We start from the raw sequence: 57,671 nt of genomic DNA, 5'->3' as shown, positions 1-57,671 counted from the left end.
TGCTAACCTACTACAAAATCTATCAAAGACTGAATATTCTCCATCTTCCTGTATCTTCCACTTTTTATGTTCAAAAATTGTATATAGTTTTGCAACATATTTATCCGAAAGCACTTTTCTTTCTAACATTTAAGTAGTATCCTTTTCTTTTTTTCTATTGTACCATGCTCAGGTGTATTGGAATTTCTCATTTTGACTTTTCCTCCTAAATATGTGGTTTATAGATTAAGCAATATTACGTTACCAACGAAACATTTATCTATTCCAATACTTAGGAGGTATGTCATATGAATCGAACCAATATTTGTAAAAATATTGTTCAATCTATTAAAGATTATATCATAGCTCAAGTTAAACTGAACCCCCATCAGGTGAAAAAGCATTTTGTACAGTGAAGAAAGCTTTTACTCTTGCAAGTTATTATTTATCTGTTCTTTTCTTCAAAAGTTTCCATAAGCACTTCATATAGTCTGACCCGCGTAATGTCCATCGGTACTACTCAAACCTCTGACTACCTGCATTTCTCTTACCATCCTTCTTTTGGTTGTCAGGCATACTTTCTGTTTACACACTACAGAAGGACATAGCTCCAACTAACACCGCAGATGTATGTAAAATCTCACCATAACTATAAATATATATGTTGTTTTCCATCCAGACCGCGATGTCGACCCTCTGGTAACTTTGGAATTTCGGTGCTCAATAGCTGTCCCTGATATCTTGCTGTCTACACTTAGCCTGTAATGTTACTGCAGCAAGCTCAAGGCTCACTTCAAATGCTGTGGTTAGCAGCTTATTTGATGGGACTTCCGCCCACCGGACTATATATACCCTTAGCCGAACGCACGGTCTGATTCTCCCATCAAGCAGCCCCGAAAGGCTACTCTAATTACATCATTCTAAAGAAAAAATATCCATTGAAGTCTTACTTATTTCTTTTTCTAGTTTTCTTAGATATATACAACATTTTTCATAATCTACGATCTTATTCTGAAATTCATAATTCGAATGAAATATAGCACTAGCAATCGCCTTTGCATTATTGCTATCAGTCAAAATATTATCTGTATTATCATTAAGTTCGTATACACCTACATCTAACATTTTATATACTTTCATCGAATATTCTTGAACTTTTTTTTCTACAAAAATATCTATGTTTTTTCTCTGAACTAATTTCATTACTTGATGATATTTTTTAAAGTTAGAAAATTGAAAAATTTTATCAGTATATGATTTTATCCTTGCACTTGAAAACATGTCATGCCCATTTTTTTGAAATAGTTTAAACGCATCAAGATAGTCATCCAATTCTTCATCTCGATTTTTAAGTGATGAACGCATTTTATCAATTTTCACAAAATAAATATCATCCAACCATATAAAAAAAATCAGTATGTCTTTAGTTTCTTTTGGCAAGTCATCAAACTTTTCCTGATTAAACAACTTAGGATAAGTATTTACATAATCTTTTACAGCGGGATAAACCAGATATTTTATTGCTCCAGAATAATCCATATCAAAAAGGAATTCCAAAATATTGTAATATTTTGCGCTATTTTCTGAATTTAACATGTCATTGATTACTTTTTCCTCTTTATCCTTTATTTCATTACAGATAAAATCAGCAGCAAAATATTCTGCAAATGATTTATGGGCCCATTTATAATTTAATCCTTCTTCTAAAAACAACGGAACTGCATGTAATACATCATCTAAAAACAATTTAGAATTTGTTCCTGATAAATTTGGAAACAGTGAAACAGATTTTTCAATTAATGCTTCTATTTCTTTCCGCTCAAACTCAACAGCCCCTTTTTGTATTGAAAAAAATCCCATTGCAGCCAACACTTTTCTAAAATCTTCTATATCTAATCCAGATTTTTTTTTATGTATAGCTCCGATTCCTTTTACGCAATCATGTTTTTCAAAAAGTGCATCATATACTTGCCTATAAAAAATATGCTTCTTATATGGAATAACACCCTTAAATTGATAAGTCAAATATAATAACGATACCATTAATGGATTTCTTAAAAACTCTCTTAAAATACGATAATTATCATTTTTTTCTATGTCCTGAATCAAGCATTCCGCTATATTTCTCGGATTATCCTTATCATATTTTCTTATTAACGCATATGCTTCTTTATCTGTTAATGGCTTAATATGATATTTCTCAAACTGTGTAAATTCAGCTAAAGAATCATCATCTCTTGATGTTAAAACAAAACTATTCTCCCCTGAAGCAAGAACAAACTTACTAAGATTCTCTGTAACAACTTTTTTCTTCTCGTCACTGATTTCATCATAACCATCAAGAAAGAAAATAAAATCACCTCTTTTTATTAATTCTATAATATCTCCACTTGAAAATCCTTTCTCTACCAGCTTTATCGATTCTGTAATATATTCTTCTACACTTTGTCCCATTTCAAGTCTGCGTAACTCAATTATAATTGGCGTTCCCAATCCATTTTCAATGCAAAACAAATATAGATATTTTACCAATGTTGACTTACCCATACCAGCTGTATCCAATATAAGTATTTTCCTTGGTTTTTCAAAAATATTATTTAACTCTGCATTTATAACTATTTTTTCATTTTTTCTTCCAGTTTTCATCAAAGTTAAAGGTATATATAACTCATCAACAGTTTTACTTTCACTTCTAAATACTATTGTATTCATATACTTTCCGTTTTCATAACTCTTTTTTATATAGTTTGCTAGTAAATCAACCAATACCATATAATTTTTGGGCCTATTAACAATAGATTCAAATTTAGGTTTCAAAAAAGTATCAATAATTATATCTACAAATTTTTCTCCTGCTTTTTTTCCACTCTCAGTTACAATTTCATTCACCGCATCATTTTTCATTTGTATGTCCCCGAATTATATTTTTTTTTATATTCTACTCTTTATCATTCTATTTTTCAATATGTAATACTTTATTATTTATCGTATTTTTGATTGAAAGTAGTGCTATATTCTACTACAATATCTAAACAAACTCCTATACACGGATTCCTGCATAAAAACAATAAGTATGAATACGATCAAATATGGCAAACAGTGCGACACGAAAGCCATGAAATGCTATACTCCGATCGCATCACTTCTTATGAATACTTTTCTTTCATAATAAAAAGATCCTTTGCAAGATGAAAGACTAAAATCTTTGTCCTTACTGGGATCTTTTTAGTAACTACTGAGAATTTCAAAATGTTATATTAATTAACAGGCCTACTTTCTGCTTCAAACTTCAAGTTCATATTTCCGTTTATCATACACACTAATTTCCCTACCAAGTTGAACTTCAATTACCTGCAGCTTGCTATCTGCAATAATGGTATGGCGGCATCCTGCTGACATGGTAACCACAGCACCTGTTTTTACTTTCTGTTCCATTCCGTCCACAATGGTCCTTCCCTCTCCGGAAAGTACTGACCATATTTCATCCCGATTGGAATGACTATGATAATTCATCCTGTGTCCGGGATTCAAAGTGACTTTTATAGTCATTCCCTCTTCATCCACATCCAACACGCGGAAGCTTCCCCAGGATTTCTCCGCAAACATAATCTGTTGGTCAATATGGTCAACGTAAGGTTTTATATAACTGGACTGGTCTTTATCCGATACCAGAATCCCATCCGGGCCGGCTGAAACAACCACATTTTTTAATCCCATACAAAGAACAGGTACTTTCAATTCGTTTACCACATGAACATTTTCACAGTTATCACTTAAAATAGCCTCCCCAACACAGGTATCATGCATTGCCTCTGTCAGGGTATTCCATGTTCCAAGATCTTTCCACTGACCATGATAACGCATTACCTCAATCTGCTTCTCGTGCTCCACCACAGCATAATCAAAACTGATTTTTTCCAGTGTGGCATATTTTTCAAACAGATCCTCATAATCTTTGAAATCAATCAGTTCATGGGCTCTCTGAAGAACGTATCCCAGCCTGAAAGCAAAGACGCCGCCATTCCATAAAGCACCCTGTGCAATATAATTCTGTGCTGTCTTTTCATTCGGTTTTTCTTTAAAAACATCCACCAGGCTGACCTCTTCTGTTGTTTTTGGAATAATATAGCCATATTTTTCACTTGGGTAAGTAGGTTCAATTCCCATAAGCACCAGATTGGCACTGCTCTTTTCAGCCATTTTCCAAAGCTGCTCTAGCGCCTGGAAATAAGAATCCTCCACATACGGATCTACAGGACACACTACGATAGCCTCTGTTTCTTTCAATTTTTTCACATCATGAAGATATGCAGCCGCCAAAGCAATTGCCGGAAAAGTATCTCTCCTGCATGGTTCTACGGAAATCCCCACTTTTTCCCCAAGCTGATTCCGGATCGCCGAAACCTGTGATTTCGATGTGGCAATTGTCACCGTTGCCTCTGGATCTGCTTTTTTTATCTGTCCGTAAACCCGCTGTACCATGGAATGATATTCACCATCTTCATCCTGAAAAATCTGGATAAACTGTTTGGATCTTACATCATTTGACAAAGGCCACAGTCTTTTTCCAGAACCGCCTGATAATAACACAATGTTCATAGTCCACTACTCCCGTTACCGCTCTGCACGCATAGGATTATTCAAAAAATCTTCATAAGCCAGTTTAATGCCATCTTCCAGTTCTGTCTGATATTTCCAGCCCAGAGATACACTTTTTGATACATCTAAAAGTTTTCTTGGTGTTCCGTTTGGCTTTGTTTCGTCCCAACGAATCTCACCCTCGTAACCAACCACCTTCGCAACTAATTCCGTCAGTTCTTTAATTGTCAGTTCCTTACCAGTCCCTGCATTTACCGTCTCATTCCCACTGTAATGATTCATAAGAAATACACAGAGATTTGCCAGATCGTCTACGTATAAAAACTCGCGAAGCGGGCTTCCATCACCCCAACAGGTTACATATGGAAAATTCTGCTCTTTTGCCTCATGAAAACGCCGGATCAAAGCCGGAAGGACATGGCTATGAGTAGGATGGTAATTATCATTGGGACCATAAAGATTGGTCGGCATCACGGAAATATAATCTGTGCCATACTGTCTGTTGAGAAATTCGCAATACTTCAGACCTGAAATCTTCGCCAACGCATAGGCTTCATTTGTTTTTTCCAGTTCTGAAGTCAACAGACAGCTCTCCTTCATAGGCTGCGGTGCCATTCTTGGATAGATACAGGAGGAACCGAGAAATTCCAATTTTTTACAGCTGTTTTTCCATGCTGAATGAATCACATTCATTTCCAGAATCATATTGTCATACATAAAATCTGCCAACGCACTCTGGTTTGCTACAATCCCGCCAACCTTGGCAGCTGCCAGGAAAACATACCCTGGTTTTTCCCGGGCGAAAAATTCCTCTACCTGATCCTGCCTGCAAAGATCAAGTTCTTTATGGGTACGGGTGATAATATTATGATACCCCTGTCTTTCCAATTCCCGGACAATTGCAGAACCAACCATTCCCCTGTGTCCTGCCACATATATTTTTGCGTCTTTTTCCATCATTTTCACATTACCAGCTTTCTCATTCTATTAGGCTCCAATAACACTTTTCACTTTCGCTTCCTGCCTTGCCAATTCACGGTCATGCTCTGCCATAATACGAACCAGTTCCTCATAACTGGTTTTCTGTGGATTCCATCCAAGAACCGTTTTTGCCTTTGTGGGATCTCCCCAGAGATTATCTACATCCGTAGGACGGAACCATTTTGGATTAACATTTACTAGCATTTTTCCCGTAACCTTGTCATAACCTTTTTCTTCCACACCGCTGCCTTCCCAACGGATATTTATTCCATTTGCCTGGAATGCCTTCTCTGTAAAATCCCTTACCGTATGCTGTTCTCCGGTTGCAATCACAAAATCGTCCGGCGTATCCTGCTGCAGGATCATCCACATACACTCCACATAATCTTTTGCATAGCCCCAGTCGCGAAGGGAATCCAGATTTCCCAGTTCCAGATGATCCTGAAGCCCTTCTGCGATCCTGCCTGCTGCCAGAGTAATCTTTCGAGTTACAAAATTCTCTCCTCTGCGCTCTGATTCATGATTAAAAAGGATACCATTTACCGCAAACATTCCATATGCCTCCCGGTATTCCTTAGTAATCCAGAAACCATACTGTTTTGCAACTGCATACGGGCTGTATGGGTGAAACGGGGTTGTCTCTCTTTGCGGAACTTCCTCCACTTTTCCATATAATTCAGAAGTAGATGCCTGGTAAATTTTAGTCTTTTTCGTCAAGCCAAGAATTCTGACAGCTTCCAGAATCCTGAGAACTCCAAGAGCATCCACATCTCCGGAATATTCCGGTACATCAAACGAAACCTGTACATGTGACTGAGCTGCTAGATTGTAAATTTCATCAGGCTGGACAATATTGATTATTCGTATTAAAGAAGAAGAATCAGACAAATCCCCATCATGTAAAGTTACTTTACCTTCTTTTAAAAGATGATCAATTCTTCCTGTATTGGAGAAAGAAGCTCTTCTCACAATTCCATGAACTTCATATTCCTTATCAACAAGCAGTTCTGCAAGAAAAGATCCATCCTGTCCTGTAATTCCTGTAATCAGTGCTCTTTTCATAATCTCCTCCAAATGTTCTTTCATTTATCAGCTTTCCATATCATACCCCCAAATACAAATTCATTTAAGTGTATATCTTGCCATATTCTAGCATTATCTTGACTTCCATGTTATAATCTTAACAACAATACCAGGAAGGACGATCAGGGTCATGGATAATTCACTTTTTCACGGAGATTTAGTAACTTCAAAACGTATCATTTATACCCCATCCAAATTTGCACGCTCACAGCTGATCCATCTGCAGGAAATCGGAGAACTCCAGGCTCAGAAGCCCCACATCAGTCAACGTGAGAATCTGGCTTCCTTTTTGTTCTTTATTGTAACTTCCGGCTCCGGAAGCCTCATTTACAGGAATAAAGAATATCAACTCCAAACAGGTGACTGTATTTTCATTGACTGCCACAAAGCGTACTCACATCTTACTTCCGCAGATGACCTCTGGTCTCTTAAGTGGATCCATTTCTATGGACCAAACATGACTGCAATCTATGAAAAATATGCCTCCCGTGGAGGTCTTCCCTGTTTCCATACTGTCAGGGAACACGCCTATGCCAATATCTATCATGATATTTTTACACTTACTGACTCCAACTCTACCAGCAGGGATATGAAAATATATGAAAAGCTGGTCAGCCTGCTGACTCTCCTTATGGAAGAATCGCATAACCAGACCAGCCCTGTTTCAGATAAAAATAAAAAGCAGAATTTGCAGATGATCAAAGAATACATTGATACCCATTACCAAAATAAGATCACCCTGGATCAGCTCTCATCAAATTTTTTTATTAACAAATTTTATTTAACACGGAGTTTTAAAGATCAGTTTGGCCTTCCCGTCAACAGCTACCTCATCCAGACCCGTGTTACTCACGCCAAGCAGTTACTCCGCTTCTCAGATCTTTCCGTTGAAAAAATCGGCCAGGAATGTGGCATGAACGATGCCAATTATTTTTCCAGAGTTTTTAAGAAAACAGAAGGGATTGCACCTGGAGAATATCGAAAAATGTGGAAAATGTAAGAACTTTTCAAGTAGACGGTCTCTTGTATTTATGTTAGAATATGACTTAAAAAGGAGTGATTACATGGCAGCACTACGAGCTGATAAAAAGAATTACAAAAAAGCTTTCACAACTCACGCAAACTCCTATGATAAATGGAATATAGGCAGCGATTACAGCCGTCGTCTGCTGTTATGCTACTGCGTTGAGTGTGGATTAAAATGTCTGATCATGCAGACAGACCATATAAATACCGTTTCCCAAGCCAGTGACGAAACATTAAGAGTTCTTCATTCCCACGATTTCAGAACCTTACTAAATAAAGTCAAGCAGGCCGGTAACTATAAATTTAAGCAATTTCCCACGGAATACGGTGACAGTGTGGGACCTTCTGATTACCATCAATTATGCCGATATTTAATTGCTCCCGCTAATCAGAAGATTACATATTTAGAAGAATTTGACAACACTCTTATACAGATTAAAGAGTGGTTAAAAGAGGTGGTATAAGGTATGAAATTCTATACATGGAAAGATATTGATCGATACATCTTAATGCATCACAAAGATTGGGAAAATACTTTTAACGATATTGAAGTATATCCCGATGAAATTATCCTGTATCCCAGGGAAAAGACATCAGATTTAGCACATTCTGCATTAGCAGACCTTTTTCCAAAAAACATTCTGCCAGATTGTTCTGCTATAAAACTTGATTGCCCAAATGCTTCGTTATCTGTTTCATACGATTTCGAATCTGACCCAATTTCGCCCAATATAATGCCACTGTTCAAAAAAGCAATCTATGAAGATTCCGTATATCCAAAAAATAATTTAAAAGAGCTTAGCTGTCCGGTAATCGCTTTCCATTCCTACAAAGGCGGTGTGGGACGTACTCTATCCCTGATTGCATTCGCCCAGGCCTGGACAAACATTCAGGACGATCCACAGAAAAATAAACTCTTGATTATAGACTCCGATCTTGAAGCCCCAGGTCTCACATTAATTCAAGGAAACTTAAACGAAACTGCATTTAGCTATCTGGATCTGTTAACTTTAATCCAGGATAACAACAGCATAGGAGAGATTGTATCCACTGCAGAAGCTTTAATGGGAACACTCACTTTGCCTATCGAAACCAGTCAGCAACGGGTGGAGCATTTCTTCCTTCCTACCTATCGCTATGAACAGCAATTATTTGATTTATACGCAAGCCCACAGACCATTACCATAAGCCGAAACAAAGAATATATCCTGGCAGAAGTTCTTTCCAGTTTGGCTGCTCAGTTAGGCGCTTCTGCTGTTCTTGTAGATTTGCGCGCTGGTATAAGTGAATATTCTGCTCCTCTCCTGCTTGATCCGAGAGTGAAAAAGTATTGCGTAACATCAACCTCACTGCAGTCAATTATGGGCACAAAACAGGTGTTAAATTTTATATCCAAGGGACTGGAAGTAAAAGAGGATTCTCTTCTTCCTACCATATTCTTAAGTATGATTCCTGATTCTTTTTCTGCTATGGAAAAAGATCAAATAAAAGAAAGTCTGACAAACTGTTTCCAGACAACTGAGAACACAGAAGAACTTCTTGACAATATGATTATTGAACTCCCATTTGCCAGTGAATTGATACATCTTTCCAATCTGAGACAAATTTTAACGGTTTTGAAAGACAGAGATATGTATTATGCCATAGAAAAATTAGTTTTGCAGTATTATCAGCCTGTAAAAACAGCTGAAATATATTACACAGAAGAACAGCATAAAACCATTTTAAATAAGATTTATAATTTTGCAGATAACCAAATTACCGCCGAGGCAAATGGCGCAGAAGAGTTATTATTAACAGAACCAATAAAGAACCTTTGTTCCCGTTTTAATAACCAAGTTCCTACAGCTGTTGTCCAGGGAGCAAAGGGGTCTGGAAAAACATTTTTATATCGTCAATTAATAGAAAAAGGAAACTGGAATTCATTTTGCAGCGAAATAAGCAATAAACAAATCTTCAACGATAACGGCTTCTTCGTTCCGGTTTTAGCTCCACAGAATATTTTCAAACTCAAACATGTTTTAGCTGAATGTATTAACAGTTTCAATGCAACAGTTTCCTGTTCTGCAGTTTCCAAATCCGTTTACAATGACAATTCTTATGAATTAGATCTTAATGCAAATAGCGAAACTGACTGGATGATTTTTTGGGAACAATTGTTTGTAAACTCAGTTAACAAAAAATTCAGTAACCTTGCACAACTTAATGAAGCATTAAAAAAAGAGCAAAAAACGATCGTCTTTCTAATTGATGGGCTGGAGGAAATATTGAAACTGGTTTCTTCCAATAAGAACCAGCAAAAAGCAATTGAAGTGTTATGCCAGGGTATTCTGAATACAATTGCTGCCAGATATGAAAATATTGGACTTATTATTTTTCTTCGAAGTGACATGGCGCAAAATGCAATCACTGTTAACTATGAACAGTTTAAGCAAGCATTTAATTATGCAGAATTGAAATGGTCTTCTAATGAAGCGTTAAAGCTTGCCGTCTGGTTGGTAAGTCATTCTGTACCAGATTTTTATCAGGAAACTATATCCGTTGAAAACGCATCTCAGGAAATCATAGATCAATATCTTGAAAAACTCTGGGGCTTAAAATTAGGCAAGAAAGAATCCAACGAAGCCTATTCCTCCCGTTGGATATTAGCTGCCCTTTCTGACTTTAATGGCCAGCTACAGGCACGAGATATTATTCGTTTCTTGAAATATGCTTCAGAATATAATGGATATAATGGAAAAAAGCCGCCTTACAATGACAGGATTTTAATGCCTGGCGAAATCCGTAATGCGGTATCGAATTGTTCAAAAGATAAGATTACAGAAATTAAAGCAGAATACGAAAACCTAAAACCAATTTTTGAGAAACTTGAGAATCTTCCATTTGAGAAAAAAACACTTCCTATGAATCTGGAAGAAGATGCACTTACAGCCGCTGAAGAAAAATCCATGATCCAGTCAGGCTATCTCATACGAGATGGAGAAAAACTCTATTTACCAGAAATAATACGTCATGCTCTTGGTTTTCGATATGAACGAGGGGCAAGGCCTCGCGTATTATCTTTACTCCTTAAGCACTAATATATCAGAAGCTGCGCAAGCTTGTTTACTCGCGACAGCTTCTGATTCTTTTTTAAAACAAGATTTCACAATTCCAGACATCTACTCCACTATCCTGGAACAATTCACTGATACGTGCTCTTAGTGTTTCTTTTGTAACACCTTTTTTTAAAATCACCTGAAGGAATCCGCCTCCTCCAGCGCCAGAGATAAACTGACCACAGATCAAGTCCTGGCAGGACATGAAAATTTGATCAATACAGGTATTGGTACTACCCTGATCCAACTGCTTCGACAATTCCCAATGCTGATTCAGAAGTTCTGCAAAGCCATCAATATTTCCACGTTCCAATTCAAATTTCATAAGAGCAGCTATAGGTGCCATCTTTTCAAGCGCCTCTATACTTTCTGGTCTTGCTCCAATGTAACTTCCGACTACATCACGAAGAAGATTACGGGCAAGTCTTCTCTGTCCCGTGTAGATCAATGCAAAACGTTCCTGAAGTTCTTTCTTTGCAGTTTCGCTCATTTTCACATATTCCACATCCATCTGCTGATGAATTCCCGGCATACTTCTGATAAATTTGATGCCTTCCGTAAGACCACCAATCTGATCCTGCCAACCGCCACCAGTGCTCATAATCTGTTCCATGCAGAGTACAATTTCAGATATTTTACTGTTATCCAGTTCTTTGCCCAAAAACTGAAAAATAGCTTTTACACATGCGGCAGATAAAATACTGCTGGTTCCAAGTCCAGAGCCCTTCGGCACACCAACAACCTGCGTAGAAAGATAAATTCCTCCACCAAGCCTTTTTAAAATCCCCTGTAAATCAGCAGTACCACTTTGCGGAATAATTCCGCAAGAAATAAGAGCAGCTTTATGCAATGCAAAAGAATCATAAGGATTGTAACAATCCTGAATTTCAGCAACTGATTCTGCAGTACCACTAACACCAATATCCTGGCTTTCAAACTCAATATGTAAGCTATCAAGCTTTCTGATACAAACCTGAACAGGATAAATGCCTTTTAATTTAATTGCAGCATTTAATACAACTCCACCTTTTTCATTACAATGCGGAGGCGTATCTGTCCAGCCACCACCCCAGTTCACACGAACCGGTAATTCAACCTTAACCTCATCCTGGCTAATATGATAATCCTTGTTATCTGGTAAATGCTGTACTGCATCCTGATAAATCATATCCAGGATTTCCTTAAAACATTTTGTTTCCAGAACATCATAGGTCTGATTTTTTATTACCGCCCGATTTTCTTTCATATATCTTGAAAGGGCATAATAAATTCGGATTTTCAGATCCTCTGGAGCATTTTTCGCATCTTCTATGAGATTTTCATAAATATGATCAGAAATTCCTCTTAAACCAAATATCTTAAGAGCCTCTTTATAATAAGTTCCGCAACTCAGCATATAAACAAACTTATTTGCCAGAATTCGACTTTCCAATTCCCTTTCAAAAAGACAATCATGCTGCACATCAGCCTTATTAAAGCTGCTGCATAAGCTCTCTCTTCTGCACTCTTTCCAACGAACAATTTCCTGCTCTGTTGCAGTGCCCTTTGCCATCTTAACAATAATCTGTGCAAATTCCACTGCCTCTTCCCTGGAACTGCAAACCGGATACAGATCAGCAAACCATAAATAATCTTCTTTCCCATTCCATAAATCAGAAGCAGACAGATTATTATTTTTAACGAATTCTGATAACGTTGTTCCCAGGAATCCAGCATTATCCTGCAATCTTCCTTTTGGATTATCCAAGACTCCATAAACTCGTATCAGGGCGTTTCCATCATTTAAAGTCAGACCATGCCAGACAGTATTCGCAGGAATTTCTACATTTCTCAAATGCAGATTTGACACGATAGATCCGGAATGTACTACACTGTTATCCAAAATATAACTGTTTTCTATATAGCAATCTTTCTCTACAACCGCAGCATGTCCAATATATGCATTATGTGCAGCAAAATCTGAATTTTCTTCTGCCCCCGTGGTCATCACTTTCTTTGACCAGGAAAGGAAAGAATAATCTTCAACATTCTTCGTAACCAACTGCAGCAATTCTTTCGTTGTTCCAAAATGAATAAACTCTGCCGGAGATAAACAGATCAGTTTCATACTATAGCCGCGAACAGCTTCCCAGATTTCTTTTCTACATGCTAACAGCGTATCATTAATAACACCTTCAGCCGCTTCTTTATAATACTTTTCCAAGGTAGAATCTTTTGCTAATGGGTATAAAAAATCTCCATAAAAACTTATTCTTGCCTCTTCTGAAACAAACCGACCAAATTTTTCTTCGTCAATCTTTCCATCCGTAGAGATAAGACTAAACAAGGACTGCAAAAGATCACTGTCAAAAAGAACAGCACCTGTATCAAGGTCTACACAATTTTGATTATTAACAGCACCAACTTCTCTTAAATGCTCCTCCGACTGTTTATGCAAAAACTGCCCTACGTTATCATGTCCATCATTTAAGAAAACCCCATGATTTTTTCCTATTTCTACACGTTCTTTAATGGAAATTGCTGCTGCACCATGAAACATTGCATCAATCTGAAGTGGATTGAAAAGGAGAAGAACATCTCCGGAAAGAACCAACATTCCTTCTTTAATTCGAGATGGTACCCCAGCCATGCCAATCATAAATTCATCGAACAATGTGGAACCTCTTCCATCCGGAAGTTCTCTCGGTACCGGAGAAAAAAGCTTTCCTATTGCAGAATACTGAGGAACACGTTTAGAATCTCCACCTGAATGAATTACAAGGATTCTTTTGTTTTTAAAAATATTTTCTTTCTCGTCTTCACTGGCCTGTGTTGCAATGTAACGCATAACATTAAAGGTTGCGCCACCTGAACCCACTCTTTTCCCCTCAGGATCAGGAAGAACAGCATAATGAGTTGTTGCCGGCAACTGATGATTTTCAAGTCGATATGCAATCTGTTCTCTATATACTGCTGCCTGTTCTTCATTCGAGGCAGTTAAAATGATATAATCCCATTTTATAAAATTGGCTTTGTTTAAACTACGCTCATAGTCTTCCCAAGAATCTAAATAGCTCTGCTGCATAAATAAATTTTTCCGCTGGTTATATGTATATTTCATTTTTCATACACCTTTATCATAATTACTTTTTATACTAATAAGGAATTTAATAACAACATCATTTTTTAATAAAAAAAGAATCAAAAAATAAACAATTGTGCTAAATAATATTTTAAGAATAATATTTAGTATAAAGTCATTACATATCAAATTACATATAGAAGTAGTCAATACAATCCCGAAACATCCAAGTATAATACTTACAATATAATTTTTAGATACTTTAATTTTCAAATACTTTTCGACATAAAAAAATTGATATATGCACATCACCCCTTCTGCTAAAACCGTTGTAAATGCAGCTGCATTTTGCTGAAATTTTCCTATAAATAATAAATTAAACAAAATATTTACCACTGCACTCAATATAGTCCCTTTAAGAACAATTACTTCTTCTTTATTAGGCAATAAAACAACATTCGTATAGTAAGTTGCAACAACAGCAAAAATCAAACTAATACTTAAAATCTGTAAAGACATCACTGCATCCACATATGAGTCACCACCAACTAATTTAATTATAGAATCCGCCGTGGCAAAAACACCTACAACTACCGGCATTAGTAAAAGCATAAATGCTTTAAAAATATCAGTTGCAGTTTTTTCATATTCTTCATTTTTTTTCATTGCGATATAATTAGATAAGCGTGGCAATGAAACCAAAATTACAGCAACAATACAGCTTTTCAATACTGTATATACATTTACAGATATAGAATATAAACCAACATGAAATTCATCCGACAAAAAACCCAATATCGTTTTATCCGAATTCACATAAATCGTAGTTGTAATAGTTGAAGCAAAAATAATCAAAATAGGTCTAATGTGTCGTTTAAAGTTTATTTTTGAAGTCAAATGAACTCTAACATACTTTTTTGCATATATAAAATTAAATAAATTTCCACCAACATTGGCAATAACCGATGTTGCTGCATACAGCATATAATCCTCCCTAGTATGAACCCAAAAAAGCATTAATACCAAAGCAACAATATGTGTAATAATAGACATAATAGTAATATATAAATAATCCTCAACTATAGTATATATCCAGGATACACCGATTAAATTTCCAAATAAAGCTAAACTTTGCACTAAAATCAGACAAGAATATGAATGAAATTTAGGTACAAAAAAGGCCATCACAAATAACAAAATATACGCTATAATAGTCGAAAATAAATTTAACGTAAACATTTGGTCTGCAAAAGCTTGCAATGACTCCTTTTTATCTCTTACCCGCGCGCCCTCTCGTATAGCATATGTAGAAATTCCTAGACCTGCTAATAATATAAAATAACTTACAATTGAATTAGCAAAATCCACTTTCCCAATATTCTCTACTTGTAAGACACGTGCTGCATATGGATATGTTATTAAAGGAAAAATAATAGACAAAATGGTCTTTATCCCATTTAATACTGCATTAATTCCTAATGATTTTTCTCGTCTATTTGACATTTATTGCATCCTTTCCTAAATATAACTCATAGTACTCTTTGACCATTCTTTCTTTGGAATAATATTTACATACTTTCAAATCAATAGCATTATCTAACTTCTTTTTTGACCTATTCATAATGCTTTGTTTTAGTTCAGCATAATTACCTCTTGGGATAATTGATCCTTGCCCATTTTTTACTATTTCCCCTGCTCCACCTGTATTATATGTAACTACAGGCGTCCCACAGCAAACTGCCTCTATATTAACTGTGGGATAATTTTCTTCCATAGTTGGATTAACAAATATATCTGCTTCAGAATATATATTGGCTAATTCCTCTTGATTTTCTGTTCTATCAATACATTTTATATTAACAGAAACCTCTTTTCGCACCGCTGCATTAGTTCCTACTAAAACAATTACATATGCCTCTGGCAATTCCATTGCCAATTTATTAAATACCTTCAAGCCTTTTCTCTCTTCCCAGCCAGAAGCTACCCCTAACACTACTATTTTATTAGTATCTACATTATATTTTCCCTTTAATACTTTTTCTTTTCTTGGATAGAAAACACTAGTATCAATTCCATTATTAATTATTTTTATTGGATATTTTTGCAAAAACGATTCTTTCGTAACATCAGCAAGCCATTTAGAAGGTGTAACAATGGTAAGGTTATTCAGACAAGTAAAAAATCTTTTTTTCTCACTATACATATATTTCGAATTGTCATTTTTACTTGCTGGGTATTCTCGAAAAACTTTACAGTCAAAACAACCATCTTTCCATTTATAACATTTTTCAAGTTCATAATGAGGGCAATGTCCTGTAAAAGCCCAGCAATCATGTAAAGTCCATATCACCTTAATATTATTATCTCTTAAATATCTAAACAAATACTCAAGATTTATATAATTTGCATGCAAATTATGCAAATGCACCACATCTGGTTTATATTTATCAATTTTCTTCAAAAAAATTTTCGTAGGAAGTGCTGAGTAATGCCCTTCTTTTCCTGTTACATATGCCAAATCATTATCCAGATGTTTACTAATTAAACCTCCTATAAATATATGATTTGGTGGTGTTATCGACAATTTTGACAAATCTTTCCTGCTTGCGGTAATACAAGAGTCTCCTCTTTCATTAACATAACTTTGGATAGATTTCATTATGGTCCCTGTACTTCCATTGACACAACTATTAATTTGTAAAATTTTTAGCATTAAACATTGCCTCTCTATATATTGTTCTATTGTAATTTTTTACTATCAAATGCCTAAATAGAGATTATCACAATTCCACTAATGGCTCCACTTTTATTCATGATGATGTTATTGTAGTACGTCCAGTACACTTTGATAAGAAAAAGAAAAAACATAAAAAAACTGGATACATCGTTATTGCTTCAGAACTATAAAATATAAGAAATATAACATCAAGTATAAAGCATCCTAAATTATTAGTCATAAACACTCTTTTTACGCCTCGATGAAACGCGTATACATATAATAATACGAGTGGAATTCCAATTTGAATCATCAATTCTATCAACCCATTCGAAATATTAGTTATTCCAACATGATTTAACGCACCAACAATTTTATTATTATTAAAAAAACCATATCCAAACACCCACTTCGAAAAGGCAACTTTCATCCCTTGCACAGTATCAATATATCTAGTCCCGAATGATCCTCTTCTATATATAATTTTATCAAATACATCTCCATATAATGCTGTAATAATTAAAAAGGAAAGCGTAATAATTATTATAATGATGTTTCTGCGCATATCCTTTAATTTTTTACTCTTAGTTGTATAATAAATAAAAGATAACACTAATGTAAAATATCCTGTTGTTGAAAGCGTTGATAAAATACCACCAACAAGAACTACCAGTTTAACTTTATCTGTAAATGTACTTTTTTTTAAATCAACTATGTTTAAAAAAAACAGTAGAGCAATATTTAAATAAATTGCATGTGCACCAGGTTCCCAAAATATGCCTGCATTTCTATAAAAAAATCCTGCTGTTGATAACCATCCAATAGTATAATAAGGGGTCAAATATACAATGTTATATCCATTTGTATAGTTTATAAAAACCTCACTATACCCAGGCAAAACGCTTGGTGAATAGAACCAACAAACACAAAAACAAATAAGACTCACAATTGCTTCTATAAGCATAAAACTTATAAAATATTTTTTATATTTTTCCAAACTAACATTACTGCACAAAACAAGCAATGCCACCAAAGTAATAAGCAATATAACTGCATTATCACCAATTTTTTGCTCATACGTAATAACTGTATGAATAATCAAAAGCAAGCAAATACTCATGAAAACAATAATATTACTTTTGGTTACTTTTCCATTCAAAAAAAATGTTATACCTGCTAATAACAGTAAAACTAAAAAAGTAGAACCAGAGTTAAAATTTCTAAAATACTGACTTCCCGAACAAATAATAATCCAGCCCACGTATATATATATTACTATTTCATAAATTGTACTTTTTTTCATTAGCAATTTCATATATTCTTACATGATATTTCCAAATAGAATTACCACATATTTCCTTTCTGTCAATTAATCTAATGCTTTACTCGCATATCAATTATTTACAAATTTATTATACACTTTTTTATATTTTTCATAAAAATTGTCTGGTTTAAGTTTTTCTTTATAATTCAAGTATTCAACTTCTTTTTGTCCTGATTTTTTTGTTACTTTGTTAATTAGCTGCGCTAACATTTTACTATTATCTACTTCAAATACATTTCCCAATTTGTTTTCAGTAATAATTTTTCCTAAACTTCCATAATCAGATCCTATTATATTTTTATTTGCCACAACGCCATCTGCCAACGGTCCACTCGCACCATTAAATTCTTTAGTATAGGGTAGTACAATATAATCACACGCAACTAAACAATCAATATACTCATTTTGAGTTAGCCATTTTAACCTTGTAATTATCTTAACTTTTGGATTTGTATTATATAACTCAATTTGTTCTTTCTTTATATCACTTTCTTTTCCCGCAAAGAAAATACACACTTCATTTTTTATATACTTTATAGATTCTAGTAAAACCATTGTTCCTTTATATCTATCTGTCGCTCCTATAATTCCTAATATGGGGATATCAACAGGCAAATCCAGTTTCATTTTACATTCAAGCGGATTACAGTTACTTATTTGCTTATACCAAAATACAGGATATTCAATATGTTCCACATTAACAATGTTATATTCTTTTAAACGTCTTTTAATCTCGCTTGTATGAACAATTGCCATTCTATTTTTTCCATTGAGCATCATTTTGTATGATAACCTTCTTAATTTACCTTCAAAAAAATGATGGTATGTAATAATAACAGGCCATGAATCTAATTTTCTTAATCCCATTCCAAAATATCTCATAATTGTATCACCATCTAAAATGTGGATGATATCTGGATTAATCTTTTTTGCTAAACTTGCAATTCCTTCTATCCATTTTAAATAGTCTCTTAAACTCTTCTTTTGCCAATCAATGGGATGAATTACTTTTCTATATTCACCTTTACAATCAAACTTTTCATCTTCTGGTATAAATGCATATGCCTGCTCAGAACAATTTTCTAATAAGCCACTTAAGTAAGTTTGATGATGACCATCAATACTGGTATCTACAAATAATACTTTCATTTTTCCCTCTCACGTTAACTGTTTGTTCTAGTTAAAAGTTTAAAAATCTTTTCCTTTACATCAGTTACAACACTTCTATAATTGCCGTTTCGAATTTGATAAAATGAAGTTTCAAACATTCTATAAATTTTCACCCATAAATGTCCCCAACCATATATTCGATAACTATTTTTTCTATATTGTGGATAATCTTCAATTGTATTAGGCTCTATCAATTTTGAGCAATCAATTTCGTAACGCTGCATTGTAAATATACGTCTTAATCCTTTCGGAACGCAATTTAAATCACTTGTATAATGTGCTGAGTCAGCTGCAATGCCAATATTATTCACCAAATTTTTTTGAGGAACAATCGTGAACCCCTCGTGTAAATATTGATTAGAAATTAATATGGTCTCAAAATGAGCGACTCCAGAATCTCTATGTTCCTTAAACACATTCAGCATATTTTTCACAAGATGATTTTCATTAATGTATTGATGCATTTTTCTATATTCTGATGCCTTATTAAGAAATAAATATTTAGGATCCCAGTTCCTTACAACTCTGCTCCAAGAAGCCCAGCCCCAAGTAAAAGTCGTTCTAGAAAAAAAATAATCCGTTTCAATTTTCTCAGTTTTTTCCTCAACATTAAACCCTGAAATAAGCATTACTCTTTCATCATTTTCATACCTGTCAAGCATTTTTTTACAAAAAGAAAAAAAGGATACAGAAGGAACAACATCGTCTTCTAACACTATACATTTTTCAACTTGAGAGAACGCCCAAGTATCAGCTATATAGCCAGATGGATCAACGCCTACATTTTTTTCTTGATATAACCTATGTACCTTACATTCCCAGTCAATCCCTTCTGCAATCTCTCTACACTTTCGAATATTTGCTATATCATCTGCATGATTTATCCTTGGACCATCCTGATATAAAAATAATTCACTAGGTCTTGCCTTTCTCACTTGCTCAAAAACCTTTTGAAATTGCTCATATCTAGTAAAAAAAACAAGCAATACCGCTACATCTACTAACGCTTTTTCCATATTTACTCTCCTACATAAACATTTTAAGCCACTCTACATCATATGACATATCCTGATCAGACAAATTTTTCATATATTTATCTCTGATTTCCTGTGATTTAATTAATTTTGAAACACTCTCATAAATACTATCTGCATCTATATCTGCAATTTCTCCATTAACCCCATCAATGAGCTGTTCTCTTGCTCCTGATACATCTGTAGTCACAATTGGTCTATTAAATATTTTCGCTTCCGTTACTGTTGTAACATATCCCTCATGTCGAGAAGTTTGAACATATATATCACAATTTTTAAAATATGGATATGGATTCATCCTAGTTCCCAATATATAGAAACAATCATTAAGATTCCTTTTGGCAATTTCTTTTTCTAAATTTTCTTTTTGCGTTCCATTTCCAAGAACAAACCACTTAAAACTTATGCCTTTTTCTTTCAATTTTTCACAAACTATAAGTGCAATATCATATCCTTTTTGTTCTTCCAGTCTACCTACAGTTAACAATTTAATTTCTGAAGTACATTTATATTCGACAGGATAGAATTCGATTCCTTTCTTTCTAATTTCTTCTACAGGAACGATATTTAGAGCTACTTGCGTTTTAGACTCAAACGTAGGAAAACGCATAATAAATTCATTTTTTAATTTCTGCGCAACAGTGAAAAATTGATCCACACAGTTCAAATATTTCTTCAACTTTACAATGTCATAACAACTAGTTTCAAAATCATTGTGAATCCAAGTATATTTTTTTGTTGCTGAAACTCTTTCAGACAAATACCAAACTAAAAAAGGGGAATGCATATGAAAATTCACCGCAATGTCATATTTTTCATCTAGTTCCGGTACTTTATCCAATTTCACATTCAATTCAGCAAACTGATTCTTATTAATAACATGCTTTGCTACAAATCTTACAGCATTAACATATTTATGTTGATCAATACATTCTCTGACTGATATCTTTGTTCCTCCAACTGGAATACTCCTTCTAATTGATGAATTCATTGGAATTTCTTTAAGCAATACATTTTGGGGGATTTTCTTTATAAAATCCCCCTTTTTTACAATCACATATATGGTAACATCATTTCCCATATCTACTAATCTTTCAGATAATGCTATTAAAGCATTTTCGACGCCCCCACAAAGCATCCACTGAACAAAAAATGCAATTTTCTTCATTTCACAAATAACCTCAAATTTATTTTTTTTATTATCATATCGAGAACAATTGATAATGGCAGTAATAAAATTATCGTCCACATTACAATTAGGATACTCAATCTAGGCCAATAGGATATTCGCTGCAAAAAACTCACATTTGGTAATTGGAATATTGCATGCAGCAGCCATAAATATGTACTGTATCTTCCCACAATAAGAAATGTATTTTTTATCTTTCGCAGTTTTCGTTCATTAATGTAATGAAACATATTAACCAGAAAATAAACTAAAATAGGTACAATAAAACTTGTTAAAGATAATCCCTTAATTTCATCTCCAAATATAATTCTAAGCAGCCCTAAAATTGTGAGTAGTATGAAATTTATAAGATATTGCATCTTCGGAAATTTTCTTTTCCCTCTATCATATATTGAATACTTAGCTATAATATATCCCCACATAAATGATGGAACATAATGTAAAAATATACTTTCTTTAATATAAATATTCAGCAGCACTAAGCTAAAACATATAGCTGCAACTTCAAAATATACATTTTCAATTTGCTTTGCAACTCTACTATAAATCCCCCAAAAAATAATAACCTCTACATAGAATTTCACATACCAAGATGGATGGATCATTGATGTTTCTATGAGAAACATATTTTTCAAAACCTCTTTAACATCACATATTCCATTCACAAAACTAAGCGGTACATATATAAATATCAGAATTATCCAATATGTCATCATTATACCAGCTATTTTTTTTATAATTTCAGAAAACGAAATCTTTTCATATTTTTTTGTTAATCCATATCCAGACAAAAAAGCAAAAAATGATACACAAATTTTACAAAGCAAACCTATACTCTGCTGTACTGAATGTCCCCCAATAATTACATTCCAATACATTTGTTCATCAAAAATTCTCTCTGGAAAAGCAAAAAAATGATGATAGATCATCATAAAAATCGCCATGCATTTTAATAGCAATGTATCGTCTTTCGTTATCATATTGTCTTTTAAACAATACATATATTTAACCTTTAAATTTTCCTTTTCATTTTATTGTATATAGAGTTAAGAGTTTTATAATTAATTTCTTCTGTATATCTGCTTTCAAATATGTCAAATGTACTTTTACTTAGTCCTTCAAAGTTTTCTACAATCTTAACAAGCTCAGTCACAGATTCGTTTTGAAATTTATATCCACATTTTCCTTCTTCCACAATACTGCCCGCATTTCCAATATCTGTACATATGACAGGAGTTCCAACGGAAAAAGCCTCCACAATACTCATAGGGAACCCCTCATACCAGCGTGTCGGCAAAATAAGCGCTTTACTATTTGCAATAATTTCACGTACCTCCGTATTCGGGACAAAACCTTTCATCTCTACATCAAGGTTATTTGTTTCAACAAACTCCTTACACCATGCTTCCATAGGTCCAATTCCGCATATAAGCAATTTAGAGGAACTTCTAATTTTACTAATTTCTTTCCATGCCTTGAGTAAAATATCTACACCTTTAAGTTCATCTAATCTTCCTGCAAAAACAAATTGATCTCGTCTTTTTTCTTGTGGTACAAATTGAGTTGCTCTATTCATGAAATTAGGTTTAACAAATACATTTTGTGAGTTTATCATTTTTAATTGTAATAACTTTTCTTTATTAAAATCAGTTAAACAAATATAATTGATTTTCCCATATATTTTTGTCATTCTATGCAACTTCATACCAATTACACATACTAACGTTTGCAGTCGACTTTTTCGATAACAGCCATGTTTCACAGAGCTTTTTAATCCATATTTCAAACAATCTTCACATATATTTCCATTTCTGTAAAATGTTGCACTCGGACACAGCAATCTAAAATTATGAATAGTCTGCACTACCGGCACTCCACATATGCAAGCAGCATAATAAACAGCCGGCGAAATTAAACTTAACGTATTATGCACATGTACTACATCAATCTTTTCTTCTATAATTATTTTTTTTACATCTGCATATGCTTTTATATTAAAAATACTCGCGAACGGTAATAATATTTTTTGTATTATAGACATTTCTTTTATTTCAGAATTACTGCGCGTATACAGAACGACCTCATGTCCATGTTTTTCTAGCATTTCTTTTTCATTTGCAACTACAACATCTTCCCCTCCTGGGATTTGATAATAATTATGAATAATTAGTATTTTTTTCTTCTTATCCACATTTCACCTTCCTAATATCATTGTATTCCATATAAATTTCATATTTGTTTTTAAATAACGAAAAAATAATCTTCTGGGATCCTGTATTAATCTATAAAGCCATTCAAGATTATTATTTTGCATCCATTTAGGCGCGCGTTTTATATTTCCAGCAAAATAATCAAAGCCTGCACCTACCCCAACCATAAATCCTCTAACTTTACCCTGATTTTCAGCCATCCAATATTCTTGTTTAGGCGCACCTAGACCAATCCACACAAAATCAGGTTTCAAAATATTAATACGATCAACAATTTCTATATTCTCATCTATATTCAATGGGCGAAATGGCGGAGAATACATTCCTACAATATTAATTCCAGGATATTTTTTTTCTAAATTCATCTTAAGTTTGTTCAATGTATCATCTGTTGAACCATAAAAATAATGTTTATATCCTTTTTGAACAGATATTTTAAAAATTTCTTCCATATAAGAAGGACCAGTCGTTCGCTCCATTTCCTCACATCCACGCTTTTTACCAATTGAAGACAACGGACCTCCATCAGGTATTGCCATAATTCCACCATTCTGAATACTACAATACTCTGAGTTTTCATATGAAACTACCGTAGTATGTACATTAGAAACACACATATAATCTCCAACTAATTGTTGCAAATTTTTGTCAGTAAACTTCACTAACCAATCCATGTTAATTGCAGCAATATTAACTCCCATAATATTGCATGTCGGTATTTTACTTTTATCTACTTTATGCTGAAAACTCATCTTTTTCCCCATTCACATTGCATTTTAACCATTGATTTTATAACAATTTACATAGAACCATCTTTCTTCAGTACAACACCAACGGTTTTCAAAAGGATCTTAATATCCAACCCAATATCCCAGTTTTCAATATATTCCTTATCCAATCTCACAACTTCTTCGAAGTCTGTAATGTCACTTCGTCCACTAACTTGCCACATTCCTGTGATTCCTGGTTTTATCGCAAGTCTCGCCTTATGCCTCGGCTCATACAGATTTGTTTCAGAAATAAGTGGTGGTCTGGTCCCTACAATGGACATGTCACCTTTGAGCACATTAAAAAACTGCGGAAACTCATCCAAACTGGTTCTTCTGATAAAATCTCCAATTCCAGTCTTACGTGTTCCATCAGGTAGAACCTTATTTCCAATAACTCTCGGATCAAAATCCATCTTAAACATCTTTCCATCGCCAAGCTTATTCTCTTTCATCAGCTCTGCTTTTCGTTCTTCCGCATCCATGTACATACTGCGGAATTTATACATCTTAAACTTCTTTCCGTTCTTTCCCACACGCTCCTGAGAAAAAAAGATCGGTCCCGGAGACGCAATATAAATAGCCGGCGCTACAAAAATAAACAAGATGGCGGTAAAGATGCATCCTACCAGTCCTCCTACTATATCCATCAATCTTTTCAAACAAAGCTGACGGGCTGACGCATAATTAATGCTTGTAGTCAGTACTGTATAATTGCCGATTTTTTCCACAAACTGCCGCTTCCCTGATTCACTGTTAATCTTTGCCAGTTTCAGGTGCACAGTCACACCAGTTTCTGAAAACTGTTCCAACAGTTTGTCCGGGTAAGGGATTTCTTCTGGTGTAACCACCAATACCTCATCGATCCATTCCCGGCATACGTATTCCGCAGCGTTTTCTGCATTAGCTACAACCTGAATTCCCGCAATCTTCTGACCAGTCAGATCACGGTCAAGCAGAACTACTCCGGAGATCACATATCTGGAGTAGTTCTGCTCCTGAACATTATGGATTACTTTTGAAGCCATCTTCTCAGTGGTTACAATAAGCAGAGAATGGTTTCCGACTTCCTTTCTCCTGCTCTGTAAAAATCTTTTCCACAGGATTCTGGTAATGTAAGCCAACAAAGTATACAGCACGAATGTCAAAATCATAGCCAGTCTGGAATACATCTGCCCCTGCTGTATGAGGAACAGATAAAGGACAGACACAGCTCCCATGACGATACTCTGATAGGCAGTGATCAGAAACTCCCTGTAATACCCTCTCTTCAGCACATTTCTCAGAGTACCAAGCAGAAAAAGAACTGCAAGGTCTGCCACTTCTATATAAATTGACATATTCCGATAAATCATGGTCTGATAGGGATTAAACCCATACCCGCTTAATCCATAAGCCAACACAAAAGCCAACTGCAGACAAATCATATCCAACAGGATAAAATCCCAATGCTTCAGCCATCCATCCGTATCTTTTCTATACACGTTATCATATTCTCCTTCTTGTTACGTTTTCTCCCTCTTTATGATTGTGTCTGACACAGTCATTTAACTTTTGGAAATAATTTCCAGACCTACATAGAGTGTCTGTGTACCCTCTCCAGCCGGCACTTCCAGCCTGGCCAGTCTCTTGTGTCGGTCAATTTTCCTGATCAGGGATTCCTTGCCCTGCAGGGGTCCCTGGGTAACATGGGTTCTTCCCTCACGGATATGCCCTTTTGACAGTGACATATGCTTCTCTGCTCCAAAGAGCTGTGTGAACAGTCCTTTCTGTTCCGAAGATAAGCGGATCATACGGCTGTCAGGACATTTATCATGAAGTTCCTGTTCCAGTGCATCCGGATCCTGGCTTTCCAGAAAGATAATATCCGGAAATGCAATCCCCTGTTCCACATGCCACTGCCCCTGGTACCGTTTCATCCGGTCATAGGTAGGCACGAAGGCGTCCTCCAATGCACGGGCAGAGAGGCTTTGTCTGCAGATTCTGGCAAATTCTGTGGGGTTTTGTTCTCCACAGTCGCATAAGTACCAGATGACGATCACTCCTTTTTCGCAGATTTCGACAGGATTCGTAGAGTATTTTACTCTACGAATCTGGTTTCAGACTTTTCTAGTCCCTTTCAACTCTCTTTATTTTATATACAGTAGCACAATTTGTCAACATTTCTGTGACGAATCTGTGAAATTCTTCTGTTTATGACAAATTTTTTTAACAAACAGAGGGAGTTTTTATATGGTTTTTAATCTATCCCTGCAAAAATCATGACCAAAGTGGGCTGACTTGGGTGCTATTTGCCGTTGCAATTATGGTCAGACAGCTGTCGGGCAACTATATTTAGACTTGTCGGACAGTTATGTTCCTATATTTTATCGAAAGGAGTTACATCATGTCAAGAAAAGGAGAAAATATCTACAAACGTAAAGATGGCCGCTGGGAGGGCCGTTATATCAAAGCCAGGACTCCCCAGGGAAAAGCCGTCTACGGTTCTGTGTATGCTTCCACCTATAATGAGGTGCGCAAGAAAAGAAGCCAGGCAGTGGCAGACCTTGTTACAGATCCTTCGGTGCCGGATATAGTTCCTCTGCAGCCCCAGTCCTTTGCCAAGGTTTCCGGAGATTGGCTGGTATCCATACAGCCAAAAATCAAAGAATCTTCCTATATGAAGTATACTAATCTGCTCAATTCCTACCTGCTGCCTGAATTATCCCAGATCCTTATCTCAGAACTTACCTCCAATAAAATCCAGAAATGCTGTGACCATCTGCTCACCCACGGCGGAGCTGCCAGAGAAGGGCTTTCTGCCAAAACCGTATCCGATATTCTGTCCCTGTTGAGAAATATTCTGCGCTTTGCCCAGGTGCAGGGTATGAGGCCGGCTGCCACAGGAAGGGAAATCGCAATCCGCCAGATCTCTCCGGATACGGTTGTACTGCCGCGGTCTTCCCAGGATATTCTGTGCAGATATCTTTATTCTCATATAAATGAGCGCAATCTGGGAATCCTAATCTGTCTTTTTACCGGACTGCGTATTGGTGAGATCTGTGCACTGCAGTGGGAGGATATTTCCCTGACAGAGGGCTTTATTTATGTCCATCAGACCATGCAGCGGCTTCAGACCAATGGTTCCGGCAATACCAAAACCACGGTAAAGATTTCTACTCCCAAAAGCAAATGTTCTATACGGACCATTCCTCTGCCGGAAAGCCTGGGGCAGCTGATCTCCAGGGAATTTCCGGACAGGCAGGGGTTTGTGCTGGCCTGCGGAGAGGAGAAATATGTGGAGCCCAGGGTCATGCAGAATTATTTTCGCTATGTGCAGGAGCAGTGTGGTCTGAAGCCCGTGAATTTCCATGCGCTGCGCCATACCTTTGCTACCTGTTGTGTGGAGGTTGGCTTTGATGTAAAAAGCTTAAGTGAGATTCTGGGACATGCCAATGTAAATATTACTATGAACCGTTATGTCCATCCTTCTATGGAGCTGAAGCACCAGAACATGCAGAAGCTCTCCGGCCTTTTTGCCGTCAATTAATTCTGGTCAAAAGCCGTCAAAAGCCCCCGGAATTCCCTGTTTATGGGAGTTCCGGGGGCCTTTTTTCGTAGAGTAAAATACTCCACGAATTTTCAGTACATTTTGGACTATATCCTAATAAAAGAAACAGCAGTTTACAGGCTACCTTGTCTGTTCACTACTGTTTCTTCTTTTGTGTATTCTTATTCAATTTTTCTTTGGTTTATTTCTATTTTTTCTTTACCATGCACCGTTTTCTGAAAAATGAGATTCCATAGCAGAGGATGTGGTCATAGTCTTCCTCATATTCTTTTGTATACATCCGGTCATTGATCTGGTTCAGGGCACGTTCACATTCTGCTTCCATTTTTTCCATTGTCTTTGCATATTTTGCTTCAAAGACCGCCACCCGGCTGTTAACCGGATCGTATACTACAATATCACTTCTGCCCTCTCCATGCTCTTTGTTGGAGTCTACCATATATCCGGCTCCTGTAAAGATTCCCGCCAGGAATGCATGATAAAAATCCTCTCTGTAATCATGGTAGCTGATGGTCCTGCGAAGGAGGGCTGTCATTTCCTTTGTGACAGCTTCACTGTCTCCCTTCCAAACTGCAGCAAATAGATGGTTTCTGTTCCAGGTTTTTGCGCTGTCATCAAACCACCGGATCACTGTTGTCTCAAATATTTCCCTTATCTCTGCATTGGGGATTTGCAATGCTGCAGATCCTGCCGGCAATTCCCGGTTTAGAGTTTCCGGCCGCACCTGTGTCAGGTACCCTGTCAGATACAAAACGCTCCATAGATTATCCTCTGAAGAATGAAGATAGTCATAGGTCAGGTTCTTATCAATCTGCTGGATGATATATCCTCCTTCCATGAGAATTTCCAGCTTTCTGGTAATACTGCCTCCGGCATAGTCAATAAAGGATCGGATAATGGCATTATCACTGGTGTTTTTCCAGTATCCTGCTGGTTTTGCCTGAGGATTATGCTGTAGTTCCAGCACATAATTCATCACATCCCAGGGACAGTATACATCCCAGTCTCCAAAATGATACCCATCGTACCACTGTTTTATAAGTTCTCTCTTATCTGTGATCTCTCCGTCTGCCAGGATCTGATCTACTTCTCTCTGTACAAATCCAAAATATTCATTAAGCCTGGAATCTGCTATAGTATCTGAAACAAAGTTATTGGTGCCTGTAAAAATGCTCTCCTTTGCAATTTTCATACACCCGGTCACCACTGCAAAGCCAAGTGCCCGGTTGTCCTTAAGAGCCTGCATCAGTCCCTTCATCACATCCAACATTTCTTCGTAGTAACCATTGTTATTGGCTTTTGCCACAGGCACATCATACTCATCCAACAGCAGGAGCACCTTTTTTCCATAATAGGTCTGCATCATGTCTGTAAGCAATATGAGGCTGTTCTTGATCTCTCCTGCTGTAGCTTTCTGGCTGGCGATCTGCACAAAAGCTGTTTTCTGAAATTCTGAAATTTCCTGGCTTTCCAGCAGATAACGGTGCCTGTTAAACAGATTGGAAATCACCATTGTCAGCATGTCGTAAGCACTGGAAAAATCCAACCCGTCTACCTGCCGAAAGGACAGAGATACTGTAGGGCACTGATTCATCCACTGGCTGCACAATTCCTCACTGGATGAAATTTCCAGTCCTGCAAACAGCTCCCGGCTGTTCTTTTTGATATCGAAAAAGTTTTCCAGCATGCTCATTGCCAGTGTTTTGCCGAAACGTCGGGGACGGGTGATCAGTGTTACCTCTGCTGGTTTTGGATTCAGCAGTTCTTTTACCAGACCGGTTTTATCTATATAGTAGAATCCTTCTCTGCGGATTTTCTCAAAATCGGAAATTCCCACAGGGATGTTCAGGTTCTTCATTCAGACTGCTCCTCTCAAATACATTCATTTCCTGTTGTTTTCATCATACCATGAATCTGCTGTCCACACAAGAATAAGCCTGCCGCTGTTCACAGTCAGCCTTTCACCCGGAAGTCTCCCTTACCGTTCTGTTTCACTTCATACAGTGCTGCGTCTGCACTTCGGCACAGGGATACAAAGTCTTCGCCCTGGTCCGGGTAGGCAGCGCCGCCGGCGCTGACGGAAAGCTCTGCCACTTCTCCTGTGGACAGGGTCAGCGGGGTAAGCCAGCTCTGGAATTCCTGCATATAGGCATAGGTTTCCTCTTGGGTGGCACCTTTCAGACAGACTACAAATTCATCGCCTCCGTAGCGGCCCAGGATGCTGTCTTCCGGGAAGCACTTTTTCATAGTGCGGGCACAGTGCTTCAGGCACAGATCTCCGTTGCTGTGGCCGTAGGTGTCATTGTAGGTTTTGAAGTTGTCGATATCTATAAATATGAAATAACCGGTTGCCTTTTTCTTCAGCTCCTCTTCCACTGCATTCTGAAGAGCACGGCGGTTCAGAAGCTCTGTAAGGGGGTCTATGGCAGACAGACCCATGTAAACCTTTTTGTCCTTTTTCTCCAGCAGCAGGATGGACAGCATGTAGATCAGGGTAATGGCTACCAGAATGCAGCCAAAGGTTCCTCCCAGCCAGGAGAACTGCTGGGTAATGTCGGAGATGTCTTTGTTTGCCAGCTCTACAATTACGTACCAGCCCGGCATGCTGGTAATGCTCCTGTAGGAGATGGTGGATTCCACACCCCGGATGGTGGCAGAGAACCTGCCGTCTTTTTTGCCGGAGCGCATGTCTCTGACCCACTGGCTGTAGGAATATCCGTCATTATACTGAAAATATCTCTGCTGGAGCAGCAGGTTGTTCCAGCTTCCCTCAAAGTTCTCAGCGCTGGAATTGCTGATACAGGTGACGAAATTCTCAGAGTCTGCCTTCAGCAGGTGGACACTGATCTTATCCCGCAAAAGATCGTATACACCAAACTGTCTCAGATTCTCGATTCTCACAGACACATAAATGGTGTGCAGCCAGGAAGAATCCGGCACAGGGACGAAGATGGTGACGATCATGCTTCCTGTCTCGCTGGACTGGTAGGGATCGGAGTAAAAAAACTCCTCTGCCTCCAGAGCCTGTTTATCCAGCCCCTCCTGGCGGATATCTGCGGCTGCATATTTACTTCCGTAGATTTCCCCCTTCTCTCCGATCAGACCAATGCCACAGAATACCCTGCTGTCCAGGTTTTTCTCCATGCGGGCAAGAACCTGAGACGGTGTTTTGTCCTCCATAGCCTGGGCTACTTTTACATTGTCCTGGGCATAGTTCTGAAGATATTCCATGGAATCATTCATTTTCTCTGCATAAAGCCCGGTGATCAGTTCCAGGTGTCGGGTGTTGTAGTCCCGGGCCATCCGGCTCAGTTGAAAATAAGCCAGAAGGATGATGAGCAGACAGAGACACAGATATATGGCAAGATATAGCTTTCTTTTTTTGGTGTTCTTTCTTCTATCACTCATTCTGCTCGTTCTCCAAAAGATAATCTCTGTCCACCAGGAGCACTCCGGTATCTATATATTTCTGTTCCGGCTTTTCTCCCCGGATCTGCCAGTCCAGGGAAAGCATTCCCTTATATGCCATCTGCTCCTGTTTCTGCAGAAGGGTGATGCCATGATAATCCGGATCCCGAATCAGGCTGGCAGTTTCCTCTGCCAGGTCAAATCCTGCCATTACAATATCCTTTCTGGCTGCTCTCATCAGGACTGCTGCAATGCCCTTGGTGGAGGTGTTGTTACAGCCATACAACCCCTTGATATGTCTGTTGTTTCTGAGAAGCTCTGACACATCTGCCTGGGCATTCTCCATGTCTCCTCCATTCAGGCGGATGTCCTGGTTGATAGTCCATTTCTCAGGTGCATATTTTGCCCAGTATTCCAGGAAGCCTGAGACACGGTTGACCATGGCCTGGGATGAGTCAGAGGACAGAAGGATTCCCACCTCCAGGGAATCCTGGTCTGTGTTTCCCTGATCTGAAAGCATGGTCAGCATTTCTCTGGCTGCGATCTGGCCTGCTTCCATATTTCCGGTCATATAGCAGGTGTCGTAGGCGTCACTGTTAATAGAGGAATCGATGAGTACCAGGGAAATATTCTGGTTTTTGATCTTCTGGCAGCTTTCCACCAGGGCATTGGAATTGGCAGGTGCCAGAAGGATTCCGTCTGCACCCTGCCGTTGGGCCTTTTCTATAAGGGAAATCTGTCCGGACACATCTGTCTCATTGTCAATGCCGCCCAGATATACAGCCTCCTCTATCTGTTCTGCTGCCTCTGTAACTCCTTGGATCACCTTTTTCCAGTAGTCACCGTGGTAATTTTTCAGAATCACGTATATTTTCTCCTGGCTGCCCTGATTGGCAATGCAGGTGTAATCAACCACCGCGGATTCATCGGTATCTGCAGCTGCCTGGGTCCCAGTATCCCGTCCTGAATTGCCGGGCAGTGCGCAGCCGCCCACCATTACCATTAATGCAAGCAGTCCTGAGGTCACAGGCAGAAATGCCCTTTTGATTCTTTCATTGTGTATTTTTTGATTCTGTATTCTTTGGTTTTGTTTCCATTGTTTCTGGTCCATATAAGGTCTCCAACATACGATTGTACTGTTTTACATGCATTAGTATAAAGTATACGCGCAAAATTTCAGCCTTGCAAGTGTATATATTTTCTTTTGTGGGTATTATTTTTTTATGGATATTATTTAATTGAATCAATCAAGTCCCCTGCTTCAATTGCGAAAAGCAATAAGCAGGGGACTTGATTGATTCGGTTAAAAAACCTCCCGGAGGGAAAGCAGCGGTTGGGGCTGCTGTTTTCCCTTCGGAAGGTTTTTCTGATTCCATAATTGTCTACCTGAAGCTCTTCAGCCAGTTGACCAGGGAATCGTGCCAGATATTGTCTGCCACTGTTTTTCTCATCTGGTCGGTAACAGGACCATTGTTGGCCATTTTTCCCAGGATTGCTGCTTGAAGTTCCTCCACAGTCATTTCTTCCGGGGATTTATTGGAAACTGTTTTTACAGGTTCATTGAGAGCTTCCTGAGAATTTTCTGTATCATTCTTTTCTGAAGGTGTATTCTCAGGCTGTACTTCTACTGTCTCACAGGTACAGGCAGTTTCTACATCCTCCTGCGCGGTATCAGAATCAGGCGTTACCTCCGTTGTCTCAACAGCAGCCTGACAGCCAGGTTTTTCTTCCTCTGTCTGTACTTTCACCGGTTCATATTCAGCTGCTGCATTTACAGGTACCCAGATTTCTCCGAAATTGCCGCGGACTGTTACATTGATCCGTCCATCCTGGACTTTGACATGCTGTCCTGTAAGTGTGCCTATATATTCAGAAGTGTTTCCGGCAGGTACATTCATGGAGGCATCATTGTCATCATTATTTACAGTGACGATCACAGAGACACCATCCAGATTTCTGGCAAAGGCATACTGGCGGTTGGTAAGCTGAAGCTCTGTGTAGCTGCCATAGCTTAATGCCGGTGTCTGCTGTCTGATTTTTCCAAGGGCAGCGATCAGTGCAGTACAGGGATTCTTCTCTACTGCATCTGCATAATCTGCCAGGTTCAGTGCCGGACGCAGGCTGGCATCGGAAAACTGCTCCTTGCGGCCCTCAATGGCAAATTCTGAGCCATAATAAATGCTGGGGATCCCCGGCAGTGTATACAGAAGGATATGCACCGGAGCAAAGTGGGCTTTGTTTGTCAGCTTTGTGTGGATTCTCTCTACATCATGGTTGTCTACAAAATTGTAGAGATCCAGATTTCCCATATTCAGCAGATATTTCACTGTATGGGCAATCTCAAAATAGTTGTGGTCATTGTGTCCGCTGTACAAGGCCTTGTGCAGGGCATAGTTGGTCACGCTGTGCAGGGTTTCCCCATTGACCCAGCGGCTGTAATCCCCGTGGATCACCTCTCCCATAAGCCAGAAATCTGCTTTGACCTCAGAGGCTGTCCTGCGCAGTGCTTTCATAAAATCAAAGTCCAGTACATCTGCTGCATCCAGACGGATTCCGTCCACATCAAACTCAGATACCCAGAAACGGATTACATCACAGATATAGTTTTGTACCTCCGGATTTCTCTGGTTTAATTTTGCCAGAAGGTTGTACCCTCCCCAGTTCTCATAGGAAAATCCATCATTATATTCCGTATTTCCGCAGAAATTCACATTGCAGTACCAGTTCACATATCTGGAATTCTCCCTGTTCTGCTGTATATCTTTGAATGCAAAGAAATCACGTCCTGTATGATTGAACACACCGTCAAAGATCACCCGGATTCCCTTCTCATGACAGGCAGCCACAAAATTCTTCAGATCCTCATTAGTTCCCAGTCTGGAATCCAGCTTCTTGTAATCAGTAGTCTCATAGCCATGTCCCACACTCTCAAATAAAGGACCGATGTAGAGTGCCGTGCACCCGATTTCCTTAATATGGTCGATCCAGGGAAGTAAGGTATTCAGTCGATGGACAGGAGTGCCATAGTCGTTCTCCTTTGGCGCTCCGGTCAGTCCCAGTGGATAAATATGATAAAAGATTGCCTCGTTATACCAGCTCATATATTTTACACCTCTGTTTTTATATTTGCGATGATCCCGGACAGTTCAAGAATGCCTGTCAGACAGTAACGCATCTGTTATTTATAATAGCAGATTATCTGTCAAAATTCTACCCTAAAAAATTTCATATATCATGAAGCGTATTACTATATTTCAGGAATACACAAATTTCTCCGGTCGTGCTATAATGGTGGGGAAGGTTTACTTTGGAGGAAATGATTATGAGACATATAGATGAATTGCAGATTGCAGGCACAGCTGTTCTGCTGTGTGTGGCCATGTTTGGAGTTTCGGCAGTTGCGCCAAAGGACAGTAAGGTGTCCAAGGGTGTGACCACCTTTACAGAAGCTCCGGAAACAGCTGCCGAGGCGGAAGCACAGGCCCAGGCTGAGGCTGAAGAAAATGGCTTTCCTATTTATACTCAGGAGAGTAATTATGATGATTCCGGCAGCACTGACTGGGATTATGACAGCGGATCCTACGAGGAGGATCCGGGAAATAATAATGATAGCCAGGATAGTTCCGGAGATGGTTCTACAGATGGTTCTACAGATGGTTCCGGGGATGGTTCTGCAGACCAGGATTCTTCCAATAACGGAGATGGCTCTGATAGCAGTGACAGTTCTGATAGCAATGATAATTCTGATACTACCGATAATACCGGTGACGGGGATCAGATTGATTACCCGGATGAGTCCACGGATACCTCAGGGGATGACACCTCTGAAGATTTCTCCTACCAGGATACTGCCCCTTCTGATCCGGGTCAGGAATAAGTTTCTGGTACATGTCCGTCAGGGGATTCTAATACTAATCAGAATCCCTCCTGGCGGCGCACTTTCCACAGATTGGCCCGTTTTTTCGCTGCTTCAAATTCGATCTGCTGGGTAACTCCCTCAATGATCAGTCCCGGTACTTCTACCGGATGTTGTTTCTCATCTGTACCCACCATAGTGAAATATGCACGGTTGATCATGGTACGGGTTCCGCCCAGATCCTCTCTGTAGGTATCAATCCGCACTTCCATGGAGGATCGTCCTACATGTGTGAGACGCCCGATCAGTACGATGGTGTCATTTACCTGGGCTCCGGCTTTGAAATACATATTGTCTACCGCTACTGTCACTACGTTCATCTCTGCGTGGCGTTTGGCTACAATACCTGCAGTCTCATCGATCCAGGCCAGCAGCTGTCCGCCGAAAAGGTAACCTGCTGCATTGAGACATTTTGGCATAAGTAAGTGTGATTGTTCGGTCAACGAGTCCTCAACCCGTTTCATTTTACGTTCTGACATATTGATTCTTTGCACTCCTTTGTGTTATACAAATACATTTTAATATGTAATTACTTTATTTATATATCTGCCATTTGGCACATTAATTATATATACACTGACAGGTATTTTCAACTGGATTTCACGAAACCTGTAAATTATCTTTGCCGAATAACTGCTCCGCAGTTTATCAGAAGGAGCTTGCACTCCTCCTGATACAATCAAGTCCCCCCACTGTTTATTGCTTTTCGCAGTTGAAGCAGGGGACTTACTTGATTCGGTTGAAATTGTATTCAAAAAAATACAATCGTTCTATTGCCTTTCTCACTGCGTTACGGTAAAATGTTAGATTAAGAATATATACATATATGAGGAGAGATATTATGGAAAAGCATGAAATGATGAGTCTGGAGGATTCCAGGCAGCTTAGGGACAAGATGAGATTCTTTGAGCATGAGCTTTTAGGAAATCATCATATTGATCCTAATTTATATGTAGAATACGATGTAAAAAGAGGTCTCCGTGATTCTGCAGGTAAGGGTGTTCTTACCGGTCTGACTGAAATTTCTGATGTAAATGGTTATAAGCTGGTCAATGGACGCCGGATTCCTGCAGACGGACAGCTTTTTTACCAGGGCATCAATGTACAGGATATTATCAATGGTCTGAACGGCAGACGTTACGGCTTTGAAGAGGTTATTTATCTGCTGATCTTCGGCAAGCTTCCCAACAGGGATGAGCTGGCCAGATTTTTCGATGTTATGGGAAACATGGAAGAACTGGGCGGTCGTTTTGTCCGTGACGTGGTTATGAAGGGTACCAATGCCAATATTATGAATGCCATGCAGCGCTGTGTACTGGCCCTGTACACCTATGATGACAATCCGGAGGATATTTCTCCTGAAAATGTACTGCGTCAGTCTCTGGAGCTGATTGCCAAGCTTCCTGAGATTGCTGTTTATTCCTATCATGCATACCGTCATTTCCGTAAGGATGAGACTCTGTTTATCCGCAATCCACAGAGAGGTCTTTCCCTGGCTGAGAATATTCTGCTGATGCTGCGTCCGAATGGCCAGTATACAGAGCTGGAGGCTAAGGTTCTGGATATTGCACTGATTCTCCATGCTGAGCATGGCGGTGGTAATAACTCCACCTTTACTACTCATGTGGTAACCTCCTCAGGTACGGATACCTACTCTTCCACTGCTGCTTCCATTGGCTCCCTGAAGGGTCCCCGTCACGGTGGTGCCAACCTGAAGGTCCAGAATATGTTTGCTGACCTGAAGGCTCACGTACAGGACTGGGAGAATGAGGATGAGCTGGCTGATTATCTCCAGAAGATTCTGAATAAAGAAGCCTTTGACCGTGCAGGACTGATCTATGGTATGGGTCATGCAGTCTATACTCTCTCTGACCCCCGTGAAGTGATCCTGAAGCGTTTTGCCAAGGCTTTGGCTGAGGAAAAGGGCATGACTGAGGAGTTCGAGCTTTACAACAGAGTTGAGGGGCTGGCAGGCAAACTTATTATGGAACACAGAAAGATATTTAAAAATGTGTGTGCAAACGTAGACTTCTACAGTGGCTTTGTTTACAGTATGCTGGGAATCCCTCAGGAACTGTTTACACCAATTTTTGCCATTGCACGTATGCCTGGCTGGAGTGCCCACAGACTTGAGGAGCTTATAAGCGCCAACAAGATTATCCGTCCTGCTTATAAATATGTAGGAGAACATACGGACTTTATACCATTTGAGGAAAGATAAGTACTCTCTTCCAGACCTGGGAATTAGAGCGTGTTTGAAAAATCATTCACACACGCTCTAGAGAAAAAAGACTTATATTATATAAGAAAGCGGTCTGATTTTACTCATTATAAAAGAGATAAATGCAAACAATTATAAGCATAGATATGTTTATAATGTGTTTGCATTTATTGTTTTGTAAAGGTATAATTTAGAAAACTAATGTGCCGGATACTTTTGTCTATTTGATTTTATACAGGAGGGACACTATGAGCAAGGAACAGATTGCAGTTGCAGAATTAATTTTTAATATTATTCTGGGCAAGACAGGTAGCGGGCGTGTGGATTATTTTCCTCAGAAACAGGACTTTCCTTTTGATGCCCCTTATGAGCAGCCCTTTGAGCGGGCGACTCCGGAGAGCCAGGGAATTTCCTCTGAGTATCTTGCAGCCCTGATCCTGGAGCTGTATCATGCAAAGGGCACGGAAATGCATCACTTCATGGCTCTCCGCCACGGAAAGGTGATCTGCCAATGTAATTTTGCGCCTTACCCCAAAGGCATGTGGCACATCACCCATTCTATGTGCAAAAGCATCACCGGAATGGCTATAGGACTGCTGATTGAGGAGGGGAAGCTTCGCCTGGATGAAAATATTTATGATATTTTTCCTGATAAGGTCAATTCCCTGCTGAAAATTTTCCGGCCTGTGATCACAGTGGAAAATCTCGTGACCATGTCCAGTGGGATCACCTATAATGAATCCGGTATTGTATCCGGAAATGACTGGGTAACCAGCTATCTGAATTCTACAGTAAACGGAACTACCGGCCAGATTTTTCAGTACAACAGCATGAACACCTATATGCTGTCTGCCATTGTCACAAAGCGCACTGGGGAAACCTTGACCGAATATCTGAAGCCACGGCTTTTTCAGCCTCTGGGAATCACAAAGTATTTCTGGGAAACCTGTCCTGCCGGGATCACAAAGGGGGGCTGGGGGCTTTTCCTCTGTGCAGAGGATATGGCCAAGCTTGGACAGCTTTATCTCCAGAAGGGGAAATGGAAGGGAGAACAGATCATTCCGGAAAGCTGGGTGGAGGCTTCCACCCAAAAGCGTTGGGAAACTCCTGATGATACCTATGGTTATGGTTACCAGCTGTGGATGGAGCAGCGTCCCGGAAGTTTCGAATTCAACGGAATGCTGGGTCAGAATGTGGTAATCTATCCGGATATGGATATGGTCCTGGTGACGAATGCAGGAAATAATGAATTATTCCAGGACTGCATTATGCTAAATATTATCCGGAAATATTTTCCGCCGGAATATACTCCTGCTGATGCACTTCCTGAGAACCCGGCTGCTGCCCTGCTGCTGAAGCGGTTGTGCGGAGAACTGGAGCAGGGAATGGAGCTGACCCGCCCTATCCTGCGTGGGGGATGGAAAAAACGTCAGCTGCGCAGAAATAACAGCTGCTGTGAAAAATCCCACTCTCCTGCTTTCTTCGAGAAATTCAGGCAGGATCTCCACGGCCGGACCTATGAAATGCGTCAGCAGAGCATTGGCCTGTTCCCACTGTTTATGCAGATCTTCCATAATAATATGACAGAGGGCATCCGGAAGATTTCTTTCTCCTGTGAATCTGGAATTTTCTCTGTGTCCTTTCTGGAAGGGGAAGAAATTCATACTCTGCCTGTAGGCTTCCGCCAGGCTGCCCTGGGCACAGTTTCCATGCACGGAGAAAATTATCTTGTACGCACACTGGGAGAATTTACCAGAAACGAAAACCAGATCCCTGTACTGAAACTGGAGATCACCTTTGTAGAAGAATGCGCGAAACGGCTTTTGTCTGTATTTTTCCACAGTGAAAAGGAAATTGAGCTTCGGTGGAAAGAAACTCCAGGCAAAGGGATGATCCTGGAAGGCCTGAGCTCCATCACTGAAGAGCTGGCTGCCAAGCTGCCCAACAGCACCCTCCTGGGGGAAAACGCCAGAGACCTGGCAATCAGGCTCATGGAACAGACTATTGAGCCGGTTTGTTGGGGGGATTTGGAAATGGAGGTTGAAGGTGATTTGCTGGGAGATGATGTTATTGCCGAAAAATAATGGAGAATTTGCGAATCATATTGTGTGATATAGAAAATTTTTAAGAATAGAAAAATAAATGTATTCAAAAAACATCGCCTCTTTTCATATACATGAAATAGAGGCGATATTGATTTGGTCTACAATTGCTCATTCTGTATTTTTCTTTCATGAGCAGACTTTTTAAGAATGTAAATTTTTGCAATATTTATTAAATTATTAATGTGGACATTTTGCGTAATTTGTTGTTGAATAATACTTTGCATTAGCTAAATAACCACATCTTGTGCAACGTTGACATGTATATGTCTTTACTGTACACCCACCAGTGCTATTTTTCTTATGATTATTTAAATATCCATTAATCATATTATGCTTACATAAAGCCTTAGTTGAATTATTATTCATTATCGGAGTCTGTTCTCCTGTTTCTGATATAAAAACTGAATCAGATTTAGAAAAATCAACTTTAAAATAATCCTCACCTACAAGATTAAAATTAGAATTGTCAGAATCATCAGCAGTCATAATAATACTAACATCATGATCCGATGACTGCATTGGCTCATACGCCAACACCGTCCCTGCGCTTGCTGCAATAGTCAATGCAGATACCATTGCCATAATCCCTTTTCTCATCCATCCGTTTTTTCTTTTCTTCATCATGTAGTTGATCCTCCTCTTGATCATTTTTCCCTCACTGGAAAAGTTATTTTTCCATACAACCGGAAGTTTCTCCCGGACTGGGGTCGTAGTTACCAGCAGCATGGCATAGGTTTTTATTATATCCTTTGAATAGCCAAGCACTGCTGCATCATCACAGACAGCTTCTGCAGTGATCCGATAAAGGAACAGCAACAGATATGCCGCCGGATTCATCCAATGGATGCAAAGAACGATCAGGCATAAAAGCTTTACCAGATTGTCACGATTTTTCAGATGGGTATATTCGTGCTGATATACCATAGAAAAATTCTCAAGCTCTGTAAAGCTTTCAGGTATTATGATTTTCTGTCGGAAGAATCCCACTGTACAGGGACCGCAGCTTCCATCAGGCACAACATAGTAGATCAGCTCCATTTCCGGCTCATCTACATAGTAGAAAACGGATCGATTGATTTTTCTAACGATTTTACGATATTTTATAAATTGATACAGGGCAAAGAGGATCACAATGCCCGCCCACAGCAGAATGATAGCTGAAACCCATCTGGGGAACCACACATACTCATCCCCACGTCCAGGCAGAAAATCCATGGAATGGGACAGATAAAGCTGTGTCTCTTCACTGAAAGCAGGTTCCGGCAGAATATTCATTGGTAAGAGAAATCTCACCAGCTGTACCGGAATCAGGAAAAAGAACACTCCGGTCAGCAACAATTTCCTGCCCCAGAGGAAATTATAAGAATCCCTCTGGATCAGAAATAACAGAAAACAAAGCAATACAGGAATGCTTCCTGCAATTGACATACATACAATTAAATCCAAAACAGTTCACATCATTTCTCTTTAATGTATTTGATCAGGGAATCCTTCTCTTCCTCTGTAAGTTTCTGATCAGAGTTCAGGGCACTGATCAGCATAGACAAGTCCGTAGGCACAGCTTTGTGGGCGAAAGGATTCTTCTGTATATTTTCCCTTTTGGGGGATGTGGGGGAAAGGCTTTCCAGAGCTTCTCTTTCTACTTCGGCTTTCCTCTGCAGCTGCTCATAGAGCCAGCGGTTTCTCAGTCCCAGGAACAGCATAGCTGCCGGATATAATACTGAGACTGCTGCTGCACAGATCATATAACCTGTCAGCGCTTTTACATTATCTACAGGCGGTTCGCTGATAAAATTAATAAATAAGCATCCCGCAGAAAATATGGTAAATAAAACCCAGCAAAGGGTCTGTATTTTTTTCTTCATTTATATCTTTATATCTCCTGATTTATGAACTGAACTTAGTCTACCATAATTTGACATTTTTCACAACCGCATTTCCCAAATTTGTCCGTAAACTTGTCGACATTCTTCGAGACTTTTCGCAAGGGCAAGAAGGTCAAGCGGATATTCGCAATTGAAGCAGGGGGCTTCCTTGATTCGGTCAAAAGAAGCAGGGGTAACCCCTGCTTCCTGAACTCACTTATGCAAAAAGGAAAAAATCCCTTTCTTTTTTTCATATGGTTCTGATGTGATGCCTTTTACCTCATAGCCGGTTGCATTAATGGCAGCCTTTAATGCAGCTTCTTCAATAGTTTTATTAGACAAACTTTCTAAATAATGCACTTCTGCGGAGCTTATGTTAGCATTGGCTAACTCTTTAGTTGCGTTGAAGTTCTCAATATGTTAAAATATCTAAAGTTAATAGCATATCAGATGTGAGATACGCAGCAAGAATGCCGGTGGCATTCTTAAATACCGAGAGGAGAATTTTCTATGAAACAAAAAACAGCCTATCTGGGGCTTTTTTCCGCTGTTGCGATTATTTTGGGATATGTGGAATCACTGATCCCGGTTTTTGCAGGGATCCCGGGAATCAAGCTGGGGCTTGCCAATCTGGGAGTCCTGTTTATCATGAAAAAGTATTCCTTTAAAGAGGCTGCCCTGGTTTCCGTTGTCCGTATCCTGGTGATCGGATTTATGTTTGGAAATCTGTTCAGTATTCTGTACAGCCTGGCAGGGGCGGCACTTAGTATGACAGTTATGACACTTATGCTGAAAAAAACCTCCTTCAGTCTGATCGGAGTCAGCGTTGCAGGAGGTGTTTCTCATAATATTGGTCAGCTGATCATTGCCATGCTGATCGTAAATAATGCAAGTGTGTTTGTATATGCGCCTGCTCTGCTTGTAGCAGGGGTTGCAGCGGGAGTTGTGATCGGCGGACTTACTGCAGAACTCTGCAAGCGGGTGCTGGTTTCTTAGTCTTCTTCGATATGATCCCGTCCCTGGTTGATAATGGTGCGGACATGGTCGTCTGCAAGGGAATAGAAAATGGATTTCCCTTCTCTGCGGCTTTTTACCAGTTTGTTCTGCTTCAGGATACGGAGCTGATGGGAAATGGCTGACTGGGTCATGTTCAGTACCTTTGCAAGATCACATACGCAGACCTCTGCCTCGAATAAAACAAAGAGGATCCGGATTCTGGTAGAGTCTCCAAAAACCTTAAAAAGTTCTGCCAGATCATAAAGCTCTGTTTCCTCAGGCAGGGTCTCATTTACAATCTTCAACAGGTCTTCATGGACCTCGAAACCATCACATACTTCATCTTTACGTTCTTCCATTCTGTCACCTGTTTCCTTTCTAGTTGTTATAATTCTAACATTATTCATTCGCAATACTTACAGCTTTTTCACAAATAATGCACGGATTGCATTCAGTACTGCAATGATCATTACTCCTACATCTGCGAAGATGGCCATCCACATATTTGCAATACCAATGGCCCCCAGGATCAGGCAGAGAACCTTGATGCCGATAGCAAAGTAGATATTCTCATATACAATGCGGATACATTTACGGGCGATCTTAATTGCTTTGGAAATCTTCAGCGGGTCATCATCCATCAGCACAATATCTGCTGCCTCGATGGCTGCATCGGAACCAAGGGCACCCATGGCAATACCGATATCTGCCCTGGATAATACAGGGGCATCATTGATACCGTCACCTACAAATGCCAGTTTTTCTTTGGCTGTTTTCTTATCCAGAAGCTTTTCCACCTTTGTTACCTTATCAGCAGGAAGAAGTTCACTGTAGACTTCATCAATGCCAAGCTCTGCTGCAACCTGATCTGCAACCCGTTTGGAATCTCCTGTCAGCATAACAGTTCTGGAAATGCCGGCCTTCTTCAGTTCTGCAATGGCCTCTTTTGCATGAGGCTTGATAATATCAGAGATCAGGATATGTCCTGCATATCTGCCATCTACAGCCATGTGTACCACTGTTCCTACGTGATGGCATTCCTGATAGGCAATACCGAGCTTTTTCATCAGCTTTGCATTTCCCACAGCTACAGAAACACCGTCAACCTTTGCGATCACACCGTTTCCACTGATCTCTTCAATATCTGTAACACGGTTTCTGTCAACAGGTTTGCCATATGCTTTCTGCAGACTCTTGCTGATAGGATGGGAAGAAGAACACTCTGCAAGAGCTGCATACTCTAACAATTTCTCATCAGACATTTCATTATGGTGAATGCCGCTTACCTCGAATACACCCTGGGTCATGGTACCTGTTTTATCAAATACCACATATTTGGTCTGTGCCAGTGTTTCCAGATAGTTGGAGCCTTTGACAAGCACTCCCTGGTTGCTGGCACCACCGATTCCTGCAAAAAAGCTTAAAGGAATACTGATCACCAGCGCGCATGGACAGCTGATTACCAGGAAGGTAAGGGCTCTGTAGATCCAGTCACCCCACATGGCAGGTTTTCCCATGAGCAGCAATACGATTGGCGGGAGCAGGGCAAGGGCAAGGGCACCGTAGCATACAGCAGGAGTATAATATTTTGCAAATTTGGAAATAAAGTTCTCGGATTTTGATTTTCTGGAACTGGAATTCTCTACAAGCTCCAGGATTTTGGATACTGTGGACTCACCAAATTCCTTTGTTGTGCGGATTTTCAGTAAACCAGTCATGTTGATACAGCCGCTGATCACTGCATCTCCTACCTTTGCACTTCTTGGAAGACTTTCCCCTGTCAGTGCACTGGTGTTTAATGTGGAAGTACCTTCTGTGATCACACCGTCAATAGGTACTTTCTCTCCCGGCTGTACAATAATGATGGTTCCGATCGCTACCTCATCCGGATCCACCTGTTCCAGCTCGCCGTTATTTTCTACATTTGCATAGTCAGGACGGATATCCATCAGTTCACTGATATTTCTCCTGCTCCTTCCTACTGCATAGCTCTGGAAAAGCTCTCCGATCTGGTAGAAAAGCATAACTGCTGTGCCCTCTGTATAATCTCCCAGAAGAATGGCGCCTATAGTAGCCACTGCCATCAGGAAATTTTCGTCAAAAACCTGCTTATTTCTAATCCCTTTGAATGCTTTTTTCAGAATATCATATCCAATGATCAGATAAGGGATCATGAAAAGGCCAAATCGCAGATAGCCCTCAACCGGAAGCTGTGAAAAAACAACCACCAGAACAAGGGATATGATAATTCTTACCAGCATTTTCTTCTGCTTCTTATTCACCTCAATACCTCTCTTCTTATTACAATTTATGACTGCTCCGTATTATAATTATGAACCTGAACCCAATCGGGCAAAAAAACAGGGGCTGCCGGCAAAAAGTTTATCCACCGGCAGATATGACGGTAACTCATTCTTTATACAGCAGTCCCTGAAATACTTTTATTAAAGGAAGATCTCGCAGTCATCTTCTACTTTCTTGCAGTTCTTTAATACGTCTTTCATAACTGCTTTCGGATCCTGTCCGTCCTCAAATTCAACGATCATCTTCAGCATCATGAAGTTAACAGTTGCATCCTTCACACCTGCTGTATTCTTTGCAGCTTCCTCCATTTTATTGGCACAGTTGGCACAGTCTACATCAATCTTATAGGTCTTCTTCATAATGTTATCCTTTCCGGCTCATTTTAACATATGAGCACTTGTTCATTTGTTTGGTTTTATTATACCATTCTTTTCTGTGCTGTCAATAGTTTTCTGCAGTTTTCTTTACGGAAATAGAAATTTATGTTATAATCTAAAACAATAAACCGGAGGTAGTAAATATGGCAATACACGAATCAGGAGAGGATTATCTTGAGGCGATCCTTATGATCAAGAAAAGAAGCGGAAATGTCCGCTCTATTGATATTGCACGTGAGCTTTCTTTTTCCAAGCCAAGTGTCAGCGTTGCAATGAAGAATTTAAAAACCAGTAATTATATTACTGTTGACGAGAATGGTTTTATCAATCTTACAGAAGCCGGACAGGAAATTGCAGAGAAAATTTATGAAAGACATACTTTCCTGACCAACTGGCTTACATCTTTGGGAGTAGACCCTGAGGTTGCAGCTGAGGATGCATGTAAAATGGAGCATGCCATCAGCTCGGAAAGCTTTTCTGCTATCAAGAAATTTGTGGCAGATACCCATTGATTTTACTGGATTGTCAAATCTGGCACTTATACCCAAAGGAAAGAAGTCCTGAACGAGGCAGCAGGGATACATCCATCTGTAATCCTCTGCTTTTCAGTCAGGACTTCTTTTCTTTATAATGTTTCTTCTTTATATTATTCTTATCTATAGTGTTTCTTCCTTCGGAAGAAGATTTCTCATGCTTCGTAAACTGATAGTCAGGGTTGACATGTTATGAAGCAATGCGGAGGTTGTTGGCATGATCACACCTGTAACTCCAAGAGCGATCAGACCGCCGTTCACACCAATGATAGTTCTGTAATTATTGTGGATACGCTTCATCAAAGCTGTGCTCAGTCTCTTTAAAGTGACGATCTCATGGAGATTATCAGCAGAGATCGTAACATCAGCGATCTCACGGGCAATGGCAGCACCGTCACTGATGGCGATACCTACATTTGCCGAAGAAAGTGCCAGGGAATCATTGATTCCGTCACCGATCATAATCACCTTATGTCCCAGCGCCTTTTCCTTCTCCACAAAGGATGCCTTATCCTCAGGCAGAACCTCGGAATAGTATTCGTCTACTCCCACCCTTTTGGCGATGGCAGCAGCTGTACGCTCACTGTCTCCTGTCATAATAGAAGAAACCGGTACAAGAACCTCCTGACCCTCTGCATTTAAAAGCAATACCTTCTCTGCATTGATGGACATACTTCTTGCAAGATCATTGACTGATTTCTTGTGTGTCCACTCTTCAAGAATTTCACCGATGCCAAGCAAGAACATGGTGGAGCCTGCAGTATTGAAGTCACCTCGGATCATGGAAACACCGATGGCTGTGGCATCCAGTACCGGAACCTCCAGTTTTCCCTTCAGCAGAGTGCGGACACCATGGTAAAGGTATTTGATAGACTTTGCCGTAGTAAGTACCACACGTACCGGGTAGGGCAGGAACATTTTATTCAATGTTCGCAGCACTACGGAATTGATCAGCTTCTCCTTGTAGGTTTCATTTAATTCACGCCCTGAGTTTTCCAGATCTGTTTCAGATACCTGAGCTGTCCGTTATCAATGACAACCCCGGCAATGGCTGCAGTCACCGCCACAGGAATGCTTTCCGCTTTTTTTGTCACGGATAATTCCTCTGACGATCAGCACAACAACCAGAAGTAAAATGCCGCCTACAATTAAAGTTCCCATAACGATACCTCCATCTTAATCATCTCAATCTTTTAACTGTCAGAAGCCCGTGACCTCACAGGCTTCTGCAATTCATTTATTTCGCTCCTGCCAGACCCTTTACATTCACTCTAAGAGTATTGCTTTCTTTATATGGTCTGAACAGCAGATATAAGAATCCTGCAATGATCACAAATGCCACAACTGTCCAGATACCCAATCCACCGCCTGTTACCAGGGTACCGATCTGATAGATGCAAAGGGATACAAGATATGCCAGTCCACACTGATATCCGATTGCAAAGAAGAACCATTTTGTGTTATTCATCTCTCTCTTGATGGCGCCCATAGCTGCGAAGCATGGAGCACACAGAAGGTTGAATACCAGGAAGCCATAAGCTGCGATTGGTGTCATAACCTGTGCCAGGTTGCCCCAGATCTCTGCACCGTCCTCTGCCACCTCAGCAAAGCCAAAGAGCATACCGAAGGTTGCAACAACGTTTTCTTTTGCGATCAGACCTGTAACAGCTGCAACAGCCATCTTCCAGCCTTCGCCTGCTTTTGTCCATCCAAGTGGTGCAAAGATCCATGCAATTGCAGAACCGATCTTTGCCAGAATACTGTTGTTCAGTTCCTCTACCATGCCAAAGACACCGTTTTCCCATCCAAATCCCATAAGGAACCAGAGAACAATAGTGGAAAGAAGGATAATAGTACCTGATTTTTTGATAAAGGACCATCCACGTTCCCACATGCTTCTCAGAATGTTGCTAAGTGTAGGCCAGTGGTATGCCGGAAGTTCCATAACGAAAGGAGCAGGGTCTCCGGCGAACATTTTTGTTTTCTTTAAGATAATACCGGAGCAGATGATTGCTGCGATACCTACAAAATAAGAGCTTGTTGCTACCCATCCGCTGTTATTAAAAAATGCACCTGCGATCATGGCAATGATCGGAAGCTTTGCACCACAGGGAACAAAGGTAGTTGTCATAATTGTCATTTTACGGTCACGATCGTTCTCAATAGTACGGGAAGCCATAACACCAGGAACACCACATCCGCTGCCGATCAGCATTGGAATGAAGGATTTACCAGAAAGTCCGAATTTACGGAAAATACGGTCCATAATAAACGCTACACGTGCCATGTATCCGCAGGATTCCAGGAATGCCAGGAATGCAAATAACACAAGCATCTGAGGTACAAAACCAAGTACTGCCCCAACACCTGCTACAATACCGTCAAGAATCAGACCTTCCAGCCATGGAGCACAGTGTACAGCTTCCAGTCCGGACTGGATAGCCGGAGGAATGATCTCACCAAAGAGCACATCATTGGTCCAGTCTGTTACGATCGTTCCCACTGTTGTTACAGATACATAATACACGATAAACATTACAACTGCAAATATAGGAAGTGCCAGCCATCTGTTTGTGACGATACGGTCAATCTTATCAGAGGTTGTAAGCTTCTCTTTTCTTGCCTTTGTCAGGCATTTGCCGATAATGGAAGAAATATAGACATATCTCTCATTTGTGATGATGCTCTCTGTGTCATCGTCAAATGCCTCTTCCATTTCTCTGATCTCAGCAGATACATCCACTTTGGTTTTCATCTGCTCTGCGATCTTGTCATCTCTCTCCAGCAGCTTAATGGCGAAAAATCTCTTCTGGGATTCCTCTACAACACCTGTAAGCTTTGCTTCCACATCACTGATCACATCTTCCGCTTTCTGACAGAACTCATGAACAGGTGTTACTTTTTTGTGGCTCTGCGCAATGGCTGCGGCCTTGTTGGCAGCCTCTGTGATTCCGGTTCCCTTCAGGGCAGAAATCTCAACTACTTCACAGCCCAGCGCTTTTTTCAGCTTATCAATATGTATGGTATCACCATTCTTTTTTACAATGTCCATCATGTTGATGGCCATGATCACCGGAATTCCAAGCTCCAGAATCTGTGTGGACAGATACAGGTTTCTCTCAATATTGGTACCATCAATAATATTGATGATGGCATCCGGTTTTTCCTGAAGGATATAATTTCTGGCAACTACTTCCTCCAGAGTATATGGTGACAAAGAATAAATACCCGGCAGGTCAGTAAGAATCACATCCTTGTGTCCCTTTAACTTACCTTCCTTCTTTTCAACTGTTACACCTGGCCAGTTACCTACAAACTGGTTGGATCCGGTCAGTGCATTGAACAATGTGGTTTTACCACAGTTCGGATTACCTGCGAGTGCAATTTTTACTGACATAATCTCTCTCCTCTACCTTTGATATCTTTTTAATCAGGGCTTTCTGTTTATACAAAATTAGTTTTTGTAAACTATTAGTAATATCTAATTGTTAGAACACACTAACCTATTATCAAAAAAAATTATTCTATAACAATCATTTCGGCATCTGCTTTACGCAGGGATAATTCATATCCTCTTACCGTTACTTCTATCGGATCTCCCAGAGGAGCAACCTTTCTTACATAAACCTCCACGCCTTTTGTGATTCCCATATCCATAATCCTTCTCTTGACCGGGCCCTCACCTGTAAGCTTCTGAACCTTTACGGTCTCTCCTACCCGCGCATTCTTTAATGTCTTCAAATCTTTTCCCTTCTTTCCCCAGAGCTCTGCTTCAAACACACTTCTGTTTCAAACACACCCTAGACCATAATCTTGCTTGCCATGTCTTTTCCAATGGCAACCCTGGATTCTTTAACATTGACGATCAGGCTTCCGTTGATCTCGGAAATAACTGTCACAATTCCTCCTACCACAAAGCCCAGTTCCTCAAGGTGTCTCTTAACTTCTTCTTTGCCTCCGATCCTTTTGATCGTGAAAGGTTCACCGGCATTCACCATTGACAGCGGCATTTTTTTCATCCCTTTCTGGTATTTAATAAATGATAAACATTATCTTTATTACGTGGTTAGTGTATTCTAATTTTGGTTAGATGTCAATAACTATTTTACATTTTATATTGATAAAGTTTTTCATTTTAAAACATTAATAAAAAATCTCATTTATTTACCACTGTATTATTGCAATGTGCATAATAAAAAGGTCTCAACAACAACGTGTTTCAAGAATACCAGTTAATGCATTTCCGCTGCTTGTGTGGCAGCGCACGATATCAGTGGAAGCTCCCACCTCGTCCAGGGCACATTTCACCATTTTGTGGGATACTGTGTTTGTAAAAAGCACCAGAACATCCGGACATCCTATTTTCTTGCCAAAATCCGCTTCCATCTGTGTAAACACCTTACATTTACATTTATAAGATTTACAGATTTTTTTATACTGTGCTACCATTCTGTCATGTCCGCCTACAATTACAATACTCATATATGATCCTCCTTTGATCCTGTTTTTTTATCTTGCGAAAAGTTATTCGTGTTTAACTATGTGTTAGTATAAACTAACGCGTTTCTTCTGTCAATAACCGATTGTGTTTCACAGGCAAAAAAAGACTGTCATACACCAAAATGTACAACAGTCCTTTTCGCGTATATCTGAAAAAGCTTCAGATATTTACGCCCTTATCTGTTTGATCAATATTCTTCGTATCCTACACTGCCATCAGAATAGGTAATCTCATAATATCCGTGTCCGCTTCCGTCGCAGTCATCATACTGCTGACGGCCGACTTCATATTTCTCCTGAGGAGCTGCCTGTGGAGCTGACTGTGCAGGCTCCTGATAGCTGCCCTGATCCTGGGAATAATCATAATTATTCTGGCTCTGCTGTGCCTGAGCAGCTGCTGCCTGTGCCGCTGCTGCCTCAGCCTGGGCTTTGGCCTCCTGTTCAGCCTTTACCTTGGCATCTGCTGCCTCTTTGTTCTCTGTAATATAGGTATGATATACATAACCTGTAATATCATCTGCCTGCACCTTAATCCAGCCCGGTGCAACAGCAATGCCCTTTACTTCAGTACCTGTGGAAAGAACCTTTAAGGATTTGGACTCTTTGTCTGCCTTTTCACGGACATTTACATTGGAGAGAAGATACATGGTAAGGGATTCTCCCCACTCCTTCTCTGCTGCTGTCTCAGCCACTTCCTCTTCCTTTTTGTCCTTATTCTCATATTTGATATAGAGGAATCCATATTCATCATAAATAACAGGCTCTGTCCAGGAATCCGGATCAATGTTTTTGAAAACATGCTCTGTTCCGTCTTCACCGGTAACTGTAAGCATCTTACCCTGGGCTTTTTCTGTAGTCTCTGCTGTGTCTTCTGTTTTTGTATCCTCTGCCTTTGCGTCCTCTGTCTCATCTGCTGCATCTTCCAGCTCTCCTGCTGTCAGTGCATATCCTGTCTGATTTTTCACAGTCAGCTCCTGGGTTTCGGTTTTGATCTTCAGATCTTCCACCTCTTTTGTCTCCTCTGCTGCTTCTGTACTTTCAGTCTGTGCATTCTCCTCTGTCTGTGCCCCAAATGCTGCAGCAGGTGTCAGGGCAACTGCCCCTGCCACTGAGATGCTCAAAATTTTAGTAATTAACTTCTTTTTCATTGTATGGAATCCTCCTTAATATTATTTTGATAAATATTATAAATTTTATTATCTTTCTCAATGAGTATTTCAACATCATTTCCGTCTGCTGCCACCAGCTCACTGGGCAGATAGAGACAAAATCCGTTATCATCCAGATTCTCTCCCACTTTCACATCCATAGGAAAAGCCTCATAGACAGAGCCATTGACCTTCAGATAAATCCGGGAATCTGTATCCAGAAGCCCTTCTTTGATCCGGCCGCTGAGCTGAGCAGTCATTCCCTGAGGCTTGATCTTTACATCAACAGCCCCATCAGATCCCTGAAGCTCCTCATTCTCAGTCAGACTGATTTCCTTTGCTGTAAGCACAGGTGGAAACTGGGACATTTCCGGCAGAAAACGTTCTGCCCTCTCAATGATCACCGTATCCGCGCTATGAGTCTCCACATCCGTCAGCTGATAAGGAATTCCTCTGGAAAAATAGGCATTGGCATAGGCATCTGCCATATAAGGAAGCAGGGCATTTCCAAAGGAATCTCTGTACATGACCAAGTTTCCCTCTTTTACCGGATTTACGGTGGTGATCCGGGGATCAAAATTGCTCTGGATCTCTTCCACAGTAGCATAGGTGGTCTCTTTGTCATAATAGATCTCATCGTCTGCTGTCGAAGCCAGGGGATACAGCATAGTATCCAGATCTCCTGTATAATCCCTGCGCACTGTATAGCTTTCTCCCTCATAGGAATCATGGTCCTTACCAAGGGCATCCATCAGTACATCTGCTGCCAGTGCTGCACCTTTGTTATTCCAGTGGGAATCTCGGGCATGATAAAGAACCTCATCCTCCTCCATCAGCGCCTGGTACAGATCTGCATAAGCAACCTTTTCCGTTTTCAGCCAGTCTTCCAGATTTTCCCTGTTTGTCTGGTCAGATACCTTCAGCTTGTCATAATAAGGCATGTTGTCTCCGTAGAGAGAGTTCTTATTGGGAGCAATGGTAAACAGGAAATTCACTCCCTTTTCCTCCAGAGCCTGCTGGGTCATGGACAGCATATGGGCAATATTGAACAGGCTTCTGTCAGACAATAAATCCTGTCCCAGATAGTCATCCAGAGAATCCTTGTAATAGAGCCAGCCATTTTTACCCTGGATCACACCATCTGCAGTAGAGGTTTCCAGAAGTCTGCCGTGAAGCAGTGCATTTCCGGTAACCAGTTCATTTCTGAACGCAAAATGCTCCTGGAAATAATCTCCTGCCTGGGAGAGCCATTCCACATTGATCTTCCCCTCCTCTGTTTTTGGAGAAGGAAATTCTGAAAGCTGTCTGTTTTCTGAAGATGTCTCCTGCTTTGTCACAAGCATTCCCAGGGAAGGACAAAGGCAGATGGCAAAAAACAAAATACAATAAATCAATTTTCCTTTTTTCATAGCTGCCTCCCTTAAAACCTGAAATAAATAAATGGATTATAGGTTCCGCTTGCAAGGCTGAGAATGCAGATCACCAGACCTGTCAGGCTGCAGACATATGCCACAGGACCATACCATTTCTTTTCACTTATCAGTTTTTTAACAGGGCAGCAGGCAATCAGCGCACCGGCCAGAGTAACCAGAAAAACAGGGGTCATCTGCTGCAGTGCAAAGCTCATGGCACCGGCATTCCATCCAAAGCCTGTAAACATTTTCCTGACCCAGAAGCATCCCTGTGCCATGGTCTCTGCTCTGAAAAATACAAATCCGATGCATACCACCAGCAGAGCATACACATGCTGGAAGAAGGATTTTACAGCAGAGCCTTTTTTTCCGATCCAGGGAATATATTCCTCAAGCATTAGGAAAAATCCATGATAAACACCCCAGAACAGGAAATTAACGGCTGCTCCATGCCAGATTCCGGTACACAGGAAAACAATCATCTTGTTGACAACCGTGCGGAATTTTCCTTTGCGGTTTCCACCAAGAGGGATGTACAGATACTCCAGAAACCATCCGGAAAGGGACATATGCCATCTTCTCCAGAATTCCCGGATCGTGCCACTGATATATGGATAATTAAAGTTTTCCTTAAAGTGGAATCCGAACATCCATCCCAGACCAATGGCCATATCACTGTAACCGCTGAAATCAAAATAAATCTGGAGCATATAGGAAATGGCTCCCAGCCATGCTCCTGCCCCATTGATGGAACCTGCAGATGCGCCAAAAAGATTGTCAGCCACCAGTCCCAGGGTATTGGCCAGGAGAACCTTTTTACAGAGACCTGCAGAAAATCTGCGGATTCCCAGGGCAACACCGTCCAGTGTCACCGTTCTCTGGTCAATTTCTGCTGCCACATCATGATACTTCACAATAGGTCCTGCGATCAGCTGTGGGAAAAAGGATATGTAGAGAAGTACTTTTGCATAGTTTTTCTGGGCCCTGGTAGTTTCCCGGTAAACATCGATCACATAGGACATTGCCTGGAAAGTAAAGAAAGAAATACCGATAGGCATGCGGATCTGAGGCAGCGGCAGATGAAGCCCTGTCACACTGTTGACCATCCCCAGGATAAAATCTGTATACTTAAATACAATAAGGATTCCCAGATTGCAGATCACTGCCAGAACCAGGATTCCCTTCCTGTGATTTTGGAACCTGTCAATCCCACAGGCACAGAAATAATTCAATAAAGTGGAAATAAACAATAAAATAATATATACCGGTTCTCCGTAGGCATAGAAAATCACGCTTGCCAGGAGAAGAAGTGCATTTTTAGCCCGTATTCCCGGCAGAATACAGTGCAGGACAAAAACAGCCGGCAAAAATACACACATAAAAACCATTGAACTGAAAACCATAATTTATGTCACCGGTCATTTATGGAGTACTTTTACATTACACCAAAAATAACCTCTACTCCTTTTGCAGTCTCACCTGTGCTTAATATAAAGTTATTATAATACAGCAGATATTCTTTGCCGTTTCCATAACAGCCTGTTCCTTTTTTGATCTTTATTGGCTTTCCCAGAAGCTGTCTCAGAGGTGCAGCCTTCTTTTCATACCCATAGACCTTACGGATCTTCTTTGTCTTCGGCACATCGTACACACCTGTCTTAGAATTAAAAGCATAGAGCTTTTCCCCGGAATTCAGATAAGAAGCAGCCACGCCCTTTATCATTCTGGCATTTGTATCAAAGCCATACTGCTTGCCGCCAATCTTCTTTACAGCCAATTTTTTTCTTCCGAACATGTCTTTGCTTCCTGCATAGGCAGCTCCGTCTTTGCCAAAATAGTATCTGTAGGTCTTTTTGGTTTTGGCATCCTTTACATTTTTCCATTTATTTTTGATTCTGGCAGAGGTGCCGTCCTCTTTTACTTCGTAGAAATAGTATTTGCCTTTTTCCTTTACCAGTCCCTTTTTAACTGTTGTCTGCCCGGACTGTGTTGTTTCTGCTCCATTAACAGAAACAACAGATACAGACACGAACAGCAGACAGAAAACAGTCAGGATTATTTTTACAGATTTTTTTAACATCTTTTCACTTTCTCCTGTTTATCTTATTAAAAGTTAACATTATAGATTTTCTGGGTTTTGTAGACTTTACCTTCCATGGAAGCATGCTTCTGCATAAACCATTTCACATCTTTTCTCTTGGAGAATCTGTTGGCATTGGTGTCGAAGGTATACCATTTGCCTTTTACCTTGATTTCTACCCATCCGTGGTTCTGCCATCTGGAGGTATTATACAGATTACTTGTTCCAATGCAGATTCTCACAGGAAGTCCTGTGGCACGTCTGGCAAGATAAGCAAAGGTAGCTGCATCATGGTAGCAGCTTGCCTTCTTTGTGGCCAGAGTTTCCTTTGCAAGCTTGGCATCCCAGCCTTTTGCAGAAGGAATCCCCATATAACGTGTATACTTGTAAGCTTTTTTGGTGTAATTAAACAGCTTCTGTAATTTCTGCTTGTCCGTTGTTTTCTTTGTAAATTTCTGAGCCTTGATCACTTTGTCCAGTGATTTTGCCAGATTTTTGTCCTTCAGGTTTTTCCCTGGTTTCGCAGCCTGCGCACTTACTGTCTCTACTGTAACAGCCTGTGGAACCACATCAGCTGCACCTGCAGGTACTGTGCCGAAGGCAAGAGCTGCTGAAGTACAGAGCACCATCAGTTTCTTAAAAATTGTCTTTTTCATCATAACTTTTCTCTCCTTTTCATAAAACTTAACCTGTAACTGCAAAAAATAGCAGTCAGGTGTTATATTATAACTCCAGGCTGTCAGACAGCTCTGAAGTCAGGCTCATATCAGGCGAATTTCACAGAGCCGGAAGTCCAGTGATAAACCCCATATCCGGCAGTACCATAAATACCCGGTGCCCATCCTGCATAAGTTCCTTCAGGATCATAGCTGAGACCATTGATCTGTACCCAGCAATGTCTGGTCATTCCATCAGCCCTGCCGTCACGGGAACCCGGTACATATCCGTAAACCATATAAGGCTCATAACCAACTTCCTGTGCCAACGCTGCAAATGCACATGCAAATCCATAACAGTTACCGCCGCCGTTTACCAGTGTGTTCAGCGCCAGGGATCTCTGCCATCCTGCCTGTCCCAGATTGGGATACACAGACCAGTAACCGATATGTCCGCCTACCACATATCGCCAGCAGGCATACAGCTTCTGACTTTTTGTCATACCTTGATTGGTAATGGAAGATGCAATCTGCATGGTTTTTATTTTCAGCAGCGCATCCGTATTTTTCTTGGCTGCACCGGAGGCTGTAAAATGGTACCGGTTGGCCAGGGATCGATTCTTGTACAGCTTTCCTCCCGGACCTCCGTAATAAAGGTTATTTTTATAAATAAAGAATCCGGTAGCTGCTTCTCCGTTGTTGCCGGTCATATAGTAAATACTGTATCTCACCCGGATGATTTTTCCCTTTTTATTTTTGATCCGTTTAAAATTCTCACCGAAAACATATACCTTGTTCTTATTCTTAAACCTTACGCCGCCGCACACTGCATAGCCGTCCGGTCCGAAATAATAGGTGGCACCGTTGACTGTTTTCAGCTTATTCTTCGCCTTGCTGCCATTGGAATAGTAAAAGCAAAGCTTCTTACCTTCCTTTACCAGTCCTTTTTTCTTTGGCACTGCTGTAGGTTTGGGAACCGGTGTAACTGTAGGCACTACCTCCGGCGTGATAGTCGGAAAAGCTTCCGGTGTAACTGTCGGAACCGTCTCCTGTCCATAAGTAACTGCTGACGTACCTGCCACTGTCAGGCAAAATACGCAGGCTGTTGTCAGAAAAAATCCCTTTAATGTCTTCATACTCTGTTTCATTTTCTCTTTCTATGTATACTCCTGCTTTAACTTTTTGGATTTTTTATTTTACATTTTCATTTTTCTGTTATTTATTGTATCAAAAAATGTAATTGATTTCTATATAATTCGCGTAATACACGCAAAAAAATACTGTTGCATGCAACAGTATTTTTTTGATGAGGGAAACCCCTCAGAAATTATTCTCCAAGTTTCTTTCCTGTGAGCATTTCATAGCCCTGGAAATATTTCTGGATTGTTTTATCTACGATTTCCTGAGGAAGAGTCCAATCATTATCCGGATTAGCTTTCAGCCAGTCACGGGCAAACTGCTTGTCAAAGGATGGCTGTCCATGTCCGGCCTCATATCCGTCTGCAGGCCAGAAACGGGAGCTGTCCGGTGTAAGCATCTCATCACCGATCACCATATTTCCCTCTTCATCCAGTCCAAACTCAAATTTGGTATCTGCAATAATGATTCCCTTGCTCAGAGCATATTCTGCGCACTTTTTATACAGTGCGATTGTATTATCACGAAGCTTTGAAGCTAACTCCTCCCCTCTTCCCGGGAAGTATTTCTCAAGATGGGCAATACTCTGTTCATAGGAGATATTCTCATCATGGTCACCAATCTCAGCCTTGGTGGAAGGAGTATAAATTGGCTCAGGTAATTTGTCAGACTCTTTCAGACCTTCAGGAAGCTGAATGCCACAGACTTTTCCTGTCTCCTGATAGCTTGCCCAGCCACTTCCGGTAATATATCCACGTACAATACACTCAATAGGAAGCATGTTCAGCTTGCGGCACATCATGCTGTTTCCGTCAAACTTTTCCTGCTGGAAGAATTCCGGCATATCTTTTACATCAACGGAAATCATATGATTAGGAAGAATATCCTTTGTAAAATCAAACCAGAATTTTGACATCTGTGTCAGCACAGCGCCTTTCTTTGTAACCTGGTTTTTCAGAATTACATCGAAACAGCTGATACGGTCAGTTGCTACCATGATCAGGCTGTCACCATTGTCATAAATCTCACGTACTTTACCTTCTTTAATCGGTTTTAATTCCTGCATTTTCTCGCACCTCAATCTTCGTTATGTATTCTATAATGATTCTGTATTAACGTACCACCACATTAGTCCGGTTGTCAAGATTCTTCCACAAATTTTATCATATTATTCTTTTTCCTGACATGCTCTATTGTTTTTGTTTTTTCTTCATGTTATGATATCT

The 57,671-nt window shown here is 39.8% G+C and carries 48 protein-coding genes and 1 pseudogene (1 of these 49 only partly in view); 9 read left to right on the top strand and 40 right to left on the bottom strand.

Going from position 1 to position 57,671, the window contains the following annotated elements:
- From ACTNC6_RS11835 to gmd, 5 genes are all read right to left on the bottom strand, one after another.
- Positions 1-129, bottom strand: the 5' portion of a protein-coding gene (locus ACTNC6_RS11835) for a hypothetical protein (RefSeq protein ID WP_441044194.1). The gene continues 117 nt to the left of window position 1, outside the view; only the first 129 of its 246 coding nucleotides appear in the window; its start codon is at positions 127-129; the stop codon falls past the left edge of the window.
- A 765-nt stretch (positions 130-894) separates the two neighbouring features.
- The gene (locus ACTNC6_RS11830; protein ID WP_441044193.1) at positions 895-2,883 is read right to left on the bottom strand and encodes an NACHT domain-containing protein; all 1,989 of its coding nucleotides are present in this window, start codon (positions 2,881-2,883) and stop codon (positions 895-897) included.
- Between the two features lie 378 nt (positions 2,884-3,261).
- Positions 3,262-4,578, bottom strand: a complete 1,317-nt coding sequence (locus ACTNC6_RS11825) for a sugar phosphate nucleotidyltransferase (RefSeq protein ID WP_441044192.1) — start codon at positions 4,576-4,578, stop codon at positions 3,262-3,264.
- A 15-nt stretch (positions 4,579-4,593) separates the two neighbouring features.
- Positions 4,594-5,535, bottom strand: a complete 942-nt coding sequence (locus tag ACTNC6_RS11820) for a GDP-L-fucose synthase family protein (protein ID WP_441044199.1) — start codon at positions 5,533-5,535, stop codon at positions 4,594-4,596.
- A 30-nt stretch (positions 5,536-5,565) separates the two neighbouring features.
- Positions 5,566-6,624, bottom strand: a complete 1,059-nt coding sequence (gene gmd, locus ACTNC6_RS11815) for a GDP-mannose 4,6-dehydratase (protein ID WP_441044198.1) — start codon at positions 6,622-6,624, stop codon at positions 5,566-5,568.
- A 148-nt stretch (positions 6,625-6,772) separates the two neighbouring features.
- Here gmd and ACTNC6_RS11810 point away from each other — a divergent pair, with 148 nt between their 5' ends.
- From ACTNC6_RS11810 to ACTNC6_RS11800, 3 genes are all read left to right on the top strand, one after another.
- Complete coding sequence (locus tag ACTNC6_RS11810; RefSeq protein WP_441044191.1) at positions 6,773-7,642, top strand: AraC family transcriptional regulator; 870 nt, start codon at positions 6,773-6,775, stop codon at positions 7,640-7,642.
- A 64-nt stretch (positions 7,643-7,706) separates the two neighbouring features.
- Entirely contained in the window at positions 7,707-8,132 is a 426-nt protein-coding gene (locus ACTNC6_RS11805) for a hypothetical protein (RefSeq protein WP_441044190.1), read from the top strand.
- Between the two features lie 3 nt (positions 8,133-8,135).
- Positions 8,136-10,748, top strand: coding sequence for a KGGVGR-motif variant AAA ATPase (locus tag ACTNC6_RS11800; protein WP_441044189.1), 2,613 nt, complete (start codon positions 8,136-8,138; stop codon positions 10,746-10,748).
- A 52-nt stretch (positions 10,749-10,800) separates the two neighbouring features.
- Here ACTNC6_RS11800 and ACTNC6_RS11795 read toward each other — a convergent pair whose 3' ends face one another.
- The 12 genes from ACTNC6_RS11795 to ACTNC6_RS11740 all read right to left on the bottom strand — a co-directional run bounded on the left by ACTNC6_RS11795 (position 10,801) and on the right by ACTNC6_RS11740 (position 26,174).
- Positions 10,801-13,866 (bottom strand): fucose pyrophosphorylase domain-containing protein, encoded by a 3,066-nt coding sequence (locus tag ACTNC6_RS11795; RefSeq protein WP_441044188.1) that lies wholly within the window; start codon positions 13,864-13,866, stop codon positions 10,801-10,803.
- A 3-nt stretch (positions 13,867-13,869) separates the two neighbouring features.
- A complete protein-coding gene (locus tag ACTNC6_RS11790; protein ID WP_441044187.1) occupies positions 13,870-15,330 on the bottom strand; it encodes a flippase in 1,461 nt (486 codons plus the stop codon).
- The gene (locus ACTNC6_RS11785; protein WP_441044186.1) at positions 15,320-16,540 is read right to left on the bottom strand and encodes a glycosyltransferase; all 1,221 of its coding nucleotides are present in this window, start codon (positions 16,538-16,540) and stop codon (positions 15,320-15,322) included. Before ACTNC6_RS11785 ends, ACTNC6_RS11790 begins: the two co-directional genes overlap by 11 nt.
- A gap of 97 nt (positions 16,541-16,637) precedes the next feature.
- Positions 16,638-17,846, bottom strand: a complete 1,209-nt coding sequence (locus ACTNC6_RS11780) for a hypothetical protein (protein ID WP_441044185.1) — start codon at positions 17,844-17,846, stop codon at positions 16,638-16,640.
- A gap of 90 nt (positions 17,847-17,936) precedes the next feature.
- Positions 17,937-19,016, bottom strand: a complete 1,080-nt coding sequence (locus ACTNC6_RS11775; protein ID WP_441044184.1) for a glycosyltransferase — start codon at positions 19,014-19,016, stop codon at positions 17,937-17,939.
- A 14-nt stretch (positions 19,017-19,030) separates the two neighbouring features.
- Positions 19,031-20,053 carry a hypothetical protein gene (locus tag ACTNC6_RS11770; RefSeq protein ID WP_441044183.1) on the bottom strand — a complete coding sequence of 341 codons (1,023 nt, stop codon included), beginning with the start codon at positions 20,051-20,053 and terminating at the stop codon, positions 19,031-19,033.
- 10 nt (positions 20,054-20,063) lie between these two features.
- Positions 20,064-21,239, bottom strand: coding sequence for a glycosyltransferase (locus tag ACTNC6_RS11765; RefSeq protein WP_441044182.1), 1,176 nt, complete (start codon positions 21,237-21,239; stop codon positions 20,064-20,066).
- Positions 21,236-22,204, bottom strand: a complete 969-nt coding sequence (locus tag ACTNC6_RS11760; RefSeq protein WP_441044197.1) for an acyltransferase family protein — start codon at positions 22,202-22,204, stop codon at positions 21,236-21,238. Before ACTNC6_RS11760 ends, ACTNC6_RS11765 begins: the two co-directional genes overlap by 4 nt.
- A 68-nt stretch (positions 22,205-22,272) precedes the next feature.
- Positions 22,273-23,451, bottom strand: coding sequence for a glycosyltransferase family 4 protein (locus tag ACTNC6_RS11755; RefSeq protein ID WP_441044181.1), 1,179 nt, complete (start codon positions 23,449-23,451; stop codon positions 22,273-22,275).
- Positions 23,452-23,454: 3 nt separating this feature from the next.
- Positions 23,455-24,222, bottom strand: coding sequence for a WecB/TagA/CpsF family glycosyltransferase (locus tag ACTNC6_RS11750; RefSeq protein ID WP_441044180.1), 768 nt, complete (start codon positions 24,220-24,222; stop codon positions 23,455-23,457).
- A 47-nt stretch (positions 24,223-24,269) separates the two neighbouring features.
- Complete coding sequence (locus ACTNC6_RS11745) at positions 24,270-25,721, bottom strand: sugar transferase (protein ID WP_441044179.1); 1,452 nt, start codon at positions 25,719-25,721, stop codon at positions 24,270-24,272.
- 63 nt (positions 25,722-25,784) lie between these two features.
- The gene (locus ACTNC6_RS11740) at positions 25,785-26,174 is read right to left on the bottom strand and encodes a hypothetical protein (RefSeq protein ID WP_441044178.1); all 390 of its coding nucleotides are present in this window, start codon (positions 26,172-26,174) and stop codon (positions 25,785-25,787) included.
- A gap of 449 nt (positions 26,175-26,623) precedes the next feature.
- On the opposite strand from ACTNC6_RS11740, the gene ACTNC6_RS11735 reads away from it, so the two are divergent.
- On the top strand, positions 26,624-27,766 hold the full coding sequence (locus ACTNC6_RS11735; RefSeq protein ID WP_441044177.1) for a tyrosine-type recombinase/integrase: 1,143 nt from the start codon (positions 26,624-26,626) through the stop codon (positions 27,764-27,766).
- 208 nt (positions 27,767-27,974) lie between these two features.
- Here ACTNC6_RS11735 and ACTNC6_RS11730 read toward each other — a convergent pair whose 3' ends face one another.
- From ACTNC6_RS11730 to ACTNC6_RS11715, 4 genes are all read right to left on the bottom strand, one after another.
- Entirely contained in the window at positions 27,975-29,645 is a 1,671-nt protein-coding gene (locus ACTNC6_RS11730; RefSeq protein WP_441036739.1) for an AAA family ATPase, read from the bottom strand.
- 95 nt (positions 29,646-29,740) lie between these two features.
- Positions 29,741-31,195 carry a sensor domain-containing diguanylate cyclase gene (locus ACTNC6_RS11725; RefSeq protein WP_441044176.1) on the bottom strand — a complete coding sequence of 485 codons (1,455 nt, stop codon included), beginning with the start codon at positions 31,193-31,195 and terminating at the stop codon, positions 29,741-29,743.
- Positions 31,188-32,306: a substrate-binding domain-containing protein gene (locus tag ACTNC6_RS11720; protein WP_441044175.1), complete on the bottom strand. Its 1,119-nt coding sequence runs from the start codon at positions 32,304-32,306 to the stop codon at positions 31,188-31,190. Before ACTNC6_RS11720 ends, ACTNC6_RS11725 begins: the two co-directional genes overlap by 8 nt.
- Before the next feature lie 271 nt (positions 32,307-32,577).
- Positions 32,578-34,296: an alpha-amylase family glycosyl hydrolase gene (locus ACTNC6_RS11715; RefSeq protein ID WP_441044174.1), complete on the bottom strand. Its 1,719-nt coding sequence runs from the start codon at positions 34,294-34,296 to the stop codon at positions 32,578-32,580.
- A 221-nt stretch (positions 34,297-34,517) separates the two neighbouring features.
- Between ACTNC6_RS11715 and ACTNC6_RS11710 the strand changes: the two genes are divergently transcribed.
- Positions 34,518-35,072, top strand: a complete 555-nt coding sequence (locus ACTNC6_RS11710; RefSeq protein ID WP_441044173.1) for a hypothetical protein — start codon at positions 34,518-34,520, stop codon at positions 35,070-35,072.
- A 38-nt stretch (positions 35,073-35,110) separates the two neighbouring features.
- Here the strand turns inward: ACTNC6_RS11710 and ACTNC6_RS11705 are convergent, their stop codons facing one another.
- The gene (locus ACTNC6_RS11705; RefSeq protein WP_173742500.1) at positions 35,111-35,590 is read right to left on the bottom strand and encodes an acyl-CoA thioesterase; all 480 of its coding nucleotides are present in this window, start codon (positions 35,588-35,590) and stop codon (positions 35,111-35,113) included.
- A gap of 362 nt (positions 35,591-35,952) precedes the next feature.
- Between ACTNC6_RS11705 and ACTNC6_RS11700 the strand changes: the two genes are divergently transcribed.
- Together ACTNC6_RS11700 and ACTNC6_RS11695 are read left to right on the top strand one after the other, a co-directional pair.
- On the top strand, positions 35,953-37,332 hold the full coding sequence (locus ACTNC6_RS11700) for a citrate/2-methylcitrate synthase (protein ID WP_441036734.1): 1,380 nt from the start codon (positions 35,953-35,955) through the stop codon (positions 37,330-37,332).
- Positions 37,333-37,580: 248 nt separating this feature from the next.
- Positions 37,581-39,416 (top strand): serine hydrolase domain-containing protein, encoded by a 1,836-nt coding sequence (locus tag ACTNC6_RS11695; protein ID WP_441044172.1) that lies wholly within the window; start codon positions 37,581-37,583, stop codon positions 39,414-39,416.
- Positions 39,417-39,614: 198 nt separating this feature from the next.
- On the opposite strand, the gene ACTNC6_RS11690 is transcribed toward ACTNC6_RS11695, so the two are convergent.
- Together ACTNC6_RS11690 and ACTNC6_RS11685 are read right to left on the bottom strand one after the other, a co-directional pair.
- Positions 39,615-40,883: a M56 family metallopeptidase gene (locus ACTNC6_RS11690; RefSeq protein ID WP_441044171.1), complete on the bottom strand. Its 1,269-nt coding sequence runs from the start codon at positions 40,881-40,883 to the stop codon at positions 39,615-39,617.
- An 11-nt stretch (positions 40,884-40,894) separates the two neighbouring features.
- The gene (locus tag ACTNC6_RS11685) at positions 40,895-41,302 is read right to left on the bottom strand and encodes a hypothetical protein (protein WP_441044170.1); all 408 of its coding nucleotides are present in this window, start codon (positions 41,300-41,302) and stop codon (positions 40,895-40,897) included.
- 510 nt (positions 41,303-41,812) lie between these two features.
- Here ACTNC6_RS11685 and ACTNC6_RS11680 point away from each other — a divergent pair.
- Complete coding sequence (locus ACTNC6_RS11680) at positions 41,813-42,298, top strand: Gx transporter family protein (protein WP_441044169.1); 486 nt, start codon at positions 41,813-41,815, stop codon at positions 42,296-42,298.
- Here the strand turns inward: ACTNC6_RS11680 and ACTNC6_RS11675 are convergent.
- The 3 genes from ACTNC6_RS11675 to ACTNC6_RS11665 all read right to left on the bottom strand — a co-directional run bounded on the left by ACTNC6_RS11675 (position 42,295) and on the right by ACTNC6_RS11665 (position 44,961).
- On the bottom strand, positions 42,295-42,657 hold the full coding sequence (locus ACTNC6_RS11675) for an ArsR/SmtB family transcription factor (protein ID WP_019161538.1): 363 nt from the start codon (positions 42,655-42,657) through the stop codon (positions 42,295-42,297). The two genes, ACTNC6_RS11680 and ACTNC6_RS11675, sit on opposite strands and share 4 nt — an antisense overlap.
- Positions 42,658-42,714: 57 nt before the next feature.
- Complete coding sequence (locus ACTNC6_RS11670; RefSeq protein WP_441044168.1) at positions 42,715-44,580, bottom strand: heavy metal translocating P-type ATPase; 1,866 nt, start codon at positions 44,578-44,580, stop codon at positions 42,715-42,717.
- A gap of 162 nt (positions 44,581-44,742) precedes the next feature.
- The gene (locus ACTNC6_RS11665) at positions 44,743-44,961 is read right to left on the bottom strand and encodes a cation transporter (RefSeq protein WP_019161536.1); all 219 of its coding nucleotides are present in this window, start codon (positions 44,959-44,961) and stop codon (positions 44,743-44,745) included.
- Between the two features lie 161 nt (positions 44,962-45,122).
- Here ACTNC6_RS11665 and ACTNC6_RS11660 point away from each other — a divergent pair, with 161 nt between their 5' ends.
- Positions 45,123-45,491 carry a metal-dependent transcriptional regulator gene (locus tag ACTNC6_RS11660; RefSeq protein ID WP_441036020.1) on the top strand — a complete coding sequence of 123 codons (369 nt, stop codon included), beginning with the start codon at positions 45,123-45,125 and terminating at the stop codon, positions 45,489-45,491.
- 144 nt (positions 45,492-45,635) lie between these two features.
- On the opposite strand, the pseudogene ACTNC6_RS11655 reads toward ACTNC6_RS11660, so the two are convergent.
- The 13 genes and pseudogenes from ACTNC6_RS11655 to ACTNC6_RS11595 form a co-directional block, all read right to left on the bottom strand.
- A pseudogene (locus tag ACTNC6_RS11655) lies at positions 45,636-46,112 on the bottom strand (HAD-IC family P-type ATPase); the annotation flags it as partial.
- A 429-nt stretch (positions 46,113-46,541) separates the two neighbouring features.
- A complete protein-coding gene (locus ACTNC6_RS11650; protein WP_173742516.1) occupies positions 46,542-46,673 on the bottom strand; it encodes a FeoB-associated Cys-rich membrane protein in 132 nt (43 codons plus the stop codon).
- A gap of 76 nt (positions 46,674-46,749) precedes the next feature.
- Positions 46,750-48,909: a ferrous iron transport protein B gene (feoB, locus tag ACTNC6_RS11645; RefSeq protein WP_441044167.1), complete on the bottom strand. Its 2,160-nt coding sequence runs from the start codon at positions 48,907-48,909 to the stop codon at positions 46,750-46,752.
- A gap of 122 nt (positions 48,910-49,031) precedes the next feature.
- Positions 49,032-49,253 (bottom strand): FeoA family protein, encoded by a 222-nt coding sequence (locus tag ACTNC6_RS11640; RefSeq protein WP_173742518.1) that lies wholly within the window; start codon positions 49,251-49,253, stop codon positions 49,032-49,034.
- Between the two features lie 59 nt (positions 49,254-49,312).
- On the bottom strand, positions 49,313-49,522 hold the full coding sequence (locus ACTNC6_RS11635) for a FeoA family protein (RefSeq protein ID WP_019161528.1): 210 nt from the start codon (positions 49,520-49,522) through the stop codon (positions 49,313-49,315).
- A 193-nt stretch (positions 49,523-49,715) separates the two neighbouring features.
- Positions 49,716-49,994 carry a DUF2325 domain-containing protein gene (locus ACTNC6_RS11630; protein ID WP_173742519.1) on the bottom strand — a complete coding sequence of 93 codons (279 nt, stop codon included), beginning with the start codon at positions 49,992-49,994 and terminating at the stop codon, positions 49,716-49,718.
- A 206-nt stretch (positions 49,995-50,200) separates the two neighbouring features.
- A complete protein-coding gene (locus ACTNC6_RS11625) occupies positions 50,201-51,160 on the bottom strand; it encodes an SH3 domain-containing protein (RefSeq protein ID WP_441044166.1) in 960 nt (319 codons plus the stop codon).
- Positions 51,157-52,569: an alginate O-acetyltransferase AlgX-related protein gene (locus ACTNC6_RS11620; protein ID WP_441044165.1), complete on the bottom strand. Its 1,413-nt coding sequence runs from the start codon at positions 52,567-52,569 to the stop codon at positions 51,157-51,159. Before ACTNC6_RS11620 ends, ACTNC6_RS11625 begins: the two co-directional genes overlap by 4 nt.
- 11 nt (positions 52,570-52,580) lie before the next feature.
- Entirely contained in the window at positions 52,581-53,975 is a 1,395-nt protein-coding gene (locus ACTNC6_RS11615; RefSeq protein WP_441044164.1) for an MBOAT family O-acyltransferase, read from the bottom strand.
- Positions 53,976-54,007: 32 nt separating this feature from the next.
- The gene (locus ACTNC6_RS11610; RefSeq protein WP_441044163.1) at positions 54,008-54,652 is read right to left on the bottom strand and encodes a hypothetical protein; all 645 of its coding nucleotides are present in this window, start codon (positions 54,650-54,652) and stop codon (positions 54,008-54,010) included.
- A gap of 26 nt (positions 54,653-54,678) precedes the next feature.
- Positions 54,679-55,311, bottom strand: a complete 633-nt coding sequence (locus ACTNC6_RS11605; protein WP_303243057.1) for a transglutaminase-like domain-containing protein — start codon at positions 55,309-55,311, stop codon at positions 54,679-54,681.
- Positions 55,312-55,418: 107 nt separating this feature from the next.
- Complete coding sequence (locus ACTNC6_RS11600) at positions 55,419-56,444, bottom strand: transglutaminase domain-containing protein (protein ID WP_441044162.1); 1,026 nt, start codon at positions 56,442-56,444, stop codon at positions 55,419-55,421.
- A 191-nt stretch (positions 56,445-56,635) separates the two neighbouring features.
- Positions 56,636-57,511, bottom strand: coding sequence for a phosphoribosylaminoimidazolesuccinocarboxamide synthase (locus tag ACTNC6_RS11595; RefSeq protein WP_441036035.1), 876 nt, complete (start codon positions 57,509-57,511; stop codon positions 56,636-56,638).
- Between the last annotated feature and the right edge of the window lie 160 nt (positions 57,512-57,671).

The sequence above is a fragment of the Blautia sp. HCP3S3_C4 genome (assembly GCF_052064095.1).
In the GTDB taxonomy this organism is placed as follows: Bacteria; Bacillota; Clostridia; order Lachnospirales; family Lachnospiraceae; genus Blautia_A.
Note: the sequence above shows the minus strand (reverse complement) of the source record. Positions and strands in the feature narration are given on the sequence as shown.

Bases quoted from the DNA above. Each gene is read 5' to 3' on its own strand.
- ACTNC6_RS11830 (WP_441044193.1), bottom strand. From the start codon at position 2,883: ATGAAAAATGATGCGGTGAATGAAATTGTAACTGAGAGTGGAAAAAAA.
- ACTNC6_RS11825 (WP_441044192.1), bottom strand. From the start codon at position 4,578: ATGAACATTGTGTTATTATCAGGCGGTTCTGGAAAAAGACTGTGGCCT.
- ACTNC6_RS11820 (WP_441044199.1), bottom strand. From the start codon at position 5,535: ATGGAAAAAGACGCAAAAATATATGTGGCAGGACACAGGGGAATGGTT.
- ACTNC6_RS11810 (WP_441044191.1), top strand. From the start codon at position 6,773: ATGGATAATTCACTTTTTCACGGAGATTTAGTAACTTCAAAACGTATC.
- ACTNC6_RS11805 (WP_441044190.1), top strand. From the start codon at position 7,707: ATGGCAGCACTACGAGCTGATAAAAAGAATTACAAAAAAGCTTTCACA.
- ACTNC6_RS11800 (WP_441044189.1), top strand. From the start codon at position 8,136: ATGAAATTCTATACATGGAAAGATATTGATCGATACATCTTAATGCAT.
- ACTNC6_RS11795 (WP_441044188.1), bottom strand. From the start codon at position 13,866: ATGAAATATACATATAACCAGCGGAAAAATTTATTTATGCAGCAGAGC.
- ACTNC6_RS11790 (WP_441044187.1), bottom strand. From the start codon at position 15,330: ATGTCAAATAGACGAGAAAAATCATTAGGAATTAATGCAGTATTAAAT.
- ACTNC6_RS11785 (WP_441044186.1), bottom strand. From the start codon at position 16,540: ATGCTAAAAATTTTACAAATTAATAGTTGTGTCAATGGAAGTACAGGG.
- ACTNC6_RS11780 (WP_441044185.1), bottom strand. From the start codon at position 17,846: ATGAAAAAAAGTACAATTTATGAAATAGTAATATATATATACGTGGGC.
- ACTNC6_RS11775 (WP_441044184.1), bottom strand. From the start codon at position 19,016: ATGAAAGTATTATTTGTAGATACCAGTATTGATGGTCATCATCAAACT.
- ACTNC6_RS11770 (WP_441044183.1), bottom strand. From the start codon at position 20,053: ATGGAAAAAGCGTTAGTAGATGTAGCGGTATTGCTTGTTTTTTTTACT.
- ACTNC6_RS11765 (WP_441044182.1), bottom strand. From the start codon at position 21,239: ATGAAGAAAATTGCATTTTTTGTTCAGTGGATGCTTTGTGGGGGCGTC.
- ACTNC6_RS11760 (WP_441044197.1), bottom strand. From the start codon at position 22,204: ATGGCGATTTTTATGATGATCTATCATCATTTTTTTGCTTTTCCAGAG.
- ACTNC6_RS11750 (WP_441044180.1), bottom strand. From the start codon at position 24,222: ATGAGTTTTCAGCATAAAGTAGATAAAAGTAAAATACCGACATGCAAT.
- ACTNC6_RS11735 (WP_441044177.1), top strand. From the start codon at position 26,624: ATGTCAAGAAAAGGAGAAAATATCTACAAACGTAAAGATGGCCGCTGG.
- ACTNC6_RS11730 (WP_441036739.1), bottom strand. From the start codon at position 29,645: ATGAAGAACCTGAACATCCCTGTGGGAATTTCCGATTTTGAGAAAATC.
- ACTNC6_RS11725 (WP_441044176.1), bottom strand. From the start codon at position 31,195: ATGAGTGATAGAAGAAAGAACACCAAAAAAAGAAAGCTATATCTTGCC.
- ACTNC6_RS11720 (WP_441044175.1), bottom strand. From the start codon at position 32,306: ATGGACCAGAAACAATGGAAACAAAACCAAAGAATACAGAATCAAAAA.
- ACTNC6_RS11715 (WP_441044174.1), bottom strand. From the start codon at position 34,296: ATGAGCTGGTATAACGAGGCAATCTTTTATCATATTTATCCACTGGGA.
- ACTNC6_RS11710 (WP_441044173.1), top strand. From the start codon at position 34,518: ATGAGACATATAGATGAATTGCAGATTGCAGGCACAGCTGTTCTGCTG.
- ACTNC6_RS11705 (WP_173742500.1), bottom strand. From the start codon at position 35,590: ATGTCAGAACGTAAAATGAAACGGGTTGAGGACTCGTTGACCGAACAA.
- ACTNC6_RS11700 (WP_441036734.1), top strand. From the start codon at position 35,953: ATGGAAAAGCATGAAATGATGAGTCTGGAGGATTCCAGGCAGCTTAGG.
- ACTNC6_RS11695 (WP_441044172.1), top strand. From the start codon at position 37,581: ATGAGCAAGGAACAGATTGCAGTTGCAGAATTAATTTTTAATATTATT.
- ACTNC6_RS11685 (WP_441044170.1), bottom strand. From the start codon at position 41,302: ATGAAGAAAAAAATACAGACCCTTTGCTGGGTTTTATTTACCATATTT.
- ACTNC6_RS11680 (WP_441044169.1), top strand. From the start codon at position 41,813: ATGAAACAAAAAACAGCCTATCTGGGGCTTTTTTCCGCTGTTGCGATT.
- ACTNC6_RS11675 (WP_019161538.1), bottom strand. From the start codon at position 42,657: ATGGAAGAACGTAAAGATGAAGTATGTGATGGTTTCGAGGTCCATGAA.
- ACTNC6_RS11665 (WP_019161536.1), bottom strand. From the start codon at position 44,961: ATGAAGAAGACCTATAAGATTGATGTAGACTGTGCCAACTGTGCCAAT.
- ACTNC6_RS11660 (WP_441036020.1), top strand. From the start codon at position 45,123: ATGGCAATACACGAATCAGGAGAGGATTATCTTGAGGCGATCCTTATG.
- ACTNC6_RS11650 (WP_173742516.1), bottom strand. From the start codon at position 46,673: ATGGGAACTTTAATTGTAGGCGGCATTTTACTTCTGGTTGTTGTGCTG.
- feoB (WP_441044167.1), bottom strand. From the start codon at position 48,909: ATGTCAGTAAAAATTGCACTCGCAGGTAATCCGAACTGTGGTAAAACC.
- ACTNC6_RS11635 (WP_019161528.1), bottom strand. From the start codon at position 49,522: ATGCCGCTGTCAATGGTGAATGCCGGTGAACCTTTCACGATCAAAAGG.
- ACTNC6_RS11630 (WP_173742519.1), bottom strand. From the start codon at position 49,994: ATGAGTATTGTAATTGTAGGCGGACATGACAGAATGGTAGCACAGTAT.
- ACTNC6_RS11625 (WP_441044166.1), bottom strand. From the start codon at position 51,160: ATGAAAAAGAAGTTAATTACTAAAATTTTGAGCATCTCAGTGGCAGGG.
- ACTNC6_RS11620 (WP_441044165.1), bottom strand. From the start codon at position 52,569: ATGAAAAAAGGAAAATTGATTTATTGTATTTTGTTTTTTGCCATCTGC.
- ACTNC6_RS11615 (WP_441044164.1), bottom strand. From the start codon at position 53,975: ATGGTTTTCAGTTCAATGGTTTTTATGTGTGTATTTTTGCCGGCTGTT.
- ACTNC6_RS11610 (WP_441044163.1), bottom strand. From the start codon at position 54,652: ATGTTAAAAAAATCTGTAAAAATAATCCTGACTGTTTTCTGTCTGCTG.
- ACTNC6_RS11605 (WP_303243057.1), bottom strand. From the start codon at position 55,311: ATGATGAAAAAGACAATTTTTAAGAAACTGATGGTGCTCTGTACTTCA.
- ACTNC6_RS11600 (WP_441044162.1), bottom strand. From the start codon at position 56,444: ATGAAGACATTAAAGGGATTTTTTCTGACAACAGCCTGCGTATTTTGC.
- ACTNC6_RS11595 (WP_441036035.1), bottom strand. From the start codon at position 57,511: ATGCAGGAATTAAAACCGATTAAAGAAGGTAAAGTACGTGAGATTTAT.